Genomic DNA, 57,671 nt, shown 5'->3' on the forward strand with positions numbered 1-57,671 from the left:
ATACGGCCGTGTTAAAACCGGCAAGCCAAACGCCGCTTTCTGCGTACTTTATCGCGGAGCTGTTTGAAAACGCAGGGCTGCCAAAAGGAGCGTTAAACGTTGTAACGGGAAGCGGAAGAACCGTTGGCGATAAAATCGTCACCGATCCGCGCATCAGCATGATCACCTTTACCGGCAGCCCGGAAGTCGGAATCGGCATCCGCAACAAAGCGGGCTTAAAGCGGGTTACGCTCGAGCTCGGTTCGAATTCGGCCGTCATTGTCGATGAACAGGTGGATATTGACCGCATTATTCCGCGCTGCGTTTTCGGTGCGTTTTCGTTCCAGGGGCAAGTATGTATTTCGCTTCAGCGCATTTACGTGCATGAAAAGCGGTATGAGGAGTTTGTCGAAAAATTTATTGCTGCGGCGAAACAATTGAAAGTGGGAGATCCACTGGATCCAAGCACCGATGTCTCGGCAATGATTACCCCAAAAGATGTCGATCGGGCGCTCGCATGGATCGAAGAAGCGAAACAAGGCGGAGCCAAAGTCGCGCTTGGTGGTGAACGGGACGGAAACATCCTGCTTCCAACCGTGATTTTAGACGCACAGCCAACAATGAAAGTATCGTGCCAGGAAGTGTTTGCGCCAATTGTCTTGATTAACCGCGTCCGCTCGATCGAAGAGGCGATTGAGCTTGTCAATGATTCACGGTACGGATTGCAAGCGGGCGTATATACGGATAATGTACATGTCGCATGGGAAGCGGCAGAAAAGCTGCACGTCGGCGGCGTGCTGATCAATGACATCCCGACCTTCCGCGTCGACCATATGCCATATGGCGGGGTAAAAGAGAGCGGATTCGGCCGCGAAGGGCTTCGTTATGCGATTGAAGAGATGACGGAATTGAAACTCGTTATTTTCAACCGTAATCGTTAATGATGATCCGTATCACCTTCAAATGGTGGTACGGTTTTTCTTTTTTTAGAAAAAAATAGGGATGACTGGCTAATTCGGAAGTGAATTTTTTTAATTCTAAAATGAATTAAAAAATGGTTAACTCAGTGATGGATATAAAAATGAGTAACAAATAACACGAAAGGTGGATTAGATGAAGTACGCACAAGTGAATATGGAAGCGAGGAAATTAGCCGCTCTCTATCTTCTCCAAAGTGATTCTGAAATTTTAGAGAATAGAAACAGGTTGTTATGAGAATAAAACATCGCTAGAAAAAAAGCAAAAGGTATAGGAAGAGATAGATATTTTAATATTTATTTTTTAAATTCATAAAATTTATAATTATATAAATGTTGGTATGATATTTGCATTTTAATTTTTATGGGCAAACTGATTTGCTAAAGGGGAGAATGTACATGACAGAGAACAACTGGATGCACCTCTTTCACAAAATGTCGGATTTACTCGCGCCAACAATGGCCAAAGACCATCCGAACTTGCCGGTGGTGAAAGAAGAGGGATGCTACTACTACGGACTAGATGGAAAAAAATATCTGGATTTTACTTCCGGTATTGCAGTTGCCAATACGGGGCATCGTCATCCGAAAGTAGTACAAGCAATCAAAGATGCCGCAGACCGCCTTATGCATGGGCCAAGCGGAGTCATCATGTATGAATCGATCCTTCGTTTGGCTGAAGAATTAACACATATTATGCCTGAAGGTTTGAACTGTTTCTTTTTTGCGAACAGCGGAACGGAGGCGATCGAAGGGGCTATTAAATTGGCAAAACACGTGACGAGAAGGCCATATGTCGTTTCGTTTACGGGATGTTTTCATGGCCGTTCTTTAGGGGCGCTTAGTGTAAGTACGTCCAAAAGCAAATACCGAAAATATTTACAGCCAAACGGATTGACGTATCAACTGCCGTATGCCGATCCAAAAGACTGCCCGGACGGGGAAGATCCGGATGTATATTTTGCGAATAAGCTTGAAAAAGATGCGGCTTCTTTGTTTGCTCACCAAGTTACTCCGGAAGAAGTGGCATGCATGATTTTGGAACCGGTGCTTGGAGAAGGAGGGTATATTGTGCCTCCAAAAGGCTGGCTGCGCAAAATAAGAGAGATTTGTGACCGCCACGGAATTTTACTCATTTTCGATGAGGTGCAGACCGGTTTTGGCCGCACTGGTGAATGGTTTGCGGCACAAACATTCGGCGTCACTCCGGACATTATGGCGATCGCCAAAGGAATTGCTTCCGGCCTTCCGCTAAGCGCAACGGTTGCCTCGAAAGAGTTGATGCAGCAATGGCCGCTAGGGAGCCATGGTACGACATTTGGCGGCAATCCAATCGCATGTGCGGCAGCGCTTGCCACATTAGAAGTATTTAAAGAAGAAAATTTGCTTGAAAATTGTCGGGTAGTCGGGAAATATGCTCGCGAAAAGCTGGAAACGTTAAAAGCAAAGCATCCAGTGATTGGAGATGTGCGTTCGATCGGGCTCATGATTGGTATTGAGATTGTTCATCCACATACTGGCGAACCGAACGGAGAAGGCGTGATGAATATTTTGAACCGCTGCCTGCAAAAAGGAGTTCTTTTCTATCTATGCGGAAATAAAGGAGAGGTCATTCGCATGATCCCGCCGCTGACTGTGACGAAAGAGCAGATTGACGAAGGATTAAACATGCTAGATGAGGCGTTGACAGAATATGAAATAGAAATTGGCGCACATCCACTGATGACGAAAATGACTGGAAAATAACAGCAGTTCATTTGCTTAAAAATAAGAGGATGGGGGAATTTTCATGAGCATACTGGATACGGGGGTTATTCTATTTTATTTTCTTCTTTTAATTATCGTGGGGATTTTTGGGGTGAAAAAGGCAAAAACGGTAGAAGACTACGCGCTTGCCGGCAGAAATCTCGGATTGTTTGTCTATCTTGGCTGTCTGTCTGCGGTCATTCTTGGCGGCGCCTCGACGATTGGAACAGCTAAATTAGGATATCAATTCGGGCTTTCAGGCATATGGTTTGTATTTATGATTGGTCTTGGAATTACCGTACTCGGTTTGTTTTTTACGAATCAAATTTATGGTGCGAATGTTACTACGATTAGTGAATTGCTTGGACGTCGGTACAATAAAGAAACACGTTTGATTAGCGCGCTTGTAGCAGCCATTTACACGATGATGGTCTCTGTTACGCAAGTAATAGGAATGGGCACCATTATTCATGCCGTGCTAGGTTGGAATATGACGGTTTCGATGTTAGTCGGCGGGGGAATCGTTTTGTTTTATACGATTCTCGGGGAATGTGGAGCGTTACCATGACAGACATTATTCAGTTTATCATCATGACAGTCGGCATTTTTTTCGTTATGCTGCCGATGAGTTTGTCCCATGTAGGCGGATGGAAAGCGCTCTCTGAACAATTGCCTGCCACGCATTTTGATCTGACGTCAATGGGATGGGCGAACATTTTTCAATACTTTTTGCTATATACTTTAGGAATGGTTGTATCGCAGGATATTTGGCAGCGGGTGCTTACGGCACGCACAACAAAAATTGCCCGGAGCGGTGCGGTATATGCTGGTCTATACAGCTTTGCCTATGCATTAGCATTAAGTATTATTGGTATGTGTGCGGTAATCGTTTTCCCAACCATTAACGATCCGCAAAATGTATTTGCCAAAATGTCGCTGACGATCTTGCCGCATGGTTTGTTAGGACTCATTTTGGCCAGTGTATGTTCTGCGCTCATGTCCACTGCTTCTGGAACATTGCTTGCTTCTTCCACTCTTTTATCACATGATATTTTAAAGCAATATTGGCTAAAAGACATTAGCGATCAAAAATTTGTTTTTCTGTCAAGAATGATCACTTTAGCCATTGGAGTTATCGCGATTACGTTTGCCATTTGGATTCAAGATGTGCTCGTAGCATTGGATGTGGCTTATGCGATTTTATCCGGCGCAATTTTTGTTCCTGCGGTTCTCGGTTTCTTCTGGAAAAGGGCGACAGCGAAAGCTGGTTTCTATTCAATTATTGTTAGTTCATTGGTCGTGATTGTCGGTTTGGCGGCGGAAGGATTAAGTTCTACCAATCCGATTATGTATGGGATTGCGGCTAGCATTATTTCTATGATTATCTTTTCTTATCTGCAACCATCTTCCAACATACAAAAAGGCGACATCGTATTGGAAGAGTTGGAAGATGAACAAAGCGCGTTTTAACGTATTTTATCTTTTTTGCCGAGAAGACCCCCATCTCTAAGCGGAGCATAGGTGGGGGATGAATCGGCATTTTTGTTTTTTAGTAATCGTAATAGTTGAAAAACTTTCTTCTTCTGTCATAAAATATAAACAAATATGTCGAACTTATGTTCCGTTAGAGGTGGAGAAAAGATGAAAAAAGCGTATTTTTCAAGAAGATTGTATAAATCCAAAATAGATATTCTTCATGTGACGGAAACATCTTATGCATTAGAGTTATTCAATCAAGCGAAACGTTTCGCCTTTCAAACACTGATCCGGGAAAAGCGATGGGGACGAAAATTACATCAAGAAAGTCTGCATATCGTTGTGAAGAAAAAATACGGACTGAATGACTATTTTGCCAACAGTGCAGTCCGGGAAGCAAATGCTCTTTTCTCCTCTCTAATGGAATTAAATAAAATGCACATTCAACAGACAGAAGAAAAAATAAAAGATGTGAAGAAAAAACGGAAAACAGAACGAACCAAACTTACGAAATTACGTAAAATCAAAGAGAGTTGTATCAAAGGAAACCTACGGTTTCTAAAAAATACAAACTTTGTATTGCGTAAGAGCGGAATCGTTTCTCTTGAGTTAAAAAACAAATCTTTGATTTGGATGAATTCCTATTTGTTTGAACATCGTTATTTAGATGTGAAAATTAAACGGACTAAAGCAAAAATCGGTCGTTTAAAACATCGTTTGTATCGATTAGAACAAAAGAAAATGAAATTAAAAGAACACATCCCAAGTGTCGTGTTCGGAGGAAAAAAGTTGTTTAAACAGCAATTTACGAAAGAAGAATTTATAAAGGACCACGAATCTTGGAGAAAGCTCTTTTTGGCTGCACGAAATAAAGAAATGATCATCTCCGGCCGGAAAGATGCTGGTTCTGGAAACTTTGTATTCCATTACAATCCAGCAACCAATGAACTTCATATGACTTCCGTAGGAAGTAAGGTAGTGATTTTTCCTGGAGTTGTGTTTCCATACGGGCAAGAGATTGTAAATAAAGTGGTGACAGATCAAATCCAATGTAAAAACAAAAAAGAGTATGGTAAACCAATTTCTTGGTCTATCGAAGATCACGGGGAATACTATATCATCAAATGTCTAGTGGATGTATTATATTTTTAATGTCAATCAACCATATCAAGGGATAGATGTATTTCATCCATCCTTGTCGGAAGACGAAAAACGTCAATTAACAAAAGCTTTAGCGTAATAAAATTAGAATATCATTATTTCTTGAAGTTTTAAAACAAAAGAACGCATTGTACCAGTATCTTACTCTCGTCACCGGAGCAGATGGCGATTCTAGGAGCTGGGTGCATTGCAATGCGTTCTTTGGATGCCATACGAATGGAAGAGGGTGTACCTTCTATATGTGCTTTCATAGGCATATAGCTGGTCGTCCCTAAAGGGACGCTTCGGACATCTTGTATGGCTACTCCTCTCGTTGAACGGAGGGGGTTCTTGGAACCTTTGAGCAACTACGGCCAAAGGAAACGAGAATCCCCCACTTCAACCGGCATGAGCCGGTAAGTGGGGTAGTTCAATGGAAACCCGTATCTCCTTTTAGGTGATGTGTTTTTTTCTTAAAAAATTAAAGGAGTTTTACAATAAAATGAGAAATTGAATATAAGAGAATTGGTCAAGCAAGGGGGATAAACATGGAAACGGTCGTTCTTTCATTTTCAGGAAATGTGGCGGTATTGGAGCTGAACCGCCCAGATTCGCTCAACGCGATGGATGTGCAAATGCTCAACGAGCTGGTCGAAGCATTGCGGCAAATTGAACAAAGCGATGCATCCATCGTCGTGATCCGCGGCAGAGGAAGAGGCTTTTCCGCCGGCGGCGATATTAAGACGATGCTCAGCGTCGATGACCCAAGTCAATTTCGCAGTGTGATGAATACGATCCAAGAAGTGATCACGGCGTTGTATATGATGCCGAAAGTTGTCGTTTCGGTCGTTCACGGGCCAGCGGCAGGGCTCGGGCTAAGCTTTGCTTTAGCAAGCGATTATGTCATCGCCACGAAAGAAGCACGCCTAGCGATGAACTTTATCGGCATCGGCCTCATTCCAGACGGCGGCGGCCATTTCCTGTTAGCGAAACGGGTCGGTGAAGTGAAAGCGAAGCATATCATTTGGGAAGGAAAACCGATGAACGCTGATGAAGCGTATGAACTAGGCATTGTTGACATTGTCGTCGAAGACGAACAGTATGTGGAACAAAAAATCGCCGAATGGCAGGCCAAACCGCTGCAAGCGATGATCGCCACGAAGACGTTATACGCCAAGTTGACAAAAGATGAATTGTTAAAAGTGCTTCAGTTCGAAACAGAAGCGCAGCAAAAAATGCGGCAAACGGAAGACCACCGCGAAGGCGTGCGCGCCTTTTTAGAAAAACGGAAGCCGAAGTTTCAGGGGAGATAATCAAGAAGCCCTTGTCTAAAATCTTTATAAAGATTCTTAGACAAGGGCTGTTTTTATGAAACGTAGGCAATCTCTTTTGTGAGATGCTAATGATGCAGAGGCTCAATATTACTTTTACGATCGACAGAGGCATGATGAATGGACAGATTATTCGCTACATAGAGATGGATTGTCACCATTCGTATAATTAGTCTTTTTGAAATACGACATGACCATTAATAATGGTCATTTCTACGTTTTGCCGCAAATCGAATGGATCGCCGCTCCAAATGACAATGTCCGCATCTTTCCCGACTTCCACCGAGCCGACACGATCTTCTATACCTAGATGCTTTGCGGCATTTAATGTAATCGCCTGAAGGGCAAGAGACTCTTCTAATCCGTGTTTGACCGCAAGAATCGCGCTCGTCATCAAATGTTCAATACCGATAACAGGGTGGTCCGTGGTAATCGAAAAAGGCACTCCGGCATCGCGTAAGGCAAGCAGTGTATGCCAACCTTTATCGGCAAGCTCAACTTTTGAACGGGTAGACATAGTTGGACCGACAGATACCCGTATTCCGCTTTCGGCAATATAATTGGCAATATGGTGTCCTTCCGTGCAATGCTCAATCGTATAATCAAAACCAAATTCCTTCGCCAGACGAATCACGGTCATAATGTCATCCGCACGGTGTGCATGAACGCGCAGCGGTATTTCCTTTTTCAATACTTTTGCTAGATTTTCCATTTTTAAATCGCGCTCTACTTCTTTTCCGCTCTCGATTTTTTGCAGATACGTTTGCGCTTGAATAAACTGCTCGCGAAACAGCGCGGCAATTCCCATTCTTGTCGTTGGAAGTTTTCCTTTGTTTCCATAGACCCGTTTTGGATTTTCCCCAAAAGCCGCTTTCATTCCTGATGGATTTCTTACGACCATTTCATCGACGGTTTGCCCCACTGTTTTGATAACTACCATCTCTCCGCCAATGACATTGGCACTTCCAGGCATAACTTGTACAGTTGTTACTCCTGCCCTTCTCGCATCATCAAACCCTTTATCTTTTGGGTTAATTCCATCAATAGCTCTAACATGGGGAGTAGCTGGAGAACTAATTTCGTTAAAATCGTGACCTTCTTTTCCAATTCCCTCTTCATGAATGCCGAGATGAGTATGAACATCAATCAATCCAGGTGTAATAAATTTTCCAGATGCATCAATAATCTCGGCATGATCAAACAGAGACGGATCTTGTAGTTGTTTTGTGATTTCCTTAATTTTCCCTTCTTCTATTACAATGCAAGCATTTTCGATTTTTTGACCGTTCCCTACTAACAGGGTTCCGCCATGAATGACAATCATCGTCAATAATCTCTCCTTTTATAAAAAATTTTTTCTACTAAGTATAAAAAATGCTGTTGAATTTTTGAATAATTGCAATTATAATAAAAAATCAAATAGTCCTAATTAAGATAATAAATTATATTTTTTGTATTGTAAACCGGTAGTTAAATTCAATTTTAATAACTTTTTAAAATACAAAAACAAAAAAAGAGTATAGAAAAGGGGTAATTATGAAGTACGATATCGACGAGCTAGATAGACAGATTATTAAGTTACTCTCTAATGATGGAAGAATGTCGTTTACGGAAATTGCTAACAAATTGAATGTAACAGAAAAAACAGTTCGCACAAGATATAAAAATCTTATTGATCATGGCATTCTCGAAGTAGTTGGAGTGGTCAATCCGATTGCGTTAGGAATTCGTGCGGGGGCCATCATTCGACTAAAAGTCGAGGCTCAAAAATTGTCTGATGTCATTGATCGATTAAAAGAAATGAAAGAGGTTCGATATATTACGCTAACCTCTGGATGTTATCAGCTTTTAATCCAAATCGCGGTTCCGAGTCAAGATGAAATTACAGATGTAGTGAAGACATTAAATAACATTCAAGGAATTATTGAAATGAATACCATTATACAACTAGAGGTGTATAAAAATACGTTTGATTACATTTAATATCGTGTTAGACATGGTCATCCTCTCACGAAAGTTATTGATTGAAGAGATTGAAAGCAACATTAGTAAGCGAACTATTGTTCTGTAGTTCAATGAGCATTCAACTTTTTTATCATTAAATATTAAGTAAAGAGGTGTGAATACTATGAAAATTTTTATCTCAGCGGATATGGAAGGAATTTCAGGTGTAGCAACTAACCAGCAACTAAAAACGAGTAGTGAGTATCAACGATTTCGTAAACTTATGACGCAGGATGTCAATGCAGCGATTGAGGGTGCTTTTCTCGGAGGAGCGACAGAGGTAGTTGTTGCTGATGGACATGGAAACATGTCTAATATTCTCATTGAAGAATTAGATCCACGAGCACGGCTCATTTCCGGCAGCAACCGAGTCATGTGCCAGCTCGAGGGGCTTGACGATAGTTTTGATGGCATTATGTTTGTCGGCCACCATGGGCGTGAAAATGGTTCGGAAAGAACGGTCATCAGCCACAGTTTAGCGGGAATTTGTGTGAACGAAATGAAGATTAACGGCCGTGTTGTGGGCGAAACGGAGATGAATGCATTCGTAGCTGGTTATTACGACGTTCCTGCCATTTTTATTTCAGGTGACGATGCATATGTCAATGAAGTCCGCCAAACGTTGCCGCATGTGGAAGCGGCGGTAGTAAAACGCGGGATTGACCGTTTTGCGGCAGATTTGCTCCATCCTGTAAAAGCACATGAACTGATTAAGGAAAAAGCAAAAAAGGCCGTACAAAAAGCAAAGCAATGCCCGCCGTTGAAAATAGAGGGGCCTGTCACATTCGAAATTGAATTTAAAGGGCCGAATCAAGCAACGATGACTACAACGCTTCCAACGGTCACATTAATAGGGCCTCGGACCATTACTTTTACGTGTGATGATATTGTCACCGCCTATAAGCATATGTGGGGATGTGTCATCATTGCGATGACGGCGACGAATGGAGTATTAGGTCATGTGAATGCTTAATGATCCATGAAACACTCACAGAAGGAGGGGTGGGCATGTACATTATCAAGCGCTTGTTTACAATGATTGTTACGATTTGGCTCATTGCTACCTTGACGTTTATTATTATGAAATCTATTCCTGGCGATCCGTTTGCTTCAGATGCCAACGTATTACCGGAGGAAGTATTGCAAAATATTAGAGCGAAATATAACTTGGATAAACCGTTGCCTGTTCAGTATGTGTTATATATGAAAAATTTATTAACGTTTGATTTAGGGCCATCGATTCAATCAGAAACAAGAGATGTCAATACATTGATTGCCGATGGATTCCCTGTTTCTGCTGTTCTCGGATTGCAATCGTTGGTGATTGCGCTTGTGTTTGGAATATTGCTAGGTATTATCGCCGCGTTAAACCACAATAAATTGCTTGATCATGTGGCCATGTTTTTTGCGATTATCGGTATTTCTGTTCCTAGTTTTATTTTAGCGCCTTTGCTAATCAAATATTTTGCAGTTGAATGGAAACTATTTCCTGTAGCATCTTGGGGAACATGGGCTCATTCGATTTTGCCATCGATCGCTTTAGCCACTACCCCAATGGCGGTCATCGCCCGCTTTATGCGCTCTAGCATGTTGGAAGTAATGCGGCAAAATTATATTAAAACCGCGGAAGCAAAAGGACTGTCTCCTGCAGCCATTGTTATTAAGCATGGTATCCGAAATGCGATTTTGCCAGTCATTACATTTATTGGTCCATTATTTGCCGTTTTGATTACAGGTACTTTCGTGATCGAGAAAATTTTTGCTATACCAGGGCTTGGAAAATATTTTGTCGACAGCATTTTTAACCGTGACTATCCCGTTATTTTAGGAACGACTGTGTTTTTTAGCACGATTTTAGTCATCACATTGTTCCTCGTCGATATTTCTTACCGTTTGATTGATCCGAGAATTAAGTTAACGAGTAAGGGGGACTAAGCATGATTTCACAAAAAGAAGATGCTTTATTTCGCCCCATTGATCGCAGCAGGCTCGAGTCTGACGTCATTCAAAGACCGAGTCTCAGCTTTGGAAAACAGGTCCTTATCAACATTGTAAAAAATAAAATGGCGATGCTGGGAGCGATTCTTTTATTAGCTATTGTCATTATGGCGATTGTAGGTCCCCATCTAGTTCCATACAGCTATTCCGATCAGAATTTGGCGAATGGCAGCCAACCTCCTTCTAGCAAGCATTGGTTCGGAACGGATGATTTAGGAAGGGATATGTGGTCGCGTACTTGGTATGGGGCGCGTATATCGCTGACTGTTGGGCTCGTCGCGGCGTTAATCGATTTAGTGATAGGGGTTCTTGTAGGAGGAATATCAGGATATATGGCAGGACGAGGAAAACTTGGGGACCGTATTGACAATATTTTAATGAGGATTGTAGAAATACTGTACGGCATTCCGTATCTATTAGTCGTGATTTTGCTCATGGTCATTATGGAACCGGGATTATGGACGATCATTATTGCGCTTTCGATTACAGGATGGGTAGGAATGGCCCGAATTATTAGAGGCCAAATCCTTCAGCTAAAGCAGCAAGAGTATGTGATGGCGGCACAAAAATTGGGAACGTCACATGCGAAAATCATTTTCCGCCATTTGTTGCCTAATGCATTAGGAATTATCATTGTCAATTTAACCTTTACGATTCCCCAAGCCATCTTCGCTGAATCGTTTTTAAGCTTTTTAGGATTGGGAGTACAAGCACCGTTTGCAAGCTGGGGAACGATGGCAAATGATGCTTTAGGCGTTATTTTAAACGGTCAATGGTGGAGGCTATTTTTCCCTGGGTTTATGATTGCTTTGACGATGTTTGCCTTTAACGTATTTGGGGACGGCTTACAAGATGCGCTAGATCCAAGAACTAGAAAATAGGAGGTGATTGTCTCCATGAGCCATTTGTTGGAAGTAGAGCATTTGAAAGTAACATTCCCTACGTATGGCGGCGAAGTTCAGGCGGTTCGCGATGTTTCGTTTTACGTCGATCAAGGGGAAGTCGTCGCTATTGTCGGGGAAAGCGGAAGCGGCAAGACGGTAACCGTTCAAACGATTATGGGATTAATTCCCGCGAAAAACATTAAGGATGGAAACGTTCGCTTTAACGGAAAAGAGATTTTGCATTTGTCGAAAAAGGAAATGCGAAAATTAAAAGGTTCAGAAATAGGAATGGTTTTCCAAGACCCGATGACATCATTAAATCCGACAATGAAAATCGGAAAACAGATTGCAGAAGGGATACGGAAACATCAAAAACTGTCGAAAGCGGAAGCGAAGCAAAAGGCGATTGAATTGTTGCGTCTAGTAGGAATCCCTAATGCGGAAGAAAGGTATCATCAATATCCCCATGAATTTAGTGGGGGGATGAGGCAGAGAGTAGTGATTGCCATTGCTTTAGCGTGTAATCCGAAACTGCTCATTGCCGATGAGCCGACAACGGCGCTGGATGTGACGATTCAAGCGCAAATTCTTGATTTGATGAAAGAGTTGCAAAAAAAGATGGGAATGTCGATTATTTTAATTACGCATGACCTAGGTGTAGTGGCTGAAATGGCGCAACGGGTCATCGTCATGTATGGCGGAACCGTGGTGGAGACGGGCACCGTTTTCGATATATTCGAAAATCCGAAACATCCGTATACGTGGGGGCTATTGCGCTCCATTCCAAATTTGCATGACAAAGAGAAGAAACGTCTAGTGCCGATAGAGGGCTCCCCGCCAGATCTTTTTTCGCCGCCAAAAGGATGCCCGTTTGCCCCGCGTTGCCCATATGCGATGGAAATTTGTGTAGAAAAAAGCCCGGCAGAATTCCATATTTCTAATGGGCATACAGCAAGATGCTGGCTGAATGACCCTAGAGCTCCCAAAGTGGAAGCGTTCATTGTAGCAGGGAGGGAGTAATGAATGTCTGAGGAGATTCTTCAAGTGGAAAATGTAAAAAAGTATTTTAAAATCGGCCCTAATCAAACCGTGAAATCGGTAGACGGTATTTCTTTCGCCATCCGCAGAGGAGAAACGTTCGGATTGGTTGGCGAGAGTGGAAGCGGAAAATCGACGTTAGGAAAAACGATTGTTGGCCTTTATCCCGCCACTTCGGGCAAAATTCGCTTCGACGGCCATGAATTGGGGAATTTAGACAGACAGACGCAAAGAAAATTAAATCGAGAAATGCAAATGATTTTCCAAGACCCGCATGCATCATTAAATCCGCGAATGAGAGTGGGCGACATTATTGCGGAAGGGATTGATGCCCACCATTTAGCAAAAGGAAAAGAAAGACAAGAATTAGTGTATCACCTTCTTGAAAGAGTAGGACTGCGTCCTGAACATGCAGAGCGGTTTCCTCACGAATTTAGCGGGGGCCAAAGGCAACGGATCGGCATCGCGCGCGCATTGGCGGTAAAACCGAAATTTATCGTTGCCGATGAGCCGATCTCCGCTTTAGACGTTTCGATTCAAGCGCAAGTAGTTAACTTGCTTGATGATTTAAAACGTGAAGAAGATTTAACTTATTTGTTTATTGCGCATGATCTTGGAATGGTAAAACATATAAGCGATCGGATTGGGGTGATGTATCTTGGAAAAATGATGGAAATCGCGGAAAGTTCCGATTTATTTGAAGAACCGTTGCATCCTTATACGCAAGCGCTTTTGTCAGCGATTCCGATCCCAAATCCAAGACTGGCTAGGAAAAGGGAAAGAATCGTTCTTTCAGGAGATCCACCTAGTCCTGTTCATCCTCCAAGCGGCTGTAGATTTCGCACGAGATGTCCATACGCAATGGATATTTGCTCCAAAATGGAGCCAGCTTGGAGAGAAGTAAAGAAAAACCATTGGACAGCTTGCCATTTGTATAATCAATAAACATTTAAAGGGGGATAAAAAGCATGAAAAAAGTTTTCGCAAGTATATTTGCATTACTATTATTGGTTTCCACCGTGTTAGCTGGCTGCGGCAGCAAGGGAACTTCGGAAGATGGAGCAGCCAAAAATATTAAGCAAGAAATTACGTTAAATGCGATGAGCGAACCTCCGAGCTTAGACCCTGCTCTTGCATCGGATACAACATCAGGATGGATTATCGATCACCTATTTGAAGGACTGTATACGAAAAATCAAAAAGGTGAACCTGTATTAGGGGCTGCAAGTGATGTAAAAGTATCAGACGATGGAAAAACTTATACGTTTACGATTCGCGATAATGCAAAATGGTCTGATGGCGATCCGGTGACCGCCCAAGATTTTGAATATGCTTGGAAACGTGTGCTCGATCCGAAGACAGGAAGCCCATTTGCTTTTTACATGTACTATATTAAAGGTGCGGAAGAATATAACAAAGGAAAAGGAAGCGCCGATCAGGTAGGAGTTAAAGCCTTGGATGATAAAACGCTGCAAGTGGAACTAAAGGCACCATTAGGATATTTTGACAAGTTGTTAACGATGTGGACGTTTTATCCAGTGAAAAAATCGCTCGTCGAATCGAATCCAAAATGGGCTGCCGAAGCAAAAGGATATGTGAGCAACGGAGCTTACCGATTGACTGAATGGAAACATAACAGCGAAGTAGTGATTGAAAAGAACCAACACTACTGGAACAAAGACGCGATCAATATGGAAAAAGTAACATGGAAGATGGTCAATGATGCGACAACATATTATCAAATGTACAAAACAGGAGAGCTTGATTTAATTGCAACGTTGCCTACAGATGCGATTGCTCAAGAAAAAAATAATAAAGAATTCAAAGTCGTTCCGTACTTTGGAACTTATATGTTTATGTTTAACGTAAATAAAGAGCCGTTCAATAATGCAAAAATCCGTCGTGCATTTGCCATGGCCATCGACCGTAAAGCCATTGTAGAAAACATCACTAAATCAGGAGAAAAACCGGCATATGCATTTGTTCCATATGGGGTAAATACTCCAGATGGTGATTTCCGAGAAGTAGGCGGCGCGTATTTTGAAGAAAATGTAAAAGAAGCGAAAAAATTATTACAAGAAGGAATGAAAGAAGAAGGTTGGAATAAACTTCCGGAAGTTACTTTAATTTATAATACGGCCGAAAACCATAAAAAAATTGCTGAAGCAGTTCAAGAAATGCTAAAAAGAAATCTTGGCGTGAAAATTAAGCTGGCTAACCAAGAATGGAAAACCTATTTGGAAACAACGGATCAGTCGAATTTCCAAATGGCGCGTATGGGCTGGGTAGGAATTTTTGTTGATCCAACCGTTATTTTAGACTATTACTTAGGCGATAGCCCGAACAATCGCACTAACTGGGTAAACAAACAATTTGATGATTTGATGGCTCAGGCGAAAGTCGAGCAAGATGATAAAAAACGTTATGAACTTCTTCATGAAGCGGAAAAGGTCTTAATGACAGATATGCCATTTATACCTGTTTATTTCTACTCGCAAAACTACTTGACGTCGCCGAAATTCAAAGGCATTGTGTATCCTGTCAACCGTTACCCGGATGTACGCTGGGCGAAAAAAATAGCTGAATAATTGATAAAAAAGGGAAGAATTATTTTCTTGGAAGATAATTCTTCCCTTTCACCTCATAAAGGGGAGATAGTAATATGCTGCTGTATTTCAGCGCCATTTTTTGCACTGCCGTTGTTTTGCTGCTGACGAAAATGATATATGGAGTAAATACGCTTACTTTCATTAATCAATGCTTTTTATATGGACTCACTATATTGGCGGTTGGGGCATGCATTTTTGTTTACCAAACAGGTTTTTTCCATTTTTTCTTCAAAGGATTTCGGCAAATGTATCAGTGGATTGTGCCTAAACCAAAAATGTTAATTCGTGAAGAAGAAAGGCTGGCTAATGATGATTGGTTGAAAGAATGGAGAAGCCGAACGCTCAATAATGTTAAAAAAATTTTGCTAGGCATTGGCACAGGTTCTATATGCATGTCTTTGACTTATTTATTTTTCTACTATTAAAAGAATTTTAGGAGGAAAAGGAGCAAATGAAAAAACTTTTATTAACGGGTTTTGTTCCGTTTTTAGAATTTCCTATTAATCCGACGGAACAAATTGCAAAAAATTTAGATGGAGCAAGTATAGGAAAATATCATATTTACGGGCGGGTTCTTCCCGTTGATTTTTCGCAATCGGCATTGACTTGTTTAGAATACTTGGAGCAAATACAACCCGATGTTGTTATTTCCCTTGGTCTTGCGGCGGGTCGTACAAAAATCACTCCGGAACGGGTCGCGATCAATTGTAAAGACGGCGGGCCGGATAACCGCGGAGTGCGGGCGCAAGACGAGCTGATTGTAGAGGATGGACCAACAGCCTATTTTTCGACATTGCCGATCCGCCGTTTTGTCAATGTCTTAAATGAAAAAGGATATCCTGCGCAAATTTCCAATACGGCGGGAACCTATTTATGCAACAATGTGATGTATTCCGTTTTGCATAAAGTGCAGAGTGAAAACATGCCTGTAAAAGCTGGATTTGTTCATCTTCCTGCTTCGCACGAGTTGGCCATCCAGAAACCGACTCTTCCAAGCTGGTCGCAAGAAGACTTGCAAAAAGCGGTGATGTGCATGATCGAAGCATTAGATTAGTTCACCATCTAAAAAACAGGAGCTTTTAAAGGGTCAAGTCCTGATTATTGTGTAAAATTTCGCTCTCGTTCCAGCGAATTTAGGCCTTAGGAAAATTAAACAGCTTTTTGCCGTTTCTTTTTACACAAAAACTCGGACTTCATCCTTTTTAAAGTGGATAGTAGCACAGAAAAAACCGGCCAGATGTTAAGGTCGGTTTTTCATTTGAAAAGATCTTCTAAGTTGATGTGAAATCCCTTTAGCACTTCAGATCGAGCGATTCCTTTTTCCTTCAGCGCGTCCAGCTGTTGATATTGCCCTTCATCGTTTAGGGAATAAATTTGCACGATGTTTAACATTGGATTGACGATCCAATATTCATTTACGCCATATTGCATATATAAGTTCAGTTTAAAAACGAGATCGTGCGATTGATTAGAAGGGCTTAATATTTCGACAATGAGTGTTGGCACTCCAACAAATTTATTTTCCGTCAATCCGCTTTTATCGCATATAACCGATAAATCAGGAACCACTATTTTCGTTCCTTCCATTTTATCGTTTTTTAGTTCGATGTCAAAAGGCGCGTGGAACACTTCGCAATCTTTGCCTTCTAAAAAATTGAATAATTTGGCATGAAGTCTTCCTGAAACTCGTTGATGTTGAGTAGAAGGAGATGGTGACATAAAGACAATTCCGTCAATATATTCTAAGATCCTTTCTGTATTTTCTCTCATTTTGTAAAATTCTTCGAGAGAGACAAAATTTTCTTTGGGTAAGCTCACAACAACATCCTCCCTCTTTTGTTTTCACTTCTTGTTTATATTATAAACGACGATTATTCGTTTTCATTATGTTTCCGGAACTGGCGCTGATTTTTCAAAAATATGGCCGCAAAAACAATTCAGCATACATGGTTGAAACCAATGAAGTCGATCTAAGCTTGGATCACTAGAAAACTGCCGATTTTTTTACATAACTTCCGGAACTGAATCGATGAAGCTAGGGATTGATGGAAAAAGAAACGGCACAAAGCGGTTTTTATTTTCCGGACACATAAGCTCGCTGGGCTGGGAGTCTAGGGTTTGGCCTGTTGCATTAGACGCAACGAAGTTTGATTATTTTTTTGCAGGAATTTTGCGTGCATTTTCGGAAGATTTTATATGGAGCACTTTATGGAGAAAGGTGAGGAAAATGTTGCATACACTTTCTGTTCCCATTATTCAAGCGCCGATGGCTGGAGGTGTTTCCACTCCAGCGCTGGCTGCGGCTGTATCCGAAGCAGGCGGGCTCGGTTTTTTGGCAGGCGGTTATAAAACGGCGGAAGAAATGCGGAAGGAAATTGCTGCGGTTCGGGAGCTGACCGATAAGCCGTTTGGCGTTAACATTTTTGTCCCAAGCGAAGAAGACGTAGACGAGAAAGCGCTGCTTCGTTATCGGCAAGTGTTGGAGAAAGAAGCGGAACGATTCGGTGCACCGCTTGGGGAAGCAAAGTGGGACGATGACGATTGGGAAGCAAAACTTACGGTTTTGTATGAAGAAAAAGTTCCTGTTGTTAGTTTTACATTTGGCTGTCCTTCGTCTGATATCATCGCAAAATTGAAAGACATCGGTTCGTTTGTCATTGTGACCGTTACATCACTGGAAGAAGCATTGATAGCGGCACAGGCAGGAGCGAACGCTTTATGTGTGCAAGGGCCGGAAGCAGGGGGACATCGGGCATCGTTTCGCAATGCCGTTACTGTCTACGAGAGTGTTAGTTTGCTTGTTTTATTGCAACAAATCCGTGAAGTGGTCGATATTCCGTTGATTGCTGCTGGGGGAATTATGCATGGGCGCGATATTGCCGCGGTGCTTGCGGCCGGTGCGTGCGCTGCTCAATTAGGCACGGCGTTCTTGCGTTGCCCGGAAAGCGGAGCGAATCCGCTGCATAAAAACGCATTAGTCGATCCGCAATTTCAAACTACCGCTGTCACCCGTGCGTTTACAGGCCGTCCTGCACGCGGATTGGTAAACCGTTTCCTGATCGAATATGATAATCTGGCTCCTGCGGCATATCCGCACATTCACCATATGACAAAGCAGCTTCGCAAAGCGGCTGCTCAGGCAAACGATCCGCAAATGATGTCCTTATGGGCGGGGCAGGGCTATCGCCTGGCGAAAGACATGCCGGCGAGGGAGATTATGCGGTTGTTGATGGAGGAAGTTAAGGAAGCGGTAGAGGGGATGAATAGGTTGTTATGATGTGTAACAATATAGAACATTTTTTATATCGATAAAAAAAGAATGTCAGAATGTTTTATTAATAATCGACTTGTGTTTTATATAATTTCATCAAAGCACATCGGGAACAGAGCATTTATTTCTTTTTTAATAAAAATTATCTAAAAATTATTAATTTTAAATAAAATATGTTACATTAATATTGTAAAGGGGGGGACGTAAATTTAACATAAATCTCAAACATGACCAAATTGCCTTATTATAAAGAAACTTTGTATAGAGAAGGTTGCAATTTGGTCAAGTCCAAATTATTGTGTAAATTCCCCTTTGATAGACAACATGGACCTGATGACTTGACGTATAGTAGGTAAGTCCGGCAAGTCTCCCTGCCAGTCGCCTTCCGGACAAAACATCATGTTGTCAAGGAACAGGCGTGTCAAGGAGCTTTCGCGGCATATCCTCGCTTCGCTCCGGTATTCCACGTTCTCCTTGACACGGCGTAGAGGTTATCCCACTCTCTTGATCGCCGGAGCCTCCTGATTCACCGATCGAGCTTCTTGCTCTTTCGTTTTCCGCCACTGCCAATATTCGGACATATCTAAGTATTTACGTCCCGACATCCATTTTTCATCGATTTCGATCAACACGGCACCAACGAGGCGATACACCGATTCCCGGTTCGGAAAGATGCGGATGACCCGTTCTCTGCGGCGAATTTCTTCGTTCAGCCGTTCCACTCCGTTTGTCGTACGCAGACGCCGACGATAACGGTCCGGATAGTCCAATACGGCGGTGGCGTCTTCGAATCCCTCTTCGAGGATTTGCATGGCTTTTGGGGCTTTTTCTTCCCATTTGGCCAGCACTTGTTCCAATAACAGCCGGGCCGTTTGCTTATTTGGAGCATGAAGAATCCCACGAATCTCCTCGAGCAAGGCATCCTGCATATACTTTGGTGCGGCATCGAGGATATTGCGAATAAAATGTGTCTGGCATCGTTGCCATGTAGCGCCTTGGAAATGCTTTTCAATGGCTTGCACCAGCCCACCGTGCTGATCCGAGATGATCAAGTCCACTCCCCGGAGTCCTCGGTCTTTCAGCCATCCGAAGAACTCGCTCCAGCTGGACTCCGATTCACTGTTTCCGATTTGCAGGCCAAGAATTTCCCGATATCCTTCCTCATTCACTCCTGTAGCGATCAACACGGCTCTGGAGCGTACTCGTCCATCCTCCCGGACTTTCGTATAAATAGCATCTACTAGCACAAACGGATACACGTGTTCATGAAGGGAACGGTAATTCCAGTCTTGGACAATCGGATCCAGTCCCTTGCACAGCGAGGAGACCGTGGACTTGGAAAACGAAGTGCCGCATAATTCCTCCGTGATTTGAGTGATTTTTCGGGTAGACACCCCGTTTACCACCATTTCCATTAGTGCCAGTACCAGTGCTTGTTCGCTCCGTTGATACCGTTGGAACAGTTCCGTAGAGAACTCCCCATCTCTTGTCCGTGGAACGCGCAAGGTCAACCGTCCCACCCGGGTCGTCAGCTGGCGTGGATACGAACCGTTTCGATAGCCTTTTCGTTCTTCCGTTCGTTCATAACGGCGAGCTCCCAGCTGTTCTTCTACTTGTGCCTCGAGGATTTGATTGAGGACTTGTTCCAATAGCTTAGCTAATCCTTCATCTCTGGTGAATAACCCGTGCAAAAGTTCATCATTTAGGGTAATATGATATTGAGCCATGGTTGCATTCCCCCTTATGTTTGGTGTTTTTGGTCCACTGTTTATTCTACCAAAGGGGAAGCAACATGGCTCTTTTTCTATTTCCCTTTTTACACAATTATATGGACTTAACTTTGCAATTTTGTTTCCAAAAATTTAAATCAAGTTTCTTTGTATCATGATCTGTTCTCTATTTATGGGGTGCGTTTGCAAATGGCCCAAACTCTTATGAAAACTGATATTGCTCGTTAAGAAAGGAGTTTATAAATATGAATGTTTCACGAATCGTGTTTGCTCCGCTGAGCTATGTCGGCTGGGGAGCGTTGGAACAGTTGATCCCAGAAGTCGAGAGGTTCTCGGTGAAAAAAATATTGGTTGTAACCGATCCAGCATTAGAGAAAATCGGCCTCGTTCAGCGTGTGACCAATCCGCTTGTGGAACGTGGATATGATGTTGAGATTTATACGGATGTAGTGCCGGAACCGCCGCTGGAGACGGGAGAAAAATTAGTTTCCTTTACGAGGGAAGGAAAGTTTGACCTCGTTATTGGTGTCGGCGGCGGCAGCGCGATGGACTTGGCGAAATTAGCGGCGGTGCTGGCCGTACATGAAGGAAAAGTAGCGGATTACCTCAATTTGACGGGAACGAGAAAAGTCGAGAAAAAAGGCTTGCCGAAAATATTAATTCCGACTACATCAGGGACAGGATCCGAAGTGACAAACATCTCGGTGCTCTCCTTAGATACGACAAAAGATGTGGTGACACATGATTATTTATTAGCGGATGTAGCGATTGTCGACCCGCAATTAACTGTTTCCGTTCCGCCGCGCGTTACGGCCGCGACAGGCATTGATGCACTGACCCATGCGGTCGAAGCGTATGTATCCGTCAATGCAAGCCCGACGTCAGACGGGGTGGCGTTGCAGGCCATACGTTTGATTGCGCGGTCATTGCGGAAAGCGGTGGAAAACGGGACGGACAAGCAGGCGCGGATCGATATGAGCAATGGCAGTTATTTAGCGGGGTTGGCATTTTTCAATGCGGGCGTTGCAGGAGTTCATGCGCTTGCTTATCCGTTAGGGGGACAGTTTCATATTCCGCACGGCGAATCGAATGCGGTATTGCTTCCGTATGTGATGGGATATATCCGCAAAAGCTGCACGAAACGGATGGCCGATATTTTGAATGCGCTAGGAGGAAACTCGTGCTTTCTTTCCGAAGAAGAAGCTTCCTACCGGTGCATCGAAGAGCTGGAGCGAATCGTCCGTGATGTCGGCATCCCGAGAACGCTTGGCGGATTTAACATCCCAGAGAGCGCATTAGAAAGCTTAACGAAAGATGCCGTCCGGCAAAAACGCCTGCTTGCACGCAGTCCGCTTCCGCTGTCAGAGGACGATATACGGACGATTTACCAATCCGCTTTTAAAGGTGTGGTGACGGAGCCGAAATAAAGTAAGAATGGAGGATGAAAATGTTTACTACGGTCATTGTCCCGCGAGTTTCCGAAACAGACGGCGTCGGCCATATTAACAACACGACGATTCCGGTATGGTTTGAAGCAGGAAGGGAAGAAATTTTTAAAATGTTTACTCCCGACCTTTCCTTTAAGAATTGGAGAATGGTGATTATTCATATGGAAGTCGATTATGTGAATCAAATTTATTATGGAAGCGAAGTAACGGTTTATACGGGAATCGAGCGCATCGGCAACACCAGTTTAACCATTTGCGAAGAAATCCATCAAAACGGGCGGCTTTGCGCGAAAGGAAGATCGGTTTACGTCAATTTTAATTTCGAAACGCAAAGGTCAGAGCCGATTCCAGACGAAATAAGGAAGAAATTAAACGAACATTTATGGCGCCCGCAAGAATGAGAGAAGATGTGCATGAAACAAAGTTGGGATTTTTGCGATTACATACTAGGGACTTAAATTGTAGGTTATTGGCTGGTTGATCGTTTGTAAATAGAGCTGGAAGAACGAGCCAAGCGCTGTAAACAGATCATCGAACAATTGTTAAACCATCATTGAGGCTGTCTCAAAAGGTCGTTAAACCGACCTTTTGGGGACAGCCTCTGTTTCTTTTCTTTACTATTTGGTTATTTATTCCTTTTTTGAAGCAGGAATTTCTCCTTATTTCTGAATTTTATCCTGTTTTTTCTTTGTTGGATCGGTTGTGGCCGCCCACTTTCTCAAATTGTGAGCAGCACAAATAAGCCCCCATTCCAAGGTAATTTTTGGGAGCCCTCTTAACAAAAAGCGCTGAAATTGCTGGTTGTGCTTGATTTGCCCAAACACCGGCTCGTTTTCGATTTGTCGTTTTCGGTACGTCGCCGCCCCTTCTTCCGTGGACAGCCGTTTACGGATCTCTTGCCGTTGTTGTTGATTTTTCAAGGAAACGCGGATGGTTTTCGTGTCTTTGCCTTTGGCGCATGTCGCCTGAAACGGACATCCGGCACAAGCCGTACAACGATACGTCCGTTTGACGGTAACGTACCCGTTGTCGGTCGTTTCCTTCCGTTCATACACAAACACCAACCGTTCCCCTTTAGCGCAAATCCACTCATCCAGCTCCTCATCATACGTCATGTTCTCGATTCGGCCGATCTCCTTCGCCCACGCTTTCGTTTGTTCCCGATCTAACGTGTTGTACTTGATCAGGGCGACTATCTTCTTTTTCTCACAGTACGTGTAGTTCTCCTCACTCCCATAGGCGGAATCCGCAATGGCTTGTTTAGGCATTGGACGCCCATAGGCGGCCAATTGCTCCAAATGCGGAATGAAACATCCGGCATCCCCTGCCCGTTGATGCACGCTAAATCCAGTGATGAATTGGTTCTCTGTCCCAATCTGCACATTGTACCCCGGTTTGAGCTGGCCATTTTTCATATGGTCGTCCTTCATCCGCATAAACGTGGCATCCGGATCCGTTTTCGAAAAACTGTTCCGTTCGCCTAATCTTTCTTTGTATTCTTCATATTTTTTCTTACGGGGGAGAAGATCTTGTTCCAATTGCCGTTTGGCTTTCTTTAACGTACGATTCTTCGGCTCTTTCTTTAGGCGCTCTTCCACTTGTTCGATGACGGCTTCGATCCTTTCGGACGTGATCGGTGAAGCTTCCAGCTTTTCTTGAAAATCCCCCTCTTGTTCCGCCTCTTCATCTTCTTTCGTCACCTGTTCGATCGAGGCAACGATTTTCCGGAATTTCTCCTCCAGTTTCTGATCGTACTTTTCCGTTGATTTGCGCCAAACGAATGTATATCGGTTGGCATTGGCCTCGATTTTCGTTCCATCCAGAAAATAATCCTCTAACTTGACCAACCCTTCTTGACGCAGAAGATCGACAATGGAGAAAAACGTTTCGTAAATGATGTCCTTCATCCGTTCCGACCGAAATCGGTTGATCGTGCGAAAATCCGGTGTTTGATGGCCGGATAGCCACATAAAGTAAATGTTTTCTTTCAACTGCTTGGCGATTTGGCGAGAGGAGTAGATCCGATTGGCGTAGGCATACAGGATGACTTTCAACATCATTTTCGGATGATAGGCTGGACGCCCTCCGCCAGGATAGAGGGAAACGAACAGAGCCGGATCCATTTTTTCCACTGCCAGATCCACAATCCGGCAAAGATGATGTTTGGGAATGAAAATTTCAAGATCCATTGGCAAAATGAGTTGATCTCGGTTATAATAAATGTACATAAGAAAACCGTCCTTTCTTTGGTAGGGTTGTGGTGACTCTATTATACCAAAAGAGGAACGGTTTTCTTCTTTTTTATCCAAAAAAGTGTCCCAAAAGCGAACGCTATGCGAACACTTTTGGGACATCCTCTTTTTGCAAAAATAATGTTAGATTATATAACACAATAGATTCATTTTATCTATTTGTGTGAGATAATTTAACATAAATAAAGGAGGGAGAAAAATGGGGAAAGTGTATCTTGTTGGAACTGGACCGGGTGATCCAGAATTGCTTACGGTCAAAGGGGTGCGATGCATCCAGGAAGCCGATGTCATTTTATATGACCGTCTTGTCGATCCGATGCTGCTTCAGTATGCGAAACAAGGGGCAGAGCTCGTTTATTGCGGGAAGAAGCCGCGGCATCATTCTGTTGCTCAGGAAACGATTAATCAGCTGCTTGTCCGCTATGCAAAAGAAGGGAAGGTGGTGACGCGTTTAAAAGGAGGAGATCCTTTTATTTATGGAAGGGGGGCTGAAGAAGCGGAAACGCTTGCCAAAGCCCAAGTAGCGTTTGAAATTGTCCCGGGGATTACAGCAGGGATTGCTGCCCCGGCGTACGCAGGTATCCCTCTTACCCATCGTCGTTACGGATCAACGATTGCGTTTGTCGCAGGTCATGTATGTGAGGAAAACGAAGAGAAGCTAAAGTGGGAGCACATTGCTAATATCGATACGATAGTGGTTTATATGGGCATTCGCCGCTTGGCTTACATTCAACAACAATTGCTTCGGTATGGCCGCTCTCCTCACACTCCTGCCGCGTTCATTTTTCAAGGAACGACGGAGCAGCAACGCACCGTAGTAAGCACGTTAGAAAATCTCACAAAAACGGCGAAAAAGGAAAGAATACAAAATCCTGCGATTATCGTGATTGGAGACGTTGTGCGGCTTCATGAAACGATTTCTTGGTTTCGACCATATTGCAACCCTTTATATTCACAGTGTTAAAATATGTTATATTTTCTTACAAATAAAGTGAAATAAATATCACATGATGGTACGATGAAAACAAATTTGTTCGAAAGGGGGAAGCGGTCATGTTTCTAAAACACGCGAAATCGGAATATTGACCTTGATGATTTTGACAATAAAACGATGGTTGCGTCGTTAGGCATGCAACATTGTTTCTCTATCTTACGTTATGGAGGGATCGGCAAATGGAGAGAAAAAAATTGGTGCTAATCGGCAACGGCATGGCAGGGGTGCGCTGCATCGAAGAAATTTTAAAAATTGATAAAGATATGTTTGACATCACGATTTTTGGCAGCGAACCTTATCCAAATTACAACCGTATTTTATTGTCCACTGTCTTGCAAGGAAATACATCCATTGACGATATTACACTGAACGATTGGGAATGGTACGAAAAAAATGGCATCCGTCTTTTTGTCGGGGAAACGGTGATTGATATTGATACAGATCAGCGGCTGGTCCGTACCGATCAAGGGAGAATGGTCGAGTATGACAAATTAATTATCGCCACAGGCTCTAAACCTTTCATTCTGCCGATACCAGGAGCGGACAAACAAGGAGTAACGGCGTTTCGCGATGTGAAAGACTGCCAGTTGATGATGGAATACGCGAAAAAGTATAAAAAAGCGGCAGTCATTGGCGGTGGATTGCTAGGTTTAGAGGCTGCGAGAGGCCTGTTGAACTTGGGGATGGAAGTTGATGTCATTCATATTTTTGAGCATTTGATGGAACGGCAGCTCGATCCGACCGCCGCGAAATTATTGCAGCGGGAGTTGGAAAAACAAGGAATGAATTTTCTTTTACAAAAAGAGACGGTGGAAATTCTCGGCAATGACCGTGTTCAAGGATTGCGCTTTAAAGATGGGACGGAAATTGCTGCGGATTTAGTTGTCATGGCGGTGGGAATTCGTCCTAATATCGATTTGGCAAAGAAAAGCGGTATTGCGGTGAACCGAGGGATTGTGGTGAATGATTATTTAGAAACGAGCGTGCCTCATATTTATGCCGTCGGCGAGTGTGCGGAACATCGCGGCGTTGTCTACGGTCTTGTCGCTCCGCTTTACGAGCAAGGAAAAGTATTGGCAGAGGCGATTTGCGGCATAAAGGGGCGCCCGTATGAGGGATCGGTTGTTTCCACGCAATTAAAAGTGTCAGGAGTTGATGTCTTTTCCGCCGGGGAGTTTACGGATGGAGAAGGAACGACAGCGGTGAAAGTGTATGATGAGTTTCGCGGCATTTATAAAAAAGTGGTGGTCCGCGATGAAAAAATCGTTGGTGCCGTGTTGTTTGGCGATACAAACGAAGGTCGAAAATTGTTTGAGATGATTCGCAACCATGATCCCATTTCCGAATCGCTTTACGTATCATTGTTCCAGTCTGTGTCCAATCCAGCGAATCAAAGTGTCGTTGCCGCGATGGCAGACACGGATGTCGTTTGCGGTTGTAACGGGGTAACGAAAGGAACGATTTGCCGGGCGATTGTAGAGCATGGGCTTAAGACGGTCGAAGAAGTCAGGGATTATACGAACGCTTCCCGTTCATGCGGAGGATGCAAAGGCCTTGTCGCCGAGCTATTAGAATATACGCTTGGCGAGGAGTTTGATCAAAGCGCGGTGAAGGAAACGATTTGCGGCTGTACAACATTAAGCCGTGATGAGGTCATCGCAGAAATTAGAGCAAAAAACTTGAAATATGTCAAAGAAGTGATGACCGTTCTTGGTTGGAAAAACGAAGATGGCTGTTCGAAATGCCGCCCTGCTTTGAACTATTATTTAGGCATGTTGTATCCAGGGGAATACGAAGAGGAGTCCGACTCCCTGTTTGTCAACGAGCGATTGCACGCGAATATTCAAGCGGATGGGACGTATTCGGTTGTTCCGCGAATGTACGGGGGAGTAACGACGGCCGAACAATTACGGAAAATCGCCGATGTCGCGGAAAAATACAACGTTCCGATGATTAAATTAACAGGCGGACAGCGCATTGATTTGTTGGGAGTGAAAAAAGAAGACTTGCCAAAAGTATGGGCGGAATTAGGCATGCCATCGGGATACGCGTATGCGAAAGCGTTGCGGACGGTAAAAACGTGCGTCGGTAAGCAATTTTGCCGTTTCGGAACGCAAGACTCAACGAAGCTAGGTATTGAATTAGAAAAGAAATTCGAACGCTTAAAGACGCCGCATAAAGTGAAAATGGCGGTCTCGGCTTGCCCGCGCAACTGCGCGGAATCAGGCATTAAAGATGTCGGAATCGTCGGGGTGGAAGGCGGCTGGGAAATTTATGTCGGCGGAAACGGCGGAACCCATTTGCGAGCGGGTGATTTGTTATGTACGGTGCAGACGGAAGAAGAGGTCATCGAAATTACTGGCGCATTTTTGCAATATTATCGCGAATCTGCCAACTATTTGGAACGAACGTCGAAATGGGTTGAACGGGTCGGGCTTGAACATATTCGTGAAGTGATTTTTGATTTGGAAACCCGCCGTCAATTGCTTGAACGTTTGGAAAAAGCACTAGAAGCAACGAAAGATCCATGGAAAGAAATAGTGGAAAATAAAGAAATACAAGAAACATTGTTCTGTGATGTACAAATCAAGGTTCCAGTCCATCGTTAAAGGGGGAGAAAAATATGGCAAAAATCGAAATCGGTACGGTAAAGCAACTTCCAGAACGATTAGGAAAGTGCGTCCGCGTCGGCCATCTCCAGATCACACTGTTTCGCTTGGCCGATGGCCGTATTTACGCGCTTGAAAACCGTTGCCCACATAAAGGAGGCGATCTCTCCCAAGGTATTGTCAGCGGGGAATTTGTCTTTTGTCCCCTTCATGATTGGAAAATTTGTCTAAAAGATGGAAAAGTGCAAGCGCCTGACCGAGGCTGTGTGAAAACATATCCAGTGACAGTGGAGAACGACAAGCTCTATGTACAATTATAGGAAACAGGTGAAAGCCGATGACAAAAGATTTACTAAACTATTTTCGCGCAAAAGAGCAGGATAATACGTCCGAAATGTTGTTTGATACGCAATGTCCGTTTTGCAGTGTGCAATGTACGATGCGCCTTGTCGAAGAACGGATCATCGAACGGAACCGTTATAAAGTCATCGCCAAAGATAATCCGACTTCGCGCGGACGGCTTTGTATCAAAGGACTGTATGCTCATCAGCATGCGCTCCATCCGGAACGATTGCTGTATCCATTGCGGAAAGTAAACGGTCAATTTGTTCGGATTAGTTGGGAAGAAGCGCTCCATATTATTAAAGAAAATTTTGTTAGTATTCAAAAAGAAGATGGATATGATGCGCTGGGAGTTTATGGCGGTGGTTCATTGACGAACGAGGAGGCATATTTATTAGGGAAATTTGCCCGCGTCGCCTTAAGGACAAAACACATTGACTACAACGGACGATTTTGCATGTCTGCCGCTGCTGCGGCGATGAACGATGCGTTCGGGCTGGACCGCGGTTTTACAAACAAATTATCGGAACTTCCGTTGGTCCGTACTATTATTTTAGCTGGTGCAAACGTAGCGGAATGCCAACCGACCATTATGCCATATTTTCAGGAAGCGAAGAAAAACGGTGCGTTTTTCATTGTCATTGATCCGCGGGAAACAAAAACGGCCGAATTAGCCGATTTGCATTTGAAAATAAAACCAGGAACGGACGCGGCATTCGTCAATGGCTTTTTGAAGGTGCTGTTCGAGGAAGGCTACGTAGATGAAACGTTTGTCAAGAAAAGAACGGAAGGATTTACCGAGTTAAAAGCACATATTGATCGAATCGATCTGGAGGAGATCGCCCGCATCACCGAAATTCCAGCGGAAATGATCCGTTTGGCGGCAAGGCAATATGGGAGCGCGCCAACGGGCATGGTGTTTACCGCAAGGGGAGTGGAACAGCAGACAAACGGATATATGACGGTTCGGAATTGGCTCAATGTAGTATTGGTCACCGGGAAAATTGGAAAAATCGGCTGCGGTTATGGAGCGATCACCGGACAAGGAAACGGCCAAGGAGGGCGTGAGCACGGTCAAAAGGCGGATCAGCTTCCAGGATACCGTCATATTGAAAATCCGGAACATCGTCGCTATATTGCTAGCGTTTGGGGGATTTCCGCGGATGAACTTCCGTCTAAAGGAGTGTCGGCGTATGAGATGATGCAAAAAATCGACGCGGGCGAAATTACCGGGTTGTTTGTAATGGGTTCGAATCCGGTTGTCTCGAGCCCGAACGCGCAATTTGTCAAAAATGCCTTGCAAAAGCTAAAGTTCCTTGTTGTTGTGGATCTATTTTTATCCGAAACCGCAGAGTTAGCTGATTTAGTATTGCCGACATCGTCCTATTTGGAGGATGAAGGAACAATGACGAATTTCGAAGGGCGGGTGACGTGGCGACCCGCTTTGCGAAAGCGTCCGGGTGAGGTGAAGCACGATTGGGAAATTCTTTGCGGCATTGCGGAAGTGCTTGGAAGAGGAGAATATTTTCGCTATTCGTCGGCCGAAGAAATTTTTGCGGAGCTGCGCCTCGCTAGCCGCGGCGGCAAAGCCGATTACTATGGAATTACGTACGAACGCTTGCGCAAGGAGCGGGTGTATTGGCCCTGTCCTTCTGTCGATCATCCGGGTACGGGGAGGTTATTTGAGCAGTCATTTGCCCATCCGGACGGCAAGGCGCGTTTAGCAGTGGTTGATAATGAATACGAAAAAGAAGAAGCAACGGAACAATATCCGTTGTACGTCACAACAGGCCGGGTGTTGACACATTATTTGAGCGGTACACAGACGCGAAGAAGTCCGGCGCTCGCCTCGCGTCAAATCGAAGCGTTTATGGAAATCCATCCGAACACGGCCAAAAAATACAAAATTGAGCCGAATACGTTAGTCAAAATCGAAACGATGCGAGGTTCAGCCGTTCTTCGGAGCAAATATTCCGACCGTATTCGTGAAGACACCATTTTTGTTCCATTTCATTGGAGCGGTATGCAAAATATTAATCACATTACCGATGATCGGCTCGATCCACATTGCAAAATGCCGGGATTTAAACGCTGTGTTGCGCGGATCAGTCCTGTAGTGGATTTACAGAAAAATTAAAAAAGCTTTCCAATAGAATGGAAAGCTCGAAAAGAAAACGCTTTTTCAACCACATTATAGCACGGATAATATGAGGTTGTAAAAGGAGGAGAGATAGAATGATAAGGGCGGGAAGTTTTTTTCGGGCCGGCCATTTTCCAACATTGCTATCCTCATTTCTTTACTTTGATGTGAGTTTTATGATTTGGGTCATATTAGGGGCTATTGGAACGTTTATTGTGGAAGACTTGCAGCTTACTCCTGCAGAAAGAGGAATGATGGTTGCGATTCCGGTTTTAGGTGGTGCGTTATTGCGCATTCCGATGGGGCTTCTTGCTGATCGCTGGGGTGGAAAACGGGTCGGCATGCTTGGAATGTTATTGACAATGGTTCCGCTATTATGGGGATGGATGTTTGCTGATCATTTATCGGATATATATGCGTTAGGATTTTTGTTAGGAATTGCCGGTGCCAGTTTTGCGGTTGCGCTTCCGCTTGCAAGCCGTTGGTACCCGAAACAATATCAAGGGCTTGTCATGGGAATTGCTGGTGCTGGAAATAGCGGTACTATTATCGCGACGTTGTTTGGCCCAAGGCTTGCAGAAGCGTATGGCTGGAATGCCGTATTTGCGATTTCTCTTCTTCCGTTAGCGGTTGTATTTGTGATTTTTTCAATGTTTGCAAGAGATTGCCCGACAACTGTAAAACCTGCAAAAATTTCTGAATATAAACATGTCATGAAAATGAAGGAAACTTGGCTATTCAGCTTTTTTTACAGCATTTCTTTCGGTGGATTCGTAGGGTTAACTAGTTATTTAGGGTTATTTTTCTTTGATCAATACGGTGTCAGTAAAGTCACAGCTGGTGATTTTGTAACCCTTGTTGTTTTTGCCGGGAGCTTCATTCGGCCCATTGGCGGCTATTTAGCCGATCGCTACGGAGGAATAAAACTATTAATGTGGTTATTTAGCGGTGGAATGGTGACGTTGTTTATTATTGGCACACTTCCATCCGTTTATGTAACACTTGGCTTATTTTTTGTAACTTTCCTGTTTTTTGGTGCTGCGAATGGCGCCTTATTTCAAATCATTCCGACCTATTTTCCGAAAGAGGTCGGATTAGTAACAGGATTTGTCGGCGCCGTTGGAGGATTCGGCGGATTCTTTTTACCGAATGTGCTTGGAACGATGAAGCAATGGACAAATTCGTATTCATACGGCTTTTGGATGATGGTTGTCATGATGATGGTTACGGTTTGGATCATCCAAAAGCTACAAAAGAACATGAAGAGCGGCATCCATCAGTCCACCGAAGCGGTGAAACAGTCCGTAAGAGTGTAACAAAAACAAGGCTCTTACCGGTATTTTGTCGGCTAGAGCTGCTGGGCAAGTGCAAAAAAGAAAAGGACAGCGTCCAGCTGTCCTTTTCTGCCGTTATATACGGTTTTGGACGAAACGCAGCACTTCGTAAGCGCGCTCTCCGATTAATTGAATTAATTGTTCAAACATCGCGTCGCGCTGCAAATCTAATTCTACGATCCGTCTGGCCAGCTCAAGAGCTTTTTGGTCCATGTTCATTCCCCCGCTTCTTCTTTCGCATTCCGTACTGTTCGTATTCGCTCTGCAATTCGCTCACCGTCCATTGTTGCAGTGCGGCAGAGTCATGAAACAAACCAGTTTGCAACAGCCTATCAATATAAAAGCGCTTTTGCTTCGTAATTGCTGTGCGCATCAGTTTTCCCATCATTTTCCCTCCCCGTATTTATTTCTTAATATACGGCGTTTTTCTTCATATTACACTTATTTTGTTAAGCCACTTTACAATAAAATTAAAAAATATGTTAATTTTCCTTACAAAAATAATTACGAATGGCAAAAAATCAGTATAATTATGTTAGAAAATATAACATAGAGGTGAAGAGGATGACGAATAAAGAGGATTCCTATAAATTCAAAAAAGTCATCTCTATAGGCATCGTCAGTGAATTAACGGGGTTATCGCAGCGGCAAATCCGCTATTATGAAGAGCGGAAGTTAATTTTTCCGGATCGTTCGAACGGAATTCGCAAATATTCGTTCGCCGATGTTGAACAGTTAATGGAGATTGCCGATAAGCGGGAAGAAGGGGTTCCGACACGGGAAATCCGTCAGGAAATGACAAAAGAGCTGCGGGAAAAAATGTTAAAGGGGCAGATGAACGCCCATTTCCGTTTTCGCCCTTAAACACCTCTTTACATTAGATGACGTACCAATCAGGTCTGTCTAAAAAGACGGACCTTTCTTTTTGCTGGTCGCAGGATTGTTTGCGCCAATCTGGAAATATTACTCCGATTTTTCGATATACTAAATTTCATTATTTCATCGTGATTTCTGAAACGGTAAAGAAAAAAACATTTTCATAAAATGATAGGTGATTTTTTGACAAAGTATATAGATAATTATAAAAAATAAAATCATATTTTAATAAATGACTAGACAAATATTAAAAATTGTATATAATTTAAATTGTAAACGGTATCATAAGATACATGATCAAAAAGGAGATGGGTGAACGATGAAACGGATTTTATTAGCTTGCAGCGCAGGAATGTCGACAAGCCTATTAGTGACGAAAATGCAAGAGTATGTGAAATCGATTGGCGAAGAAGCGGAAATTTGGGCGGTAGGGCAAGATCAGGCGAAAAAAGAAATGGCGAAAGCGGATGTGGTGTTGATTGGTCCGCAAATGAGCTTTTTAAAAGGAGAATTGCAAAAGGAAGCAGAAAAGTATGGAATCCAAGTCGATGTCATTGACATGATTGCCTATGGAATGGCGGATGGCAAAAAGGTGTATGAACAAGCATTGAAATTGATGGGGGAAAAATAATGGAAAAAATCGATCTTCAACAACTAACGAGCGAGCAAATTGCGTTTCAACTCATTCTTCATAGCGGAAACGCCCGCAGCAAAATCATTCAAGCGCTCCGCGAGTATCGAGCTGGAAATCAAGAGCAGGCAGAACAGCTTTTAAAAGAGGCAGAAGACGAATTGAGCGTGGCGCATAATATTCATTTTCAAATGATTCAAAAGGAAGCGAGCGGTGAGAAAACGGAGTTCTCGCTGCTGTTAATGCATGCGGAAGACCATGTGATGTCAACATTGTCGATGAAAGAGTTAGTGAAAGAGATGCTCGAATTATTCAAAGAAAGAAACTTGTAAAAAGGAGGTTCGCGACATGAACCAAGCATTTGAAAAGTTAAGCAAAATTTTAGTGCCCATTGCCGGAAAGCTAAATAACAGCCGCTACTTACAAGTATTACGGGACGCTTTTATGTTAGCGTTCCCGCTTACGATTTTCGGATCTATCGCTGTCGTTATTGCCAACTTGCCATTTCTTGATAAAGTAATGAGCGAAGGCGCCTTAAACACGATGCGTTCGATTTTAAACGTCGCTCCAAGCGCAACAATGGGAGTCATGACGATTTTTGTTGTATTCGGTATCGGTTATTACTTGTCTAAAAGTTACGATGTGGAAGGAGTTTTCGGGGGTGCCATCGCGCTTGCTTCTTTCTTCATTTTAACACCGTTTGTTTTAAATGTGGAAGGAAAAGAAGCGGTACAAGGTGTCATTCCGCTTGACCGCTTGGGGGCTAAAGGAATGTTCCTTGGTATGATTACAGCCTTTGTCGCTGCGGAGATTTACCGGAAAGTCGTGCAAAAAAATATTACCATTAAAATGCCGGCGGGAGTGCCACCAGCAGTCTCAAAATCGTTTGCGGCTCTTATTCCTGCGGTAGTGACACTCACCGTTTTCCTTGTCATCAATACTATTGTAACACAATTATTTAAAACAAACATGCATGACGTCATTTATAATGCAGTACAAGCGCCGTTAGTCGGCTTAGGAAGCGGCATTATTCCAACACTTATTGCGATTTTTGTGACACAAATTTTATGGTTTTTCGGGTTGCACGGGCAAATTATCATTAACTCTGTGATGGACCCGATTTGGAATACGTTATCTCTTGAAAACTTAAATGCGTATACGAAAACAGGAGAAGTTCCGCACGTTATCAGCAAACAGTTTATCGAAATTTATACGGTTGGTATGGGTGGAACTGGAATGACTCTTGCCGTCATCTTTGCCATTCTTTTCTTCATGAAAAGCAAGCAGATGAAACAAGTGGCTAAATTGGGACTTGGACCAGGAATTTTTAACGTCAATGAGCCTATTATTTTCGGTTTGCCAGTGGTAATGAATCCGCTTGTTATCGTTCCATGGATTCTTGCGCCGATGGTTGTTACGTTTGTCACTTATTTAGCGATGTCTTCCGGCCTTGTACCGCCGCCAACAGGAGTGGCAGTGCCGTGGACGGTGCCGATCTTTATTAACGGAATCATGGCGACAAACTCGCTGGCAGGAGGACTTTTGCAATTAGTAAACTTTACGATTGTACTTGTTATTTGGTTCCCGTTCTTAAAATTTATTGACCGAATGAACTTGCAAAAAGAAAGGGAAGAAAGAGAAGCTGCAAAGAACGCGTCATAAAGAGGTGAAGATCAATGGAACAACAACCGAAGCAAGAGATCTCCTTTCGCTTTCCAGACGGATTTTGGTGGGGAAGTGCCACATCCGCTACGCAAATTGAAGGAGCGGCAAATGAAGGCGGAAAAGGGCCGAATATTTGGGATTACTGGTATGAAAAAGAGCCAAATCGATTTTTTAACGGTGTTGGTCCGTCCGTTACTTCTGATTTTTATCATCGCTATAAAGAAGATATTGCGTTAATGAAAGAAATTGGTCATAATTCCTTTCGCTTTTCGATTTCATGGTCACGGCTGATTCCGGATGGAAATGGCGATGTGAACGAAGAAGCGGTGCGATTTTATAACAATGTCATTAACGAGTTGTTAGCAAATGACATTGAACCGTTTGTAAATTTATTCCATTTTGATATGCCGCTTGCAATGCAGCAATTGGGCGGCTGGGAAAGCCGCGATGTCGTGGACGCTTATGCTCGTTATGCAAAAATTTGTTTTGAACTATTCGGCGATCGTGTAAAAAAATGGTTTACCCATAACGAACCGATCGTTCCGGTTGAAGGCGGGTATTTATACGAGTTCCATTATCCGAACGTTGTTGATTTTCAACGGGCTGTACAAGTGGCTTACCATACTATCGTGGCCCACGCCAAGGCAGTGCAAGTGTTTAAGCAAATGAATATGAAGGATGGAAAAATTGGAATTATTTTAAATTTAACTCCTTCCTATCCACGAAGCAGCCATCCTGCTGATGTGAAAGCGGCGCATATTGCGGATTTATTTTTCAACCGCAGCTTTTTAGATCCGGCGGTAAAAGGGGAATATCCGCAAGATCTCGTCGACCTTTTGCGGGAGCACGGATATTTGCCGGTAACTGAAGAAGGAGATAAAGAGTTAATCAAAGAAAATACTGTTGATATTCTTGGAATTAACTATTATCAGCCGCGGCGTGTAAAAGCAAAAGAACATCTTCCAAATCCGGAAGCGCCGTTTATGCCGGAACGCTTTTTTGATTATTACGTAATGCCGGGAAGAAAAATGAATCCTTATCGCGGCTGGGAGATTTATGAAAAAGGAATTTATGATATTTTAATGAATGTAAAAGAAAATTACGGCAATATCGAATGCTTTATTTCAGAAAACGGCATGGGTGTTGAAGGAGAAGAGCGGTTCCTCGATGAAAACGGAATGATTCATGACGATTATCGCATCGAATTTATTCGCGAACATTTAAAATGGGTGCACCAAGCGATTCAAGAAGGGGCTAACGTCAAAGGATATCATGTATGGACGTTCATGGATAACTGGTCGTGGATGAATGCGTATAAAAATCGTTACGGATTAGTGGCGGTCGATCTTGAAAATGACCGGAAACGGACGATCAAGAAGAGCGGATACTGGTTTAAAACGCTTGCCGAGAACAACGGGTTTTAGTAGGTTAATATGGTTATCCCTTCTTTTGGGATAACCTTCTTTTTCTCACATATTGTACAAATGTAAAAGAAAAATTACAATAAAGATAAAAATTGTGATATAAAGGATGACGGTGATGCCAAAGTACGAACAAATTTCGAATGAAATTCGCAAACGAATCAAAGAAGGGGTATATTCCCCAGACGAACCGATTCCCGACGAGCTTTCGCTAGCGCAGGAATTTGGCTGCAGCCGAATGACGATTAAACGCGCGCTCGATGTACTCGTGTCGGAAGGCTTACTGTATCGCAAACGCGGACATGGAACGTTTATTGTCAAATCGGCGATATTAGATGGTCAAGTAAATGTCGTTAGCAATGAGACGCTTGGCTTAACGAATTTGTTAAAGGGAAGAAAAGTGACAAGTAAAATTATTACGTTTGAGGTGCTGTTTCCGTCGGAAGAGGTGGCAACCCATTTATGTATTGATACAAACACACCGGTTTATCATCTGGTTCGTCTTCGCAACGTCGATGACGAACCGTACGTCATTGAACGTACGTATATGCCGACCAATTTAATTACGGGACTAAACGAAAAAGTGCTTCATTCTTCGATTTACAATTATATTACGAATGAGTTAGGTTTAACGATCGCCGGGTCGCACAGGAAAATTCGCGCGGCCAAACCAAATGAGCTTGACCAAAAGTATTTGCAATGCGCGCCGGATGATCCGGTGTTAGAATTGGAACAAGTAGGATTTTTAAACAATGGGCTCCCTTTTGAATATTCCTTTTCCCGCCATCGTTACGATAAATTCGTCTTTGTCACGGTCAATATTCGCCGCTGAAAAAAGCTTGTCCTTTTGCTAGTAGAAGGACAAGCTTTTTTCATTGAAGTAATGGTTTGTTCAAGGAAGCGAATGTCGCATAGAGCAACGCTGCTGGGTGCTCGGCAGAAAGCTGGCGGTGGTATTGTTCGACATGGGCGAAATAGTGCGTGATTTGCGGAGAGTGAAGAATCGAAAGAATGGCATCGGAAATATTACGCAACTCCTTCCAGTTTAAAAAATCAAACACGAGATGATGCCGCTTCAATATGCGAAAGTTGATTTCCTCTTGCCCCGGAAGCGTATCATAAATAAAAATCGGCAGTCTTTTATATAAACATTCGCTAATGGTCACGCCGCCTGGTTTGGTTAAAATAAAATCTGCTTGATCATAAAGCGCGTTCATCTCCTGGCGTGATGAAATGTAAGGGAGCGGAATAAGGCGAGGATGGTTTTCGCTTTGCAGCTGTTTGTACATTCGTTCGTTTTTCCCGCAAAGGACATAATAATCGATTGGATCGTCGGGAGAAATTTTTTTCAACATATGCTTAAGCGTGCCAATGCCTAAGCTGCCGCCGGAAATAAGCCCGAAATAGCGGGAGCGCTTCATTTGTTTTTCCCGTTTTCCGATCGTTATGTCAGGGTGAAGCGGAATGCCGGTTACACAAATGCGGTTTTCCGGAACTCCTTTTTTACGCAGCTGCATTTTCATATAAGGATGGCCGATAAAATGGCAATCAATAGCTTCCGTTCCCCATAAATCATGAACAAAATAATCGGTATAGACGTTGACGACCGGATTGGTTATTTCCCCGTTTCTTTTGAGCCGGTTTAACAAGTAGGAAGGAAGGGAATGTGTACAGACGATGATATCTGGCTGGACATGTTTCACTATATTTTTTACATGTTCAAGAAAAAGCAGTTCGTAATGCGGAAATGATGGCTGTCTCTTTTTCTGGCGGACGACGGAGTGATAGTACAAGGTGTTGTATGTTTTAGGGAAATGACGAATCCAGTTTACATAAATATAGGAAACTAGCTTTTCCCCTCTTCCTAGCCGCGATGAGAGCAGTTCTATTTTATGGCATTGTAACTGTGGATCCATAGCTAGAAGTCCATCTTTTAACGCATCCGCCGCCTGGTGATGGCCGGAGGGGATTTGCAACAATGGAAGAAAGAGTACGGTTTTCATGTCAATCACCTGATGAACAAGATTATTATCGAGTGTGTGCAAAATATGAATTTTTATGCGGTTTGTCCGTCCCTTTTTTATCCATTTATAAACCTTAGGAGAATGTTTCACAATATCAATGTAAATGAGCAATAACCGGAAAAGAGGGGAGTGTATGAAGGAAAAAGCGAGACAATGCGTTTTAGCGGTATGGGGGGCGTTTGATCCGATTTATTACGCATGTTCCAGGCTTGAGTATGTTGGAACGGAAAGGAACGGCTGCCAGCCGATTTTTCGTGTCCGCATAACGAGGTATAAAGGAAGGGAAGTGGTGTTATCAGACGGCACGAAAATACAAAAAAACGACCTTCTCCTCAAAATTCATTTGCATAACGTTCGTCTTATTCGCGAGCTGCTTCGCTTCGATAGCGAAATTAAAAAAGGCCGTTATATTTTTGAACAAGTGAAAGCCGGGCTCCCTTACGTTGCCCATTATCTCCGCCATCATGAACAATTTCCGGAAATCAAAGGGATTATCGGCATTACAATGTTAAACAAAGGATGCGAGCGATTAGGATTTGAAACATTTTCTATCGTCAATCCGTTTTATAAGTGTTTTAAAACCATCGGGCTCATTCCAATGACCGTAGTTGCTCAACTCCGTTTTCAACCGTTGGGGCGGCCGCCGAAATATTTATTCATGTCGAAAAAGAAGCTATTGGCATTATACGGTTACCAGCCGATCCATTAACTCCCTCTTTTTTCTCTCTTCCCATTTACTATAATGGTAAAGAGGGAGGAAAGAGCAATGATATTCTTTTTTGTTTTTATTATTCTAATGCTTCTTTTATTTATGATTTATAAAGCGCACCGCAATACGTATGAAGCGGTTTTGCATAAAGTGAAAGTGCATTGCCGCGAGAGTGATCCAGACGTCGTCCGTATTTTGCATTTATCAGATCTTCACTTAGAAAAACTATCGATTTCCCCTGACTATCTATATAAGAAATTAAAAGATGAACCAATTGATTTGATTGCTTTAACCGGCGATTTTCTTGATCGTGAAACAAGCATTCCTAAGTTTGGTCCGTATTTGACGGCATTGCAAAAGCTAAATCCGACATACGGCATGTATGCGGTGTTCGGCAACCATGACTATGTTTTACAAGGAGAGCAGTTCGAACATTTAAGAGCAACGTTAGAACAACATGGATGCACCGTTTTGCAAAATGAAGCAAAGTCGGTTTCCATTAAAGGAAAAACGGTGAATATCATCGGCATTGATGATTTTTATACAGGGCGCAGTGACGTGGAAAAAGCGTATGCCCATGTAAAAGACGGCTTAAATCTCGTACTCACGCACGATCCGAATATTGTATTGCACATGCGCCATTATCACTTTGATTATTTGCTTTCCGGGCATTTTCACGGCGGACAAATTCATTGGCCAAAGCCGTATCATCTTGTAAAAATGGGAAAACTAGTGCGGATGAATATCATTAAAGGCTATCACGAACTGGATGGTAAGCCGTTTTATATTAGCGAAGGATTAGGTCAAACGGGGGTAAACATCCGCATTGGCACAAAACCGGAAATTACGCTGCATACATTGTCGTTAACACCATTGCATCAAGGCGAAGCGGTGAAGGCTGTCTAAAGCGACAGCCTTCTTTGTTTATAAGGATGGTTCCTCGTCTCTGATGATCCCCGTGCTTGTTCCTATTAAGACTTCTTTGCCATGTTGATTTCGATACACCGTCTTCATCGCCACTTTTTTGTATCCGTCCATCGGGACGACATCGGTAATCGTCAGTTCGCACGTAATCGTATCGCCGGAAAACACGGGGCGGATAAACTCACTATGCATTTCTCTTGCAATATAGTTTAAGTCCCCGCCGATTTTTGTGCCGATGCTGGCGGTAAACAATCCTTGGACCATCAGCCGGCCTTTCTCATCCCGTTCCATATGATGTCTCCCTTTGTCGCCAGATAACTCAGCGAATTGCCGTATTTCTTCCTCTGTGAAAGTGCGCTGCCAAGTAAATACATCCCCAGGTTTTAAATTCATTTCTTCCCTTCTCCCTTCTGCTTGTTCATCATTTATATTACAAAATTTTTATAATAATGAGAATATTTATTTATAAACAATCTAGGTGTTTTTGCATGAAAATAAATCGCAATGCACTTACTATAGCATAGAGAAACTGATCAATGCCCATACTTTTAAAGAAGAAAAAGGAAAAGGAGTGATGGCATTCATGGAACCATCATGGAAAGCGCTGCTTCCGTTTTTAGTGGTGATTCCCATATCGATTTGGACGAAACAAGTGATCCCTGGCTTGTTTGTTGGGTTGCTTTTAGGCAGTTATTTAATGGACCCGTCGCTGCTTGGCGGCTTGCGTACGATGCTTTCGTATTTAGTTAAGAATATAATGCAGATGAATAATATTCGCATCATTATTTTTCTGTATGTATTTGCTGGGCTGGTTAGTATGATTAAGTATACGGGCGGAATTAAAGGATTTGTGCATCTGATCAGTAAAAAAGTGAAATCAGCGAAAAGCGCGTTGATGTTAACATGGATTTCGACGATGGTGACATTTAGCGACCCTGATTTCCGCATTGTGACGATTGCGCCGATTATGAAAGCGTTAAAAAAACGCCTCGGATTATCTTCGCAGCAAATCGGGTTTGCGATTGAAGTGACGTCCAACCCAGTGGTAGCGCTTATTCCGTTGGCGACGGCATTCGTCGGCTATATGGTTTCCGTGATTGATAAAGCGCTAAAAACAGCGGGTATTGGCGCACAGCCATATATTGTATATGTCAAAAGCATTCCGTTTAACTTTTTTTCCTATACGATTATTATCGTTGGACTTTATTACAGCTTTTTTAAATATTCACGGAAAGCAGAAACACGTGCTGCGGCAGAAGGAGAAGGAAAGGTTGCGCCGATCCGCCGATGGAACGAACGGCTAGCCTTGGAGTTTGCCGAGGAAAATCAAGTCCATACGAATAAACAAGAGAAGGAAAATCCAAACGAGGCGCAAGGGGAAGAAGGGGAAGAGATGCAAACTTGCCCGCGCGCGTATAATAAGGAAACCCCAATCAAGCCATGGAATTTGATTGTTCCGTTATCCATTGTGCTTGTGCTGACGTTATTTTTAAGCTGGTGGGACGGACATAAAGGGGCAAAAACGTTTTTCGATGCGTTTTTGCGCAGCGATGCACTTGGCGCTATGTTAGAAGCATTATTTTTAACAGTAATCATTACGGTTGTTTATTTTCTCTTGCAAAAGTTTAAATTAAATGATTTGTTGACGCATTTTGTGAAAGGCGGAAACGAATTAATTTCCGTGATTTTAATGCTAGCCCTTATTTGGGCGCTTTCGGCGGTGTCGGAGGATTTAGGATTTTCGCAGTATATTACTGATCATGTAAAAGGGTGGATTCCGCAATATTTTGTGGCCCCTGTGCTGTTTTTGCTTGGTGCGGTCATTTCCTATTTTATCGGCTCTTCATGGGGGACATGGGGAATGTTAATGCCGCTTGGCGTCACGCTCGCGCATCAGGCAGGAACGAATATTTTGCCGGTGATTGGCGCCGTGTTTGCAAGCGGGACGTTCGGGGCGTTTGCCTCGCCGCTGAGCGATAATACGGTGACGTTATGTACGATTTTAGATTTGCCGGTGATGGAATATGCGCGGACAAAATTAGTTCCTGCGTTTATCGCGGCGGGAATGGCTGCCGTTCTGTTTGGTGTCATGTCGTTTATCATGCGCTAGGCCTTATCGGTAAAGTCTGCTCGAGATTTACGAGCGGACTTTATTTTTTTGGCAACGAAATAACGCAGACGTGGTAAACTGTAATACAAAGGGAAAAGGGAGCAAGGTGAAACGAATGGAAGAAGTACAGAAGCAACTAGAAGAATTGCAGCAATGCCAGGGGAATGATCCACAGGAGCAATTAGACGTCTTGCAAGAGCATCTTAAGCATATCGAAGCACAAATGGATGTGTATTACGATGAACAGGAAGATATCCGAGCGATGCATCGGTATTACCGGCGTGTACCGTTGGAGGGGGATGGACTTACGCTGTTTGTGAAATATCATGAACTCGTTTCGCGCACGCATAAGCGGCGGCTTCCTTATTTTTTCAGCAAGGATGAATATTTATATACATGGGTCGATTTGCAGCCGGATGGAACGGTCAGAAGCATTTATTCAGGAGAGAAGAAAGATCCAAAGACATTAATTCTTCAAGATTATGAAACGATGAAAAAACGCTATGATGCGTTCCGACAATTGTTGAAAAGAACAAGAGAATGGAAGAAAGAGGAAAAGTATCGGGTGAAAAAGATTGAACAGCAATGGAAGTTTAACGCCGAGCATGTCGTGCCGCAGTCATGGTTTGGCGCAAGAGAGCCGATGAAAGGGGATTTGCATCACCTCTTTGTTTGTCAGCCCGAATGCAATACGCTGCGTTCGAATTTTCCGTACGCTGATTTTCCGTTTTATAATCCGGAATCACCAAAAGAGAAGATTCAGAACCGCTGCGGCGTCGTACAAAACGGCTATTTCGAACCGGAATACGGAAAGGGAACGGTGGCGCGGGCGATGCTCTATTTTTTGCTGCGCTATCCGCACACTATCGCCAAAGCGTTTCGGAGTAAAATCGACGTTCCGCTTCTGATTCGCTGGCATCGGCAATTTCCAGCAACCATTTATGAGAGGCACCGTAATAGCGCTATTTTTTTCATTCAAGGAAATCGCAACCCATTTATTGATATTCCGGAGCTTGCGGAACGAATTGCGTTTCCGTTAAACTTAGCTCCATAAAAAACGGGCTCCCCGCCGGGGACCCGTTTTTTATGCAGAAATTGTGGGTTGATCCACTTTTTCCTTCTCACTTTTTTTGCGGAAATAGGTTGCAACAATTGGTCCGGAAATGTTGTGCCAGACGCTGAAAATGGCGCTTGGAACAGCAGCGAGCGGCGAAAAATGAGCGGTTGCGAGCGCGGCACCAAGCCCGGAATTTTGCATGCCGACTTCGATGGAAATCGCTTTTTGTTTCGGTACCGATAAGCGGAATAGTTTGGCAAACCAGTAGCCAAGCAATAATCCAAGCCCGTTATGAACAACGACGATGAAGAAAATGGCAAGCCCGCTTTTGGCAATCGCCTGCTGGTTTTGTCCGACGACGGCCGCGACAATGGCGACAATCGCGATGACAGAAACGAGCGGCAGAACTGGGATGCACGCTTTCACTTGTTTTTGGAAAAGAGCTTGCGCAATCAACCCTAAAATAATCGGAATTAGGACGACTTCTACAATCGACCAAAACAGCGATGCAGCAGAAACGGAGAGCCATTTTCCGGCAAGCAGCAAAATCAGCGACGGCGTCACGATCGGTGCCAGTATCGTAGAAGCGGATGTCACGGCGACCGACAGCGCGGTATCTCCTTTGGCCAAATAGGTCATCACGTTAGACGCTGTTCCGCCAGGACAGCAGCCAACGAGAATAATGCCAAGAGCGACTTCCCTCGAGACCGGCAAATAATGAGCAAGCAAAAAAGCAACAAGCGGCATAATGAGAAATTGGGCGACTACACCGATTAGCACCTCTGTCGGGCGCTTGAATATTTCTTTAAAGTCATTGACCGATAAGGTAAGGCCCATGCCAAACATGACAATGCCAAGCAGCGGGACTATGTATGGAGCGATCCACGTAAAAGCGTTTGGATTATAAAAAGCAAGAGCGGCAAATAAAAGCACCCAGACAGCAAAGGTGTTTCCAACAAAGTTGCTAAATTTCTCCAATGCCTTCATTGTTTTTCCTCCTTTAGTTAGTGAATATATACAAAGTATTATATATATTATTCTGAAAAGTTCAACTATACAGATTTTAGATTTGTAATTAGCCTGCTCCTTCCTCTAGACAGATACACCCAACGCATGGTATTTGTGAATTTATTGTGACGATAGAAAAAGTGTGAAAAAAATCACTTTCACAATCGTAAATTGTGGTATTATATTAATTGAGAAAAATAATCATTATTGTTCTATGATGAAAACCATTCTTATTTAAATTAGGAAAATGCCAAACACCACTTTATAAATTTTCACACGTTGACATATTGCTAATTGAAAAAAAGAATCATTGTTGACTGGGGGACGGAAAAGGTGGTTTTGACTGATCTTCGACAAGGGCAAAAGGCCGTTATTACAAATCTGGCAATAACCAATGAAGTAGTGAAACAACGTCTTCTTCATATGGGGATGCATGAAGGCGAAAAAATTTGCGTGAAATGTGTAATGCCGTTTGGAGGGCCTGTCATGGTAGAGGTCGATGGACAATACATTTGTCTGCGGCGTAAAGAAGCTGCTTGCATTGGAGTGAGATAATCGATGTCATCATATATTGCGTTATTCGGTAATCCTAATACGGGAAAAACTTCATTGTTTAATAATTTGACAGGCTCCTATGAATATGTTGGAAACTGGAGCGGAGTAACGGTAGAAAAAAAGGTTGGCATACTGCGGCAGCACGGTGTTCCCATCGTTGACCTTCCGGGAATCTATTCGCTGCAGCCGCTTTCCCGTGATGAAGGGGTAGCGACCGACTTTTTATTAACGGAACCTTGTTCTGCGATTGTCAACATTGTCGATGCTTCCCAGCTGCGGCGGAATTTGCATTTAACCGTGCAGCTTTTGGAGTTTGGCAAGCCGTTGATTGTTGCGTTAAATATGGTGGACGTAGCGGAAAAGCGTGGCGTCAAAGTCGATGCGGAAAAACTGTCGCGATGTATTGGCGCTCCTGTCGTTCCGGTGATTGCCCGCACTGGAAAAGGAACGAAAGAGCTTGTTCGCACGATTTTGTCTTTGTCCGAACAAAGTGGGGAGCGGGAGCATGTCGCGATCGATTACGGCCAAGATGTGGAAGCAGCCGTGCAAAAAATCAGCGAGCAGCTGCCTGACGATTTGCTGGCATCAAAGCGCTGGCTTGCGCTTCAGTTTTTAGAAGGAAATGAGCGTATTCACGCTTATTTGCAAACGTATATGGACATCGCCCCGCTTATAGCGGTTCGTGATGAGGCACAGCAAGCGCTCGGCCGTCCTTTAGCTGAACATATTTATGACGCGCGCGACAAATGGATTGTGCATGCCATCGAAACGTCAACGGTTATATTTCAGCAAAAGCCGCTTACATTAACAGAGAAAATCGATGCTGTCGTCACTAATAAATATTTGGGCTTGCCGATATTTCTCACATTTATGTATATCATGTTTATGTTAACGTTTGATTGGCTTGGTTCGCCGCTTGCTGATTTGCTGGATCAGTTTTTTTCCGGTCCGTTAACGGAGTGGCTTTCTAAGCTGTTGACGCTTGTAGGAGCATCGCCGTTCATTCAAGCGCTCGTATTGGATGGAATCGTCTCCGGGGTTGGCGGCGTGCTTGTCTTTGTGCCGCAAATTTTCATTCTCTTCTTTTTCATCTCGTTGTTGGAGGACTCCGGATATATGGCGCGCGTCGCCATGGTTATGGATCGGTTTATGGAGGCGATTGGCTTAAACGGAAAAGCGTTTATTCCGATGATTATCGGCTTTGGCTGCAACGTTCCCGGCGTCATGGCCGCACGAACGATTGAGCAGCCAAAAGAGCGGCTGTTGACGATTTTGTTGCTGCCGTTTATGTCTTGCTCGGCTCGTCTTCCGGTATATGCGTTATTTGCTGGTACCTTTTTCGTGAAAAATCAAGCGCTCGTCGTGTTTTCGCTATACGTGCTGGGCATTGTCGTTGCGCTAAGCTTGGCGAAGCTGTTTTCCTCTACATTATTAAAGAATGAAAGCTCCGTTTTTGTGATCGAACTGCCGCCGTATCGGATGCCGCAAGCGTTGACATTGTGGCGGAGCACGTGGGACAAAGGAAAAGGATTCGTGCGAAAAGCTGGTACGTTTATTTTCGGCGGATCGGTTGCGATTTGGTTGTTGACGTATGTTGGACCAAAAGGAATTGGCGTTTCCATGGCTGACAGTTTTCTTGCGGTAATAGGCGGTGTGCTCGCGCCAATTTTGGCGCCGCTCGGCTTTGGAACATGGCAAGCCGGTGCGTCGCTGATAACGGGATTTTTAGCAAAAGAAGTCGTGGTTTCGACGATGAATATTATTTATCATGCAAAAGATATGGACTTGTTGCAAGGGGCAATCACGCAACACTTTACGCCGCTATCAGCGCTTAGCTTTATGGTGTTTGTGCTCCTTTATATCCCATGTCTAGCAACGGTGGCGACGATCCGCAAAGAAGCGGGTTCAAGAAAATGGACGTTGATTTCCATTGGCTGTGCGTTAGCGGTTGCGTATACCATTTCATTTCTCATTTACGAAGGCGGGAAGCTGTTCGGATACTGATGGGAGGGAAGAAAAAACATGATTGCAAGTATTTTAATTGGCGGATCCATTTTTGCCTATGCCGGATGGACGCTCGTTCGCCATATGAAAAAAAGTTCCAAAGGAATGTGTGCTAGCTGCTCTCTATCTGACAATTGCCATGGATCGTGTTCGGCAAAAAATCTTGAAGAAGCCGTTGGTGGAAAACGGGGTTCCCTATCGTGACAGGGAATCCCGTTTTTTTTATCCTACTTCAATAGTCTGTGATTTTGTAAATTTGTAAAATGGACATAACGTGGCAAAGTTTGGGGAATGGTAAAAGTGTAATCGTACGTCCGTGCAAATCGGGGGTTCGAGTAATGAGGATGATGAGATGGATAATGAAGAGGTGGCTTAAACGGCAAAAAGCAGTATATGAACAGCCGCTGTCGATTTACATGAACGAAAATATTCTCTCTATCCAGCGTACAATCGGGGAAAGCTCTGATATCGTATTGCGGACCATCCGAGGCAAAAAAGATGGGGGACGTCAGCTAAGCATCATTTATACGGATGGGCTTGTATTGTCTTTGGCGAGAGTGTTGCAAAAGAAGGGTTACGGAAACCGCTTGATTTTTTGTCGCGCGATCACGAAATGAGGGCTGATTTTTATATTTTAATTGCCCGGGGGACGAGTGCGGGAAATGTTTTAAAAACGTTAGACCCGCAAGAAAACATTCCGGCCAACGCCATGTTTTTATCGCTGGAAACGTCGGAGAAGAGCTTCGCTGCTACCGTCGTAAAGGAAATTGATGATTTAATTACAGAGATTGTCAGTGATGGACAAGACCCTGTTATTACCGGAATTAAGGTAACGGGAAGAAAAGAGCAGGGAATGAGCATGGAAGAAAATTTAAAAAAAGTGGATACACCAGTACGCTTGAAATTGGACGGCACTGCGGTATTTCGCGACGATAAGCTTGTCGGCTGGCTGAACAGCTCAGAAACAAAAGGATATAATTACGCGACGGGACGGGTCAAAGACACGGTCGGTAATATCGCTTGTCCGGAGCATCAAGGCAATATGGCGATCGAAGTGCTGCGAACCGATGCCAAAATAAAGGGGAAAGTAAAGAATGGCAGGCCGATAGTCGATATATATATTGAATCGGAAGCGAACATCGGCGAGGTAGAATGCGATATAGACTTAATGAACCTATCTACTTTTACAAAATTAAAACGCATGCTGAACAAACAAAGTAAGAAACAGATCGACATGGCAGTGGAAAAAGCGAAGGAGTTTCGCAGCGATATTTTCGGATTCGGGAATGCGATTCATCGGTCGGATCCAAAAGGCTGGGCACAAGTGAAACATCACTGGAGCGATCTCTTCCCGGACACAAAGGTGAATGTTCACGTCCACACCAAATTGCAGCGCACAGGGACGATTACGGAATCGTTTCAAAAAGAGAATGTGAAGTGATGAATAGAAACTGTGGCATTGAGTGAATTTTTACAGAGCCGCCAGGGCAACGTTAGGGCATTTCGCATGCGAAAGCTTTCGTTGCCCCCATTTTTTGTTGATTATTGTCTAAAAATGATGGGCAACAACCGTGAATTTTAGGAGGAATTGAGAAATTTTGTTTTAAATTAGGAAGAAAGTCCTATTTACATTGTCAAAAAGAATCGATAATAATGGGAATAGACAGAATAGTTTCGAAAAGATGAAATATTCTGTCTAATGAAAATGATAGGAGAACACATCATGGTATATGATGGAATTTTATTATCGCTGCTAGTCGGCTTTTTTCGCGGGGGAAGTTTTAAAGGCCTCGCCAATATGAAGCTGCGTGGCGGCTGGTTGTTTCCAATATTGTTGGCAGTGCAGTTCGTTATTTTTATCTTGCAGGATAAAGTGGCAATCATTGGCAAACTCAGCAACGCCTTGTTTCTTCTTGTATATGTGGTTGGCCTCTTTTTTCTCTGGCTTAACCGGAACCAGCCTGGATTTATTGTTATTTTTGCCGGAGTGCTATTAAACTTTATCGTAATGGCGCTCAATGGGGGACGGATGCCGGTATCGATCGAAGCGGCGCAATTTCTTGGCCGTGAATACATCGACGCATTAAGAGCGGGAGTATACGGCAAACATCAGGCGATTACATCTGATACATTATTGCCGTTTTTAGGCGATATTATCCCATTATCCCCGCCATACCCGCGCCGACAAGTGATCAGCATTGGCGATGTCGTTATGAACGTAGGAGCGTTTTTCTTTATTCAGCATCTAATGCTTAGTGCACCAGGCAAAAACACATCTGCCGCTCCTGCGAGTAGATAAATTATAATAATTATATTATAAGGAGGTGTAGACCTGGTTGCTAAAATCGTTGTCGTGTACTGACCGATGGAAGGAATGGTGCACGACAGATGCCGTCGCTGACAGCGAGCCACGGGGTGTCTTTCACAGTAGGTGAATGACAAGGGGATTCCCTTCCTGATGGAACTCGGTGAGAATCCGAGCGGCAAGCGGTGTTTCCTAGTTCCATCGCGATGAATCGATTTTTATAGATTTTAGTAACTAGGCAAAAAGCATGAGTGTAAAAGTAAAACAAGTACTTATTAATCTTTTTATTATTGGTTCTGTCATTATTGCATTGACATCTGGGATGAAATTGGTGTGAAATAGGAGGAGAAGTAATTTTATAAATTACTTCTCCTGTTTTGCTATTAATGAGTTGAGAGTGATAAAATATGTACAGACATTCCATATATACTAAATTATATATTTGGTTTATAACATGTCTAGGGATAGCCGTTTATTTGTTACATGCAGAGTTTCCGGCAGCATCCTTAGAGGATTGGGTTTTGATTTATGTATTGACATCATCGGTTTTATTAGTCAATCATTTTCTAGTATATTTGCCCCCAGAAGGAAACTCCATCTCGATGGATTCAGCCATTTATTTAGCATGTCTTTTTACGTTTGGATTACGTATAACTTTAATTATTTTGCTTTTAGCTAGCTTTATATATGCTTTATATAAAAGTAGAATAGAATTATGGAAGCACTTGTTCAACTTTTCAATGTACAGCTTGATGATTATAGGTTCTTATTATACATTCTTGGCTATTGGTGGGAAAATCGGCACAATAGATATTTATGATATTTTTCCTTATGTATTTGCATTGTTAATATATTTTTTATTAAACATTTTTCTATTATCATCCTATTTCATTGTTTCCTCAAAAATATTTAAGGGAGTATTGAACTTTGGACTTTTTAAGGAAGTTGCAATGACGTACTGCATAACTCTAATTCTTTCTCTTGACTTGTCTATTTTATTACAGAAGGAAACATATTTTGGTACATTTTTGTTTACTATTTTAGTTGTATTATTATCCATTGCATTTAGTAAGTTTCTACATTTATATCAACAAATATCTAATCGTGCAAATAAAGATCATTTAACAGGACTGTACAATCACGGATTCTTTAAAGAAATGTTAAAGGAACAATTTTATGATGCAAAAAAATTAAAACATTCGTTTACTCTTGCTTTATTAGATTTAGACGATTTTAAAAAATATAACGACCGCAACGGCCATCTTCAAGGAGACAAGCTGCTTGAGTTTTTCGGTGATTTGCTGAAAAAAGCGACAGAGGATACAAATTTTATCGTTGCTCGTTACGGCGGTGAAGAGTTTGCGCTTTTAATGCCGAATACGACGAAGGAAGAGGCGCATGTTTTTTTAGATCGGCTGCGCAAACAAGTTAATGACACATATTTTCCTGGGGTGGAGCATATTCCTTACCGTTGTCTTTCTTTTTCCTGCGGGATTGCGGAAATGGAAAAAGGAATGTATGACAGCGGTGAGTTGATTCATAAAGCGGACCAAGCGCTTTATTATGCAAAAGCGCAAGGGAAAAACAATGTGCAAATCTACAATGAGCACAACATCTGTCTTGATGAAATAAGGTTTAAACAAGATTTAGACACGCTGGAGCAGCAAATAAAGTTTTTTTTATCTAAGGACGTTTATACATATCGCCATAGCAAACGCGTCTTCAAATATGCGCTCGAATTCAGCAAGCAGCTTGATTTAACGGATCATGAAAAGCAGACGCTAATTTTAGGCGCGCTTATTCACGATATTGGAAAAATCGAAGTGCCACGTGATATTTTGAATAAAGAAGAAAAATTGACTTCGCATGAGTGGGAAATTGTAAAAAAGCATGTCACATGGGGAAAAGAAATTATTGCTGCGGAAAAACAATTTGATGATTTAATTCCGCTTGTCGAGCTTCATCATGAACGCTATGATGGAAAAGGATATCCATACGGACTGAAAGGTCAGGAAATTCCCAAACTTGCTCGTATTTTAACTATTATTGATTCGTTCGATGCGATGACGACAGAACGGCCGTATCAGTGCACGAAAACGTTTGAAGAAGCGATCGCAGAGATCGAGCGGTGCGCTGGAACGCAGTTTGATCCTTTGTATGCGAAAATGTTTACCGAGTTTGTTCAAACGAATTATTTGCCGCGTTTACAGAGGCAGGCGCCAAGTTAAGAATTTTTTTGTACACTTGCCAGTTTGGCAGGTGTTTTTTATTTTTTTGTAATAAATTGATCGTTTTTGAACGTTTATTAATTTTTTTGATTAAAAATGATTATTTTTGATTGATTTTGATTGATCTTTCGACAAATTTCGCTTATGATAGTAGTACAATCCATTTGATTCATTTATGGGAGGTAAGGTGATTGCTTACAGAGGAACGCCATCGCATTATATTGGATCTGTTAGCGCGAAAAGAAGTAGTCAAGCTGCAAGAGCTGGTTGAGGCGACCCATTCTTCCGAGTCCACCATTCGCCGCGATTTAACGCAGCTGGAAAAAGAGAAAAAGCTGCGGCGGATTCATGGCGGTGCTACGTTGCCTCACCAAAAACGGGAAGAGTTAAGCGTGTTGGAAAAATCGGCGAAACATATCGAAGAAAAGAAACGAATTGCCGAATACGCGGCAAGCCTTGTTGAGCACGGGGATTGCATTTATTTAGATGCGGGCACGACGACGCTCGAGATGATCCCGCACTTGCGCGGCAAAGATATCGTGGTCGTCACAAACGGGATGATGCATCTAGAGCTGCTTTTAGAAAATGACATTGCGACGTATTTGCTTGGCGGTTTGTTGAAAAAGAAGACGAAAGCGCTCATTGGCCGCGGCGCATTGCAGTCATTGCAAAGCTACAGCTTTGATAAATGTTTTATCGGCGCCAACGGGGTTCACTATGAATACGGATATACGACGCCGGATCCGGAAGAGGCGATGGTAAAGCATACAGCGATGCGCCTGGCGCAAAAAGCGTATGTGCTTGCCGATCATTCGAAGCTGAACGAAAGCGCGTTTGCGAAAATTGCCGATTTGCATGAAGCAATATTGATCACCGATCAGTTGGATGAAGAGTGGCAAGAACTATATAAAGCAAAAACAGCAGTAGAGGTTGTGGCAAAATGATTTACACATGTACATTAAATCCATCTGTCGATTATGTGGTACACGTCGATGAACTTCGCGTGGGCGAATTAAACCGCGCAGTGAAAACGTTGACATTCCCTGGCGGAAAAGGGATTAACGTGTCGCGGGTATTGAAACGGCTCGGTGTCGACAGCACCGCACTCGGGTTTATCGGCGGTTTTACCGGCGAGTTTATCGAAAAAGAGCTTGGCAAAGAAAACATTGTGTGCGATTTCGTGAAAATTCCGGGAAATACGCGCATTAATGTGAAATTAAAAGCGGGGCTAGAAACGGAAATTAACGGCCAAGGGCCGACGGTAGAGGCGGAACACGAGGTGCAGCTTCTTGAAAAAATTCGCTCGCTGACGGAAAACGATATCATCGTTTTGGCAGGAAGCGTGCCCTCTTCTATGTCTTCAGATGTTTATGAGAAAATTTGCGATGAGGCAAAAAAAAGAAATGCAAAAGTAGTGGTGGATACAAGCGGGCCGGCATTAAAAGCGCTGCTTGCCCACAAGCCGTTTTTCGCCAAGCCAAATCATAAAGAATTAGCCGAGCTATTTGGGACAAGCTTTCAGGCTAAAGAAGAAATCATCGCTTACGGCCGCCGGCTTGTCGAAATGGGCGTAGAAAACGTGATCGTATCAATGGCCGGCGATGGCGCATTCTACTTTAACCGCGCGGTGACGCTGTTTGCTAAAGCGCCGCAAGGAACAGTGAAAAATTCCGTGGGCGCGGGCGATTCGATGGTAGCAGGATTTCTTGCCGCGTATACAAGCGGAAAAAGTTTGGAAGAAGCGTTTGCTTATAGCGTCGCATCTGGAAGTGCAACGGCATTTTCCGAAGATTTATGCACGAAAGACCGTGTCGAACAGCTGGTACATGAAGTTAATGTTATGCGTTTCTAATGGTATGTGAAAAAAGGGGGATCATTTTGATGAAAATTACCGATTTACTCACAAAGGAAACGATTATTCTCCATCTTAAAGCGAAAACAAAAGAAGAAGTGATTGACGAACTTGTCGCAAAATTAAAGGATGCAGAAGTATTAGCGGATGCCCAAGCATTCAAAGAGGCGATTTGGGCGCGCGAAGCGCAAAGCACGACAGGCGTCGGCGATGGCATTGCCATTCCGCACGCCAAGACGGCGGCAGTAAAACGCCCGGCTGTAGCGTTCGGCCGCTCGAAAGCCGGCATTGATTATGATGCATTAGACGGAAAACCGAGCTGCTTGTTTTTTATGATCGCGGCGCCGGAAGGAGCGAACAATACCCATTTAGAGGCGCTTGCCCGCTTATCGTCGATGCTGATGGATGCGTCGTTCCGTGCACAGCTTGAAAGCGCTTCAGACGAAGAAGAAGTGCTTCGCTTGATTGCCGAAAAAGAAGGAGAAGGAGAGACGAAAGCGGAAAAGACCGCTGCTTCGGCAGCAAAGCGCCCGAAAGTCGTTGCGGTTACTGCGTGTCCAACGGGTATTGCCCACACGTATATGGCAGCCGATGCGTTAAAAGCGCAAGCGGCCGAAATGAACGTAGACATCAAAGTGGAAACGAACGGCTCTAGCGGAGTGAAAAACGAATTGACCAAACGGGATATTGAAGAAGCGGTGGCGGTCATCGTGGCGGCGGACAAGCAGGTCGAAATGGAGCGGTTTAACGGAAAACATGTTATCCAAGTGCCTGTGGCACGGGCGATTCGCAAGCCGAAAGAACTAATTGAACAAGCTCTCCGCCAGGATGCGCCGATTTACCTAGGAAGCGGCGCCAAAGAAACGGCGGGGCAAGGAAAGCCGCGCACCGGGTTTTATAAACATTTAATGAATGGCGTTTCCAATATGCTTCCGTTTGTCGTCGGCGGCGGGATTTTAATTGCAATTTCGTTTATTTTTGGCATTAAGGCGTTCGATCCGAAAGATCCGTCGTACCACCCAATCGCCAAGGCGCTGATGGATATCGGCGGCGGCAATGCTTTCGCCTTAATGATTCCGGTGCTTGCGGGATTTATTGCGATGAGCATTGCCGATCGTCCGGGGTTCGCGCCGGGAATGGTCGGCGGCTTTATGGCGGCTAACGGCGGAGCAGGATTTTTAGGCGGATTAATTGCCGGATTTCTTGCGGGCTATTTAGTCGTTGGCTTGAAAAAGCTGTTCAGCCGTCTGCCGCAGCCGCTTGAAGGAATCAAACCAGTCTTGCTTTATCCGCTGTTTGGCATTTTTATTACGGGAATGATTATGATGTATGTCGTTATTGATCCGGTTAAGGCGATTAATGAAGGATTAAAACATTGGCTCGAACATATGGGAACGGCGAATTTAGTATTGCTCGGTGCGATTCTTGGCGGCATGATGGCGGTCGATATGGGCGGTCCGATTAATAAGGCAGCGTTTACGTTTGGCATCGCGATGATCGATGCCGGCAACTATGCGCCGCATGCGGCGATTATGGCGGGCGGAATGGTGCCGCCGCTAGGGCTCGCGCTGGCGACGACATTCTTTAAAAAGAAATTTACAAAAGCGGAGCGGGAAGCGGGAAAAACGTGCTACATCATGGGAGCGACCTTTATTACCGAAGGCGCGATTCCATTTGCGGCCGCTGACCCGGTGCGGGTGATTCCGTCTATTATTGTCGGTTCCGCGGTAGCCGGAGCGTTGACGATGTTGTTTCATATTGGTCTTCCGGCGCCGCATGGCGGAATTTTCGTCATTCCGATCGTAAAAGGCAGCGCTTGGCTATATGTATTGGCGATTTTGATCGGCTCGTTTGTCACAGCGCTGATGGTTGGATTGTGGAAGAAAGAAGTGGAAGAATAACGAAAGGGAAGTCGGAGCGGTTAGTTGCCGCTCCATTTTTTTATACAAAAACAATATTTTTATCAAACTTTCATGAAAGAAGGAATGTTTCATGGTACAATAAACGATTGTAATATGAAAAAGGAGAGCTTACAAAACTATGAAGACATTTCTCCAGCTGAATACGATATTTATTAGTATATTAATAGAATCTTTGCCATTTGTTGTGCTTGGCGTGTTCATTTCCGGCATCATTCAAATGTTTGTGACGGAAGAAATGATAGAGAAATGGGTGCCGAAAAATAAGGTGCTGGCTATCATCTATTCGACGCTGATCGGTGCGTTGTTTCCTGCCTGCGAATGCGGGATTGTGCCGATTACGCGCCGGCTTGTCGCCAAAGGCGTGCCACTGTATGCCGCGATTCCGTTCATGTTAACTGGTCCGGTCATTAATCCGGTTGTCTTGTTTTCGACCTATATTGCGTTTGGAAGCAACTGGACGATGGTATTATATCGCTCTATTTTTGCCTGTATCGTGGCCATTGTCGTCGGTTTCGTTATCGCTGTCCAATATAAAGAGACTCAATTGCGCCATTTGACGCCGGCTCCGAGCATCGCGGCAAAATCATGGAAAGAAAAGATTATCGGGACGCTAGAGCATACGATCGAAGAGTTTTTCACGACCGGAAAATATTTAATCATTGGCGCATTTTTCGCTTCAGCGATGCAAACGTATGTAAAAACGTCGGCGCTGCTGGCGATTGGTCATGGCAAAGCGTCTTCCGTGCTGGTGATGATGGCGCTGGCCTTTGTCTTGTCATTGTGCTCGGAAGCGGATGCGTTTATCGCTTCCTCGTTTCAAAATACGTTTCCGTTTAGCGCGCTTGCCGCGTTTCTCGTATACGGACCAATGTTGGATATAAAAAACACGCTGATGTTGTTGCAGTCGTTTAAAACGCGTTTTGTATTGATGCTCATTTTGTATATTACGATATTAGTATTTATCGGTTCGTTATTGATATAAGGGGGTGAAATGGCATGTTGCGCATGTATATTTTGCTCGGATTTACGTTTTTATTCTTTCATTTATATATTACAGGGGAAATAAGCAAATATATTAATATGCGCTATTCGTATCTATCTTTTAGCGCCATCTTTGTTTTTGCCTTGTTGACGATCGTTCAGTTTATTTTCGCAAGCCGGAAAGAAGAACACGTTCACTGCGATGATGACGAGTGCTGTCACCATCACCATGAAGAACAAGCGCGTTGGAAACGGGTGCTTAACTATATGGTATTTATATTTCCAATTGTATCGGCACTGCTGTTTCCTGTTGCCACGCTTGATTCAGAGATGGTGAAAGCGAAAGGATTTCATATTCCCAAATTGGCGGCCGACAGCGGTGACCCGTTTGTCCAGCGGCAATTTTTGCGTCCTGACACCAGCATTTATTACGGAAAAGATGATTATGATGATTTAATGCAAAAGGAATTGAAAAAATACGGAAAAGCATCGCATTTAACACTAGACGACCAAAATTATTTAAATGTGATGGAGACGATTTATCAATTTCCGGGCCAGTTTGACGATCGGGACATCGAGTTTGATGGATTTGTGTACCATGATGAAACGACGAAAGACAATCAAGTTTTTGTGCTTCGCTTTGGCATTATTCACTGTGTGGCCGATTCGGGGGTATATGGGCTGTTGACCGAGTTTCCACAGCAGGCGCGGCTGAAAAATGATGAATGGATTCATGTCAAAGGAACGCTTTCCACCGTTTATTATCAGCCGTTTCATACGAACATCCCTTATGTGAAAGTGACATCATGGCAACGGATCAGCGAGCCGAAGGAGCCGTACGTATTTCGCCAATATAATCAGTGAAAGGGAGCCGATGGCTAGGCTCCTTTTTTACATTGCCCGGAAAGGTTGCCAACTTGAAATTGGCTCTAACAGGAAGCGTTTCTTATGTATCACAGTTGAGCACTTCCCCAAGCTTCAGAAATTTTAAGCGCCGATCATCCAATCCGCGCTGCTTCCATTCGGCGAATAAGCGGTCGAGCGCTTCTTTCGGCGTATCATCCGCCAAGCGAAAAGCGCCGTAATGCATGGGAATAAAGAAGCCGGCTTGACAATCAAGGAAAGCTTGCACGGCTTCTTCGGGAGTAACGTGCTGCGGCCCCATAAACCATTCTGGTTCATACGCGCCGATTGGCAGAAGCGCATAATCAATCGAGAAGCGCTCGCCGATCTCGCGGAATCCGCGGAAGTAGCCGCTATCGCCGGCAAAATAGATGGTCGGCTTCCCATTTGCCTCGATCACCCATCCGCCCCAGTGTGATGTATTCATATCCCACAGCGTCCGTCTCGTCCAGTGCTGCGCCGGAACAAACGTAAACGTAACGCCATGAAGTTGTTGCGTTTCCCACCACGCCAATTCCGTTACCTGTTTGTATCCTCTTCTGCGGAACAGGCGGCCGAGTCCGACCGGCACGAATAGATGAGAATTTCCTTTTAGCTTGCGAATGCTTGGAAAATGCAAATGATCATAATGGCCGTGGGAGATGAGGACAACATCGACCGGCGGCATTTCACTTAACGGAATGCCTGGTTCGGAAAGCCGCTTTGCCGTTCCCATCCGTTTGGCCCATACCGGGTCGGTGACAATCGTGATACCGTTCATCTGAATGACAAAGGTCGAATGGCCGACCCAAGATAGCAGCGTGCGGCTGCGGTTCGTATGAAGCTGTTCGTACTGCGGCACAGCGACACGTGGAACTTGGTAAGATAAATCTTTCTTTTTGCTTTTTCGTTCCTTTTGCCAGCGGCGAAAATCGGCAAATGATTTTTTCATCGAAACCCCATCTAGATTCTCGTATCTTTTCATTTTATTCCTCACCTTTTTTGTGCGCTATAACGCTATAATATAAAAGTAGCAAAAATCTTTTTTCGAAACAAAATATGTTGTTTGGTGGTGAGTATTATGCTTCGCTCTTTTACCATTCGCACGACGAAACGGGATGAGATGATCGAAATTACTTCGTTTGTCGCGGAAACAGTTCGTGAGTCAGGCGTAACGGAAGGGGTGGCCATCGTGTATTGCCCGCATACGACAGC

At 43.6% G+C, this 57,671-nt stretch carries 54 protein-coding genes and 1 pseudogene (2 of these 55 cut by a window edge); 45 read left to right on the forward strand and 10 right to left on the reverse strand.

The window, feature by feature from the left end; genetic code table 11:
• From BV455_RS17835 to BV455_RS17855, 5 genes and pseudogenes are all read left to right on the forward strand, one after another.
• Positions 1–920, forward strand: partial view of an aldehyde dehydrogenase family protein gene (locus BV455_RS17835; RefSeq protein WP_061579555.1) — the 3' portion only. It extends 520 nt beyond the left edge of the window; 920 of the gene's 1,440 nt are visible here — the last part of the coding sequence; its start codon lies off the left edge, out of view; its stop codon occupies positions 918–920.
• Positions 921–1,355: 435 nt separating this feature from the next.
• Positions 1,356–2,702, forward strand: a complete 1,347-nt coding sequence (locus tag BV455_RS17840) for an aspartate aminotransferase family protein (protein WP_061579554.1) — start codon at positions 1,356–1,358, stop codon at positions 2,700–2,702.
• 43 nt (positions 2,703–2,745) lie between these two features.
• Positions 2,746–4,172 (forward strand): annotated as a pseudogene (locus BV455_RS17845) (sodium:solute symporter).
• A gap of 171 nt (positions 4,173–4,343) precedes the next feature.
• Positions 4,344–5,330, forward strand: a complete 987-nt coding sequence (locus BV455_RS17850) for a hypothetical protein (protein WP_017434327.1) — start codon at positions 4,344–4,346, stop codon at positions 5,328–5,330.
• 536 nt (positions 5,331–5,866) lie between these two features.
• Positions 5,867–6,631: an enoyl-CoA hydratase gene (locus tag BV455_RS17855; protein ID WP_218687505.1), complete on the forward strand. Its 765-nt coding sequence runs from the start codon at positions 5,867–5,869 to the stop codon at positions 6,629–6,631.
• 187 nt (positions 6,632–6,818) lie between these two features.
• On the opposite strand, the gene BV455_RS17860 is transcribed toward BV455_RS17855, so the two are convergent.
• Positions 6,819–7,973: an amidohydrolase gene (locus BV455_RS17860; protein WP_218687506.1), complete on the reverse strand. Its 1,155-nt coding sequence runs from the start codon at positions 7,971–7,973 to the stop codon at positions 6,819–6,821.
• Positions 7,974–8,185: 212 nt separating this feature from the next.
• Between BV455_RS17860 and BV455_RS17865 the strand changes: the two genes are divergently transcribed.
• The 9 genes from BV455_RS17865 to pcp all read left to right on the forward strand — a co-directional run bounded on the left by BV455_RS17865 (position 8,186) and on the right by pcp (position 16,236).
• Complete coding sequence (locus tag BV455_RS17865; protein WP_218687507.1) at positions 8,186–8,632, forward strand: Lrp/AsnC family transcriptional regulator; 447 nt, start codon at positions 8,186–8,188, stop codon at positions 8,630–8,632.
• Between the two features lie 145 nt (positions 8,633–8,777).
• The gene (locus BV455_RS17870) at positions 8,778–9,626 is read left to right on the forward strand and encodes a M55 family metallopeptidase (protein WP_218687508.1); all 849 of its coding nucleotides are present in this window, start codon (positions 8,778–8,780) and stop codon (positions 9,624–9,626) included.
• 35 nt (positions 9,627–9,661) lie between these two features.
• The gene (locus BV455_RS17875; protein ID WP_280638360.1) at positions 9,662–10,588 is read left to right on the forward strand and encodes an ABC transporter permease; all 927 of its coding nucleotides are present in this window, start codon (positions 9,662–9,664) and stop codon (positions 10,586–10,588) included.
• A 2-nt stretch (positions 10,589–10,590) separates the two neighbouring features.
• Positions 10,591–11,532: an ABC transporter permease gene (locus tag BV455_RS17880; protein ID WP_061579718.1), complete on the forward strand. Its 942-nt coding sequence runs from the start codon at positions 10,591–10,593 to the stop codon at positions 11,530–11,532.
• Between the two features lie 15 nt (positions 11,533–11,547).
• Positions 11,548–12,555, forward strand: a complete 1,008-nt coding sequence (locus BV455_RS17885; protein WP_061579719.1) for an ABC transporter ATP-binding protein — start codon at positions 11,548–11,550, stop codon at positions 12,553–12,555.
• 3 nt (positions 12,556–12,558) lie between these two features.
• Positions 12,559–13,518, forward strand: a complete 960-nt coding sequence (locus BV455_RS17890) for an ABC transporter ATP-binding protein (protein WP_061579720.1) — start codon at positions 12,559–12,561, stop codon at positions 13,516–13,518.
• Positions 13,519–13,541: 23 nt separating this feature from the next.
• Entirely contained in the window at positions 13,542–15,161 is a 1,620-nt protein-coding gene (locus tag BV455_RS17895) for a peptide ABC transporter substrate-binding protein (protein ID WP_218687510.1), read from the forward strand.
• Positions 15,162–15,292: 131 nt separating this feature from the next.
• Positions 15,293–15,607, forward strand: a complete 315-nt coding sequence (locus BV455_RS17900) for a DUF3899 domain-containing protein (protein ID WP_235605573.1) — start codon at positions 15,293–15,295, stop codon at positions 15,605–15,607.
• A 26-nt stretch (positions 15,608–15,633) separates the two neighbouring features.
• Complete coding sequence (gene pcp / locus BV455_RS17905) at positions 15,634–16,236, forward strand: pyroglutamyl-peptidase I (RefSeq protein WP_061579723.1); 603 nt, start codon at positions 15,634–15,636, stop codon at positions 16,234–16,236.
• A gap of 200 nt (positions 16,237–16,436) precedes the next feature.
• Here the strand turns inward: pcp and BV455_RS17910 are convergent, their stop codons facing one another.
• Positions 16,437–17,000: a Uma2 family endonuclease gene (locus BV455_RS17910; RefSeq protein WP_218687511.1), complete on the reverse strand. Its 564-nt coding sequence runs from the start codon at positions 16,998–17,000 to the stop codon at positions 16,437–16,439.
• 409 nt (positions 17,001–17,409) lie between these two features.
• Here BV455_RS17910 and BV455_RS17915 point away from each other — a divergent pair, with 409 nt between their 5' ends.
• Complete coding sequence (locus BV455_RS17915; protein ID WP_218687512.1) at positions 17,410–18,459, forward strand: nitronate monooxygenase; 1,050 nt, start codon at positions 17,410–17,412, stop codon at positions 18,457–18,459.
• Between the two features lie 485 nt (positions 18,460–18,944).
• Here BV455_RS17915 and BV455_RS17920 read toward each other — a convergent pair whose 3' ends face one another.
• A complete protein-coding gene (locus tag BV455_RS17920; RefSeq protein WP_218687240.1) occupies positions 18,945–20,180 on the reverse strand; it encodes an IS256 family transposase in 1,236 nt (411 codons plus the stop codon).
• Between the two features lie 248 nt (positions 20,181–20,428).
• Here BV455_RS17920 and BV455_RS17925 point away from each other — a divergent pair, with 248 nt between their 5' ends.
• Both BV455_RS17925 and BV455_RS17930 read left to right on the forward strand, forming a co-directional pair.
• On the forward strand, positions 20,429–21,610 hold the full coding sequence (locus BV455_RS17925; RefSeq protein ID WP_218687513.1) for an iron-containing alcohol dehydrogenase: 1,182 nt from the start codon (positions 20,429–20,431) through the stop codon (positions 21,608–21,610).
• A 20-nt stretch (positions 21,611–21,630) separates the two neighbouring features.
• Positions 21,631–22,032 carry an acyl-CoA thioesterase gene (locus BV455_RS17930; RefSeq protein WP_218687514.1) on the forward strand — a complete coding sequence of 134 codons (402 nt, stop codon included), beginning with the start codon at positions 21,631–21,633 and terminating at the stop codon, positions 22,030–22,032.
• A 258-nt stretch (positions 22,033–22,290) separates the two neighbouring features.
• Here BV455_RS17930 and BV455_RS17935 read toward each other — a convergent pair whose 3' ends face one another.
• A complete protein-coding gene (locus tag BV455_RS17935) occupies positions 22,291–23,859 on the reverse strand; it encodes an IS1182 family transposase (protein ID WP_218687463.1) in 1,569 nt (522 codons plus the stop codon).
• Between the two features lie 223 nt (positions 23,860–24,082).
• On the opposite strand from BV455_RS17935, the gene cobA reads away from it, so the two are divergent.
• The 5 genes from cobA to BV455_RS17960 all read left to right on the forward strand — a co-directional run bounded on the left by cobA (position 24,083) and on the right by BV455_RS17960 (position 31,284).
• Complete coding sequence (gene cobA, locus BV455_RS17940; RefSeq protein WP_218687515.1) at positions 24,083–24,847, forward strand: uroporphyrinogen-III C-methyltransferase; 765 nt, start codon at positions 24,083–24,085, stop codon at positions 24,845–24,847.
• 209 nt (positions 24,848–25,056) lie between these two features.
• Positions 25,057–27,486 (forward strand): nitrite reductase large subunit NirB, encoded by a 2,430-nt coding sequence (gene nirB, locus BV455_RS17945; RefSeq protein ID WP_061579249.1) that lies wholly within the window; start codon positions 25,057–25,059, stop codon positions 27,484–27,486.
• A gap of 14 nt (positions 27,487–27,500) precedes the next feature.
• Positions 27,501–27,806, forward strand: a complete 306-nt coding sequence (gene nirD / locus BV455_RS17950; protein ID WP_061579248.1) for a nitrite reductase small subunit NirD — start codon at positions 27,501–27,503, stop codon at positions 27,804–27,806.
• Positions 27,807–27,823: 17 nt separating this feature from the next.
• A complete protein-coding gene (nasC, locus tag BV455_RS17955; RefSeq protein ID WP_061579247.1) occupies positions 27,824–29,965 on the forward strand; it encodes an assimilatory nitrate reductase catalytic subunit NasC in 2,142 nt (713 codons plus the stop codon).
• 101 nt (positions 29,966–30,066) lie between these two features.
• Positions 30,067–31,284: a nitrate/nitrite transporter gene (locus BV455_RS17960; RefSeq protein ID WP_143420824.1), complete on the forward strand. Its 1,218-nt coding sequence runs from the start codon at positions 30,067–30,069 to the stop codon at positions 31,282–31,284.
• 93 nt (positions 31,285–31,377) lie between these two features.
• Here the strand turns inward: BV455_RS17960 and BV455_RS17965 are convergent, their stop codons facing one another.
• Positions 31,378–31,515, reverse strand: a complete 138-nt coding sequence (locus BV455_RS17965; protein WP_190977414.1) for a hypothetical protein — start codon at positions 31,513–31,515, stop codon at positions 31,378–31,380.
• On the reverse strand, positions 31,496–31,690 hold the full coding sequence (locus BV455_RS17970) for a Fur-regulated basic protein FbpA (RefSeq protein WP_223845251.1): 195 nt from the start codon (positions 31,688–31,690) through the stop codon (positions 31,496–31,498). The genes BV455_RS17965 and BV455_RS17970 overlap by 20 nt, the downstream gene beginning before the upstream one ends.
• 176 nt (positions 31,691–31,866) lie before the next feature.
• On the opposite strand from BV455_RS17970, the gene BV455_RS17975 reads away from it, so the two are divergent.
• The 6 genes from BV455_RS17975 to BV455_RS18000 all read left to right on the forward strand — a co-directional run bounded on the left by BV455_RS17975 (position 31,867) and on the right by BV455_RS18000 (position 36,727).
• Positions 31,867–32,166 carry a MerR family transcriptional regulator gene (locus BV455_RS17975; RefSeq protein WP_017434246.1) on the forward strand — a complete coding sequence of 100 codons (300 nt, stop codon included), beginning with the start codon at positions 31,867–31,869 and terminating at the stop codon, positions 32,164–32,166.
• 331 nt (positions 32,167–32,497) lie between these two features.
• Positions 32,498–32,809 (forward strand): PTS sugar transporter subunit IIB, encoded by a 312-nt coding sequence (locus BV455_RS17980; RefSeq protein ID WP_017434245.1) that lies wholly within the window; start codon positions 32,498–32,500, stop codon positions 32,807–32,809.
• Positions 32,809–33,141, forward strand: coding sequence for a PTS sugar transporter subunit IIA (locus BV455_RS17985; protein ID WP_017434244.1), 333 nt, complete (start codon positions 32,809–32,811; stop codon positions 33,139–33,141). Before BV455_RS17980 ends, BV455_RS17985 begins: the two co-directional genes overlap by 1 nt.
• A gap of 16 nt (positions 33,142–33,157) precedes the next feature.
• Positions 33,158–34,471 carry a PTS cellobiose transporter subunit IIC gene (celB, locus tag BV455_RS17990; protein ID WP_061579245.1) on the forward strand — a complete coding sequence of 438 codons (1,314 nt, stop codon included), beginning with the start codon at positions 33,158–33,160 and terminating at the stop codon, positions 34,469–34,471.
• Positions 34,472–34,485: 14 nt separating this feature from the next.
• Positions 34,486–35,898, forward strand: a complete 1,413-nt coding sequence (locus BV455_RS17995; RefSeq protein WP_218687516.1) for a glycoside hydrolase family 1 protein — start codon at positions 34,486–34,488, stop codon at positions 35,896–35,898.
• Positions 35,899–36,013: 115 nt separating this feature from the next.
• Complete coding sequence (locus BV455_RS18000) at positions 36,014–36,727, forward strand: GntR family transcriptional regulator (protein ID WP_017434240.1); 714 nt, start codon at positions 36,014–36,016, stop codon at positions 36,725–36,727.
• A gap of 40 nt (positions 36,728–36,767) precedes the next feature.
• On the opposite strand, the gene BV455_RS18005 is transcribed toward BV455_RS18000, so the two are convergent.
• A complete protein-coding gene (locus BV455_RS18005) occupies positions 36,768–37,898 on the reverse strand; it encodes an MGDG synthase family glycosyltransferase (protein WP_218687517.1) in 1,131 nt (376 codons plus the stop codon).
• Positions 37,899–38,052: 154 nt separating this feature from the next.
• Between BV455_RS18005 and BV455_RS18010 the strand changes: the two genes are divergently transcribed.
• Both BV455_RS18010 and BV455_RS18015 read left to right on the forward strand, forming a co-directional pair.
• On the forward strand, positions 38,053–38,628 hold the full coding sequence (locus BV455_RS18010; protein ID WP_218687518.1) for a YkoP family protein: 576 nt from the start codon (positions 38,053–38,055) through the stop codon (positions 38,626–38,628).
• A 57-nt stretch (positions 38,629–38,685) separates the two neighbouring features.
• Positions 38,686–39,534, forward strand: coding sequence for a metallophosphoesterase (locus BV455_RS18015; protein ID WP_017434237.1), 849 nt, complete (start codon positions 38,686–38,688; stop codon positions 39,532–39,534).
• 18 nt (positions 39,535–39,552) lie between these two features.
• On the opposite strand, the gene BV455_RS18020 is transcribed toward BV455_RS18015, so the two are convergent.
• Positions 39,553–39,945, reverse strand: a complete 393-nt coding sequence (locus tag BV455_RS18020) for a MaoC family dehydratase (RefSeq protein ID WP_017434236.1) — start codon at positions 39,943–39,945, stop codon at positions 39,553–39,555.
• A 190-nt stretch (positions 39,946–40,135) separates the two neighbouring features.
• Here BV455_RS18020 and BV455_RS18025 point away from each other — a divergent pair, with 190 nt between their 5' ends.
• Both BV455_RS18025 and BV455_RS18030 read left to right on the forward strand, forming a co-directional pair.
• Positions 40,136–41,662: a Na+/H+ antiporter NhaC family protein gene (locus BV455_RS18025; protein ID WP_026078369.1), complete on the forward strand. Its 1,527-nt coding sequence runs from the start codon at positions 40,136–40,138 to the stop codon at positions 41,660–41,662.
• A 115-nt stretch (positions 41,663–41,777) separates the two neighbouring features.
• A complete protein-coding gene (locus BV455_RS18030) occupies positions 41,778–42,716 on the forward strand; it encodes an endonuclease I family protein (protein ID WP_218687519.1) in 939 nt (312 codons plus the stop codon).
• Positions 42,717–42,746: 30 nt separating this feature from the next.
• Here BV455_RS18030 and BV455_RS18035 read toward each other — a convergent pair whose 3' ends face one another.
• On the reverse strand, positions 42,747–43,706 hold the full coding sequence (locus BV455_RS18035; RefSeq protein WP_017434233.1) for a bile acid:sodium symporter family protein: 960 nt from the start codon (positions 43,704–43,706) through the stop codon (positions 42,747–42,749).
• A 354-nt stretch (positions 43,707–44,060) separates the two neighbouring features.
• Here BV455_RS18035 and BV455_RS18040 point away from each other — a divergent pair, with 354 nt between their 5' ends.
• The 12 genes from BV455_RS18040 to BV455_RS18090 all read left to right on the forward strand — a co-directional run bounded on the left by BV455_RS18040 (position 44,061) and on the right by BV455_RS18090 (position 56,438).
• Entirely contained in the window at positions 44,061–44,282 is a 222-nt protein-coding gene (locus BV455_RS18040) for a FeoA family protein (RefSeq protein WP_061579239.1), read from the forward strand.
• Between the two features lie 3 nt (positions 44,283–44,285).
• Positions 44,286–46,286, forward strand: a complete 2,001-nt coding sequence (feoB, locus tag BV455_RS18045; RefSeq protein ID WP_218687520.1) for a ferrous iron transport protein B — start codon at positions 44,286–44,288, stop codon at positions 46,284–46,286.
• 18 nt (positions 46,287–46,304) lie between these two features.
• Positions 46,305–46,490 (forward strand): FeoB-associated Cys-rich membrane protein, encoded by a 186-nt coding sequence (locus tag BV455_RS18050; RefSeq protein ID WP_081162046.1) that lies wholly within the window; start codon positions 46,305–46,307, stop codon positions 46,488–46,490.
• Between the two features lie 155 nt (positions 46,491–46,645).
• Entirely contained in the window at positions 46,646–46,903 is a 258-nt protein-coding gene (locus tag BV455_RS20515; protein WP_223845252.1) for a hypothetical protein, read from the forward strand.
• Entirely contained in the window at positions 46,882–47,727 is an 846-nt protein-coding gene (locus BV455_RS18055) for a Ger(x)C family spore germination protein (protein ID WP_245005298.1), read from the forward strand. The genes BV455_RS20515 and BV455_RS18055 overlap by 22 nt, the downstream gene beginning before the upstream one ends.
• Before the next feature lie 282 nt (positions 47,728–48,009).
• A complete protein-coding gene (locus tag BV455_RS18060; RefSeq protein ID WP_017434227.1) occupies positions 48,010–48,585 on the forward strand; it encodes a DUF5317 domain-containing protein in 576 nt (191 codons plus the stop codon).
• 413 nt (positions 48,586–48,998) lie between these two features.
• Positions 48,999–50,819, forward strand: a complete 1,821-nt coding sequence (locus BV455_RS18065; protein WP_026078368.1) for a bifunctional diguanylate cyclase/phosphohydrolase — start codon at positions 48,999–49,001, stop codon at positions 50,817–50,819.
• A gap of 191 nt (positions 50,820–51,010) precedes the next feature.
• Positions 51,011–51,763, forward strand: coding sequence for a DeoR/GlpR family DNA-binding transcription regulator (locus BV455_RS18070; protein WP_042407828.1), 753 nt, complete (start codon positions 51,011–51,013; stop codon positions 51,761–51,763).
• The gene (gene pfkB / locus BV455_RS18075) at positions 51,760–52,671 is read left to right on the forward strand and encodes a 1-phosphofructokinase (RefSeq protein WP_042407830.1); all 912 of its coding nucleotides are present in this window, start codon (positions 51,760–51,762) and stop codon (positions 52,669–52,671) included. The genes BV455_RS18070 and pfkB overlap by 4 nt, the downstream gene beginning before the upstream one ends.
• Before the next feature lie 29 nt (positions 52,672–52,700).
• Positions 52,701–54,572 (forward strand): PTS fructose transporter subunit IIABC, encoded by a 1,872-nt coding sequence (locus tag BV455_RS18080; protein ID WP_061579235.1) that lies wholly within the window; start codon positions 52,701–52,703, stop codon positions 54,570–54,572.
• A gap of 139 nt (positions 54,573–54,711) precedes the next feature.
• The gene (locus BV455_RS18085; RefSeq protein ID WP_061579234.1) at positions 54,712–55,575 is read left to right on the forward strand and encodes a permease; all 864 of its coding nucleotides are present in this window, start codon (positions 54,712–54,714) and stop codon (positions 55,573–55,575) included.
• A gap of 14 nt (positions 55,576–55,589) precedes the next feature.
• Complete coding sequence (locus BV455_RS18090; protein WP_061579233.1) at positions 55,590–56,438, forward strand: TIGR03943 family putative permease subunit; 849 nt, start codon at positions 55,590–55,592, stop codon at positions 56,436–56,438.
• Between the two features lie 82 nt (positions 56,439–56,520).
• Here BV455_RS18090 and BV455_RS18095 read toward each other — a convergent pair whose 3' ends face one another.
• Positions 56,521–57,441, reverse strand: a complete 921-nt coding sequence (locus tag BV455_RS18095; RefSeq protein ID WP_218687521.1) for an MBL fold metallo-hydrolase — start codon at positions 57,439–57,441, stop codon at positions 56,521–56,523.
• 96 nt (positions 57,442–57,537) lie between these two features.
• Here BV455_RS18095 and BV455_RS18100 point away from each other — a divergent pair, with 96 nt between their 5' ends.
• On the forward strand, positions 57,538–57,671 hold the beginning of the coding sequence (locus tag BV455_RS18100) for a secondary thiamine-phosphate synthase enzyme YjbQ (RefSeq protein ID WP_017434212.1). Its footprint extends 268 nt past the window's final position; the window shows 134 of its 402 coding nt (coding positions 1–134); the start codon lies at positions 57,538–57,540; the stop codon falls past the right edge of the window.

This window comes from Parageobacillus caldoxylosilyticus, assembly GCF_019272935.1.
In the GTDB taxonomy this organism is placed as follows: domain Bacteria; phylum Bacillota; class Bacilli; order Bacillales; family Anoxybacillaceae; genus Saccharococcus; species Saccharococcus caldoxylosilyticus.

Coding starts and splice junctions, on each gene's coding strand:
- BV455_RS17840 (WP_061579554.1), top strand. CDS start 1,356: ATGACAGAGAACAACTGGATGCACCTCTTTCACAAAATGTCGGATTTA.
- BV455_RS17850 (WP_017434327.1), top strand. CDS start 4,344: ATGAAAAAAGCGTATTTTTCAAGAAGATTGTATAAATCCAAAATAGAT.
- BV455_RS17855 (WP_218687505.1), top strand. CDS start 5,867: ATGGAAACGGTCGTTCTTTCATTTTCAGGAAATGTGGCGGTATTGGAG.
- BV455_RS17860 (WP_218687506.1), bottom strand. CDS start 7,973: ATGATTGTCATTCATGGCGGAACCCTGTTAGTAGGGAACGGTCAAAAA.
- BV455_RS17865 (WP_218687507.1), top strand. CDS start 8,186: ATGAAGTACGATATCGACGAGCTAGATAGACAGATTATTAAGTTACTC.
- BV455_RS17870 (WP_218687508.1), top strand. CDS start 8,778: ATGAAAATTTTTATCTCAGCGGATATGGAAGGAATTTCAGGTGTAGCA.
- BV455_RS17875 (WP_280638360.1), top strand. CDS start 9,662: ATGTACATTATCAAGCGCTTGTTTACAATGATTGTTACGATTTGGCTC.
- BV455_RS17880 (WP_061579718.1), top strand. CDS start 10,591: ATGATTTCACAAAAAGAAGATGCTTTATTTCGCCCCATTGATCGCAGC.
- BV455_RS17885 (WP_061579719.1), top strand. CDS start 11,548: ATGAGCCATTTGTTGGAAGTAGAGCATTTGAAAGTAACATTCCCTACG.
- BV455_RS17890 (WP_061579720.1), top strand. CDS start 12,559: ATGTCTGAGGAGATTCTTCAAGTGGAAAATGTAAAAAAGTATTTTAAA.
- BV455_RS17895 (WP_218687510.1), top strand. CDS start 13,542: ATGAAAAAAGTTTTCGCAAGTATATTTGCATTACTATTATTGGTTTCC.
- BV455_RS17900 (WP_235605573.1), top strand. CDS start 15,293: ATGATATATGGAGTAAATACGCTTACTTTCATTAATCAATGCTTTTTA.
- pcp (WP_061579723.1), top strand. CDS start 15,634: ATGAAAAAACTTTTATTAACGGGTTTTGTTCCGTTTTTAGAATTTCCT.
- BV455_RS17915 (WP_218687512.1), top strand. CDS start 17,410: ATGTTGCATACACTTTCTGTTCCCATTATTCAAGCGCCGATGGCTGGA.
- BV455_RS17920 (WP_218687240.1), bottom strand. CDS start 20,180: ATGGCTCAATATCATATTACCCTAAATGATGAACTTTTGCACGGGTTA.
- BV455_RS17925 (WP_218687513.1), top strand. CDS start 20,429: ATGAATGTTTCACGAATCGTGTTTGCTCCGCTGAGCTATGTCGGCTGG.
- BV455_RS17930 (WP_218687514.1), top strand. CDS start 21,631: ATGTTTACTACGGTCATTGTCCCGCGAGTTTCCGAAACAGACGGCGTC.
- BV455_RS17935 (WP_218687463.1), bottom strand. CDS start 23,859: ATGTACATTTATTATAACCGAGATCAACTCATTTTGCCAATGGATCTT.
- cobA (WP_218687515.1), top strand. CDS start 24,083: ATGGGGAAAGTGTATCTTGTTGGAACTGGACCGGGTGATCCAGAATTG.
- nirB (WP_061579249.1), top strand. CDS start 25,057: ATGGAGAGAAAAAAATTGGTGCTAATCGGCAACGGCATGGCAGGGGTG.
- nirD (WP_061579248.1), top strand. CDS start 27,501: ATGGCAAAAATCGAAATCGGTACGGTAAAGCAACTTCCAGAACGATTA.
- nasC (WP_061579247.1), top strand. CDS start 27,824: ATGACAAAAGATTTACTAAACTATTTTCGCGCAAAAGAGCAGGATAAT.
- BV455_RS17965 (WP_190977414.1), bottom strand. CDS start 31,515: ATGGACCAAAAAGCTCTTGAGCTGGCCAGACGGATCGTAGAATTAGAT.
- BV455_RS17970 (WP_223845251.1), bottom strand. CDS start 31,690: ATGATGGGAAAACTGATGCGCACAGCAATTACGAAGCAAAAGCGCTTT.
- BV455_RS17975 (WP_017434246.1), top strand. CDS start 31,867: ATGACGAATAAAGAGGATTCCTATAAATTCAAAAAAGTCATCTCTATA.
- BV455_RS17980 (WP_017434245.1), top strand. CDS start 32,498: ATGAAACGGATTTTATTAGCTTGCAGCGCAGGAATGTCGACAAGCCTA.
- BV455_RS17985 (WP_017434244.1), top strand. CDS start 32,809: ATGGAAAAAATCGATCTTCAACAACTAACGAGCGAGCAAATTGCGTTT.
- celB (WP_061579245.1), top strand. CDS start 33,158: ATGAACCAAGCATTTGAAAAGTTAAGCAAAATTTTAGTGCCCATTGCC.
- BV455_RS17995 (WP_218687516.1), top strand. CDS start 34,486: ATGGAACAACAACCGAAGCAAGAGATCTCCTTTCGCTTTCCAGACGGA.
- BV455_RS18000 (WP_017434240.1), top strand. CDS start 36,014: ATGCCAAAGTACGAACAAATTTCGAATGAAATTCGCAAACGAATCAAA.
- BV455_RS18005 (WP_218687517.1), bottom strand. CDS start 37,898: ATGAAAACCGTACTCTTTCTTCCATTGTTGCAAATCCCCTCCGGCCAT.
- BV455_RS18010 (WP_218687518.1), top strand. CDS start 38,053: ATGAAGGAAAAAGCGAGACAATGCGTTTTAGCGGTATGGGGGGCGTTT.
- BV455_RS18015 (WP_017434237.1), top strand. CDS start 38,686: ATGATATTCTTTTTTGTTTTTATTATTCTAATGCTTCTTTTATTTATG.
- BV455_RS18020 (WP_017434236.1), bottom strand. CDS start 39,945: ATGAATTTAAAACCTGGGGATGTATTTACTTGGCAGCGCACTTTCACA.
- BV455_RS18025 (WP_026078369.1), top strand. CDS start 40,136: ATGGAACCATCATGGAAAGCGCTGCTTCCGTTTTTAGTGGTGATTCCC.
- BV455_RS18030 (WP_218687519.1), top strand. CDS start 41,778: ATGGAAGAAGTACAGAAGCAACTAGAAGAATTGCAGCAATGCCAGGGG.
- BV455_RS18035 (WP_017434233.1), bottom strand. CDS start 43,706: ATGAAGGCATTGGAGAAATTTAGCAACTTTGTTGGAAACACCTTTGCT.
- feoB (WP_218687520.1), top strand. CDS start 44,286: ATGTCATCATATATTGCGTTATTCGGTAATCCTAATACGGGAAAAACT.
- BV455_RS18050 (WP_081162046.1), top strand. CDS start 46,305: ATGATTGCAAGTATTTTAATTGGCGGATCCATTTTTGCCTATGCCGGA.
- BV455_RS20515 (WP_223845252.1), top strand. CDS start 46,646: ATGAAGAGGTGGCTTAAACGGCAAAAAGCAGTATATGAACAGCCGCTG.
- BV455_RS18060 (WP_017434227.1), top strand. CDS start 48,010: ATGGTATATGATGGAATTTTATTATCGCTGCTAGTCGGCTTTTTTCGC.
- BV455_RS18065 (WP_026078368.1), top strand. CDS start 48,999: ATGTACAGACATTCCATATATACTAAATTATATATTTGGTTTATAACA.
- pfkB (WP_042407830.1), top strand. CDS start 51,760: ATGATTTACACATGTACATTAAATCCATCTGTCGATTATGTGGTACAC.
- BV455_RS18080 (WP_061579235.1), top strand. CDS start 52,701: ATGAAAATTACCGATTTACTCACAAAGGAAACGATTATTCTCCATCTT.
- BV455_RS18085 (WP_061579234.1), top strand. CDS start 54,712: ATGAAGACATTTCTCCAGCTGAATACGATATTTATTAGTATATTAATA.
- BV455_RS18090 (WP_061579233.1), top strand. CDS start 55,590: ATGTTGCGCATGTATATTTTGCTCGGATTTACGTTTTTATTCTTTCAT.
- BV455_RS18095 (WP_218687521.1), bottom strand. CDS start 57,441: ATGAAAAGATACGAGAATCTAGATGGGGTTTCGATGAAAAAATCATTT.